Genomic DNA, 56,338 nt, shown 5'->3' on the forward strand with positions numbered 1-56,338 from the left:
GAGGTGCGGACTTGGTGGTGGTCGCCAGATTCCGGGCAGCAGCCGTATCAAGGCTGGTGTGCGCCGAGTTGTTGTCCGGGGCGCCCGGGGTGCTGAGAGCGGCGGCCTGGCCCGCATCAACCGACATGCGTATGTCCTTCGCATTAGGGGGTGGGGTATGCGGCCTCATTCTTTTTCGTCACCCTTCGCGCTGGGTATCGCTGAATCGAGTGAGAATGAATCGTAAAAACGCCAGAGTCGGGGAATGGGAACATATGACCGATGGGGACAGTGTCCGCATATGACAAGTTATGGTGCGGGCGGCCTTTGCGGCGGCCAACTGGCCCTTGCCGGGGCGGTGTTCCGATTCTGTCTGGGTGAGCACGGAGATGATCGGAATGGGTCCGGAAGGGCGTCATTTCCGCACTTCTTTGACGGATTCGGCGGCCTAGCAGGTCCGCCGCGTAATTTCCCGCCGAGCATCGAACTGATGCCTGGCGTCCGTGCTGCCGGACCGACCCCGGCCGGCCCCGCACCTCGGATATTTTTCCGTTCCCTTACTTGTTCGCGTACGTGTCCGCGGACGTGATCGCCTCGGCGACGGCCGCGGGGTGGTCGAGCATCACCAGGCGGCCGGCGGGGGCGGCGCGCGCTCGCGCAGGGCGGGCCCCGGAAGTCAGGGGCTGCGCGATGTGCCGGGCAGGGGTGGTGCGGGGGGCGTGGGGCCGGCCTACAGCGCTTCGACGACCGCGCCGCGGTCGGTGGCGGCAGCGGGCTGCGGGGGGATCGCCAGCGGCACGGTGGTCAGGGCCGCGGCCATCGCGGTCCGGCGTCCGCGGCGGAAGACATACGCGGCCAGCGCGCCGGTGCCCACCAGGGCGACCAGCGACATGAAGGTGCCGAGCCAGCTCGCGCCCAGCCACTCACCGCCGAGGTAGCCCAGACCCACGCTGTACGTCGCCCAGGCCACACCGGCCACGGCCGACCAGGGCAGGAACTCCTTGGGCCGGCGGTGCGCCACGCCCGCGCCGAGGCTGACCACGGAGCGGCCGGCCGGTGCGAAGCGGGCGAGCACGACGAGCGAGCCACCGCCCCTGGTCAGCACCTCTCCCAGTCGTTCCTGGGCGGTGGAGAGCCTGCGGGACTGTGCCATGCGGCGGTCGAACCAGTCACCGCCGCGCCAGGCCAGCCGGTAGGCGGCGATGTCGCCGAGGCAGGAGGCGATCGCGGCGCACACCAGGAGCGCGACCACGTCGAGCATGTCGCCGCCCGCACCGGTGGTGCCCGCGGTCGCCGCGCTTATCACCAGCACCCCGCTGGGCAGGATCGGCACGAACACATCGAGCAGCACGGACAGCGCGACGAGTACGTAGATCCATGGCCAGTCGAACAAGGAGCCCAGACCCTCGAGCACCGTGCCTCCCCGTCCGACATATTGCCTGTTGGCGTATGGGCGGATCTACATCCGCTCCCAGCCGTACAGCGTACGCCAGAGGGGGTGGCCGGCACCGGCGAGGGGTACGTGATGTTGTAGACACGGTGTGGGGAATATCCCGGACACCGCTTGCGGGGCGGGCGGAGAACCAGCTGATGGCGGTGTGCGCCGCCGCCCGGCCGCGCGCCGGCGGACGACGGATCGCACCGCTCATGTCCGCCGGTGTGTCGACGGCTCGAACGAGCCCTTCGGACCGGCCACCCGGAGGTCGAGCAGGCGGCCGCGCAGGGTCAGGGTCATCAGCTGGTTGCCGAACCAGGGGCCGCCCAGGCGCGTCCAGCGGATGACGGACGCGGGGAGCCGGCCGTGCCGGGCGAGGGCGCGGCCGATCCAGCGGCCCGGCCGGCTCCAGCCGACGCGGAAGCCCAGCCGTATCGCCGCGGGGACGCTGTTGTGGATCGGCGAGCAGGTGAGCTGGAGGACGCGGCTGCCCACCGGGCGCGGCCAGTGCGCCTCGGCGATGTACGCGTGGTGCACATCGCCGGACAGGACGCAGATGGTCGCGGGCGCCCGCGGCCCGCTGCCCACCTCGGCGAAGAGGCCGGCGAGCGCGTCGAAGGAGGTGCGGAACGCCGCCCAGTGCTCCAGGTCGGCCGCCTGCCGCAGCTTCTCGCCGCGCTCCGCCCACCGCGGGCCGCGCACCCCCCGGCAGAGCGCCGCGTCCCACTCCTCGGCGGCGTGCACGGCGTGCGGCAGCAGCCAGGGCAGCGAGCTGCCGACCAGGAGATGGTCGAACGAGCCGTCGGACAGCGCCTGTTCGCGCACCCACCGCCACTCGCCGTCGTCGAGCATCGAGCGCCGGTCCTCCTCCAGGACGCGGGCGGCCCGGGAGTCCACCATCAGCAGCCGGACGCGTCCGAAGTCGCGCCGGTAACTCCAGCGCACCGAAGCGGCGTCGGCGTCGGCGCGGGCGGCGAAGGCCCGGACGGCCTCGGTGCCGTCGGCGGCGGCGCGCACCGTGGCGAACAGCTCGTCGGCGGCCAGCTCGGCGGGGGAGAGGTTGCCCAGGTGCTGATGGACCCAGTACGACATCAGGCCGCCGAGGATGCGCTCCTGCCACCAGGGTGTGCCGCGGATCTGTCCGAGCCACGCCTCCGAGGTGTTCCAGTCGTCGATCACATCGTGGTCGTCGAAGATCATGCAGCTGGGGACGGTGGACAGCAGCCAGCGCACCTCGGGGTCGAGCCAGGATTCGTAGTAGAGGTGGGTGTACTCCTCGTAGTCCGCGACCTGGTCCCAGGGCGGATCGGAGAGGTCGCGGCGGCGGGCGAGCCAGCGGCGGGTGGCCGCCGAGGTCTCGTCCGCGTAGACCTGGTCACCCAGCAGGAGCAGCACGTCCGGGCGGGCGGCGCCGTCCCGCACGATCTCCTGGGCGAGGGAGTCGAGGGCGTCGGGGCCGACCGGGTCGCGGGTGTGGTGCGCGGGCGCCGCCCAGCGGCAGGAGCCGAAGGCCACCCGCAGCGGGGCGCTGCCGCCCGCGGCGGTATGGATGGTGCTGGGCGGGAACGGGGAGCCGGGCAGCGGCCACACCTGTCGGCCGTCGAGGTGCACGGCGTACGGCGTCCCGGCGCCGGGACGCAGCCCGGTGACGGTCACCAGCGCGTAGTGGTGCCCGGCGACCTGCCAGGTCCTGGCGGTCCCGCCGCCGTCCCCTTCGCAGGCGACGACCGCCTCGCACGGGCGGTCCGCCTCGATCCAGACGGTCGCGCTGTCCTCGCCCACGTACCGCAGCAGTGGACCCAAACGCAGCTCAGCCAAGGTGACCGGCCTCCCCTCCGTCGCCCAAGACTACGGACGACGGAGGGGAGGCGGGAGTTGTGCGTCAGGCCGTCAGCAGCCGTTGAGGATGGAGGTCAGGGCGCTCTTCTCCGCCGAGTCGACGGTCAGGGAGTACGAGTACTTCACCCAGACCCACATACGGGCGTAGGTGCAGTGGTACGAGGCCAGCGGCGGCAGCCACTGGGCCGGGTCCTTGTCGCCCTTGGCCTGGTTGACGTTGTCGGTGACGGCGAGCAGCTGGGAGTGGGTCAGGTCGTTGGCGAACGCCTGCCGCTGGGCGGTGGTCCAGCCGGCGGCGCCGGAGCGCCAGGCCTGGGCGAGCGGGACCATGTGGTCGATGTCGACGTCGGAGGCGGCGGTCCAGGTGGCGCCGTCGTAGGGGGAGTGCCAGGTGCCGCTGACGGCGGCACAGGAGGAGTCCTGGACGACGCCCGTCCCGTCGCGCTTGAGGACGACCTCCCGGGTGTTGCAGGCGCCGCTCTGGGTGATCCAGTGCGGGAACTTGTCGCGGCTGTAGCCGGTGGACGATCCCTCGGCCTGCACGGTGAGTGCGGCCAGTTCGGTGCGGGCGGTCGCGGCGCTCGGCGGCGTGGGGGGTGCGGCCTGGGCGGTGGTGGGGGCGACGAGCAGACCGAGTGCCGCGGCGATGGCGGCGAACGCGGTGAGCACGCTCACGCGTCGACGCGCGTAGACATTGCGTATCCGGGACATGCGAACTCCCTGTGGGGGTGAGGGTGGTTGCGGGCGTGTCCTAGGTCGTGTCGTCGCAGTCCCGTCTGGCCGGCGGGGCCTGGCACGCACGCTCGCGGCGTTGTCCTCGGTCGCCGATGCTCCGCACGGACTCCCTCCTCCGCCTTGCGATCGCACGCACCAGACCCCGCCGGCCCCGCCCTAGCGGGCGGACGACGCAACTTTGACGACACTCCCCGGCCCGGCCAGGGTGACGGGCCCGGGTAAGCGTGCCGGGTCCGGATTGCCTGCCGAGGTGCGGCAGGTTACAGGTTGGCGACATGGGCACGTCATGTCGAGGGGTGGCGCACCGTCAGTTCCGTTGGGTTCCCGTCGTACCCGCCTACAGTGACCCCGTGCTCGCCGTCGTGTCCGCCGCCACCACGTCCTCCGCCGGTACCGCGGCCGGCGCCACTCTCCCGGCCCTGACGTCCGCCGCCGCCACCTCACTGCTGCCCGTCGACCGCACCCTCGGCGTCGTGCTGGCCGTCCTGCTCGTGGTGGCCACCGGGGTCGCCGCGTACGCCCATCTCGCGGACGAGCGGGAGAACTACGCACGCGGGATCGCCGTCGCGGGGCTGCGCGCCGCGCTGCAGCTCGCGGTCGTCTCGCTGCTCATCGGCTGGGTCGTCCGCTATCTGCCGGCGCTGCTCGCCTTCGTCGGCGTCATGTACGCGGTCGCGGTGTGGACGGCGGGCCGCCGCATCACCGACGACCGCAGCTGGCGGTGGGCGGCCGTGCCCATCGGGGTGAGCGCGCTGCCGGTCGTCGCGCTCCTGGTGCTGACCGGCCTCGTGCCACTCGACGGCATCGCGCTGATCCCCGTCGCGGGCATTCTCATCGGGGGCGCGCTCACCGCGACGGTCCTCGGCGGGCGCCGCGCGCTGGAGGAACTGCACAGCCGGAACGGCGAGGTCGAGGCCGCCATGGCGCTGGGCTTCGAGGACCGGGACGCCCGGCTGGAGATCGCCAGGCCCGCCGCGTCCGGCGCGCTGGTGCCGGGGCTCGACCAGACGCGGACTGTGGGACTGGTCACGCTGCCGGGGGCCTTCGTCGGCATGCTGCTCGGCGGGGCATCACCCGTGATGGCGGGGGCCGTTCAGCTCTTCGTGCTGGTCGCGCTGCTGGTGGTGCAGGCGGTCGCGGTCTCGTCGGTCCTGGAGCTGGTGGCCAGGGGCCGGCTGACCCGTCGCGTAGAATAGGTGGCGCAGAAGGGGAGTAGCTCTTCGCCGGACCGTCGACATACTGCTCAGATCCTGAGCCGGCGCCCGGAGGCACGGTGGGTTTCCCACCGGGCCAGCGAGACCTTCGGCCGCAGCGTTTTCCATGGACGCTGTCGAGCCGAAGCGACCCCTTTTCCCGGCGCTCTCGGTGCGGCAGCCCGACCGATGAGGATCCCGCCCCGTGTTCAGCTTCACCGTCGCCGCCATCGTCTTCGGCGTCGTCTTCCTGGCAGAACTGCCCGACAAGACCGCGCTCGCCGGCCTCATGCTCGGCACCCGCTACCGCGCCTCGTACGTCTTCTGCGGTGTCGCCGCCGCCTTCGTCGTCCATGTCGGCCTGGCCATCGCGGCGGGCAGCGTACTGACCCTGCTCCCGCACCGCTGGGTGCAGGGCGTCGTCGGCCTGCTCTTCCTTGCGGGCGCGGCCATGCTGCTGTTCAAGAAGGACGATGACGAGGAGGGCGTCCGCGAACCCGCCGACCAGAGCTTCTGGAAGGTCGCGGGCACCGGCTTCATGCTCATCCTGGTCGCCGAGTTCGGCGATCTGACGCAGATCATGACCGCCAACCTCGCCGCCCGCTACGACGATCCGGTGGCCGTCGGCCTCGGCGCCGTTCTCGCGCTGTGGGCGGTCGCCGGGCTGGGGATCTTCGGTGGGCGGCTGCTGATGAAGCGGGTGCCGCTGGCGCTGATCACGAAGGTCGCCGCCGCCGTGATGGTGCTGCTCGCCGTGTTCAGCCTCTACGAGGCGATCGCGGGCTAGCGGGACGGGTGGGCGGCGCTCAGCCGATGTGGACCAGGAGGCCGCCGTCCGCGGTGGCCTCCACCCGCACCTGCTCCAGCGAGTCGACGTGCGCGGTGGGCGCGTGGACGGCGGCGCGCGGGCCCACGCCGATGACACGCATCCCGGCGGCCTTCGCCGCGGCGATGCCGACCTCGGCGTCCTCGAACACGATGCAGTCCTCGGGGGCGAAGCCCAGCTCCGCGGCGCCCTTCAGGAAGCCCTCCGGGTCCGGCTTGCTCGCGCTCACCCGCTCCGCGGTCACCATGACCTCCGGCATCGGCAGCGCGGCGGCGCCCATCCTCGCGCGGGCCAGTGCCTCGTCGGCGGACGTCACCAGGGCGTGCGGCCGGCCGGCGAGCGACGCCAGGAAGGCGGGCGCGCCCGGGACGGGCACGACACCGTCGAGGTCGGCGGTCTCCTCGGCGAGCATCCGCCGGTTGTCGGCGAGGTTCTCCGCCATCGGGCGGTCCGGCAGCAGCACCGCCATGGTGGCGTGGCCCTGCCGTCCGTGCACGACCTGCAGCACCGCCTGCGCGTCGAGTCCCTGCGCCTCGGCCCAGCGGCGCCAGCAGCGCTCGACCACGGCGTCGGAGTTCACCAGGGTGCCGTCCATGTCGAGGAGCAGCGCTCGGGCGGTCAGGACGGACGGCGTGGACGGCATACGGACTCCTTAGAAGTACTCAGTGGCCCCGCCCGCCGGTCAGGGGAAACGGGCGGAGCCACTTTGTTTCTCTACGATACAAAACAAGGCCCCGGTTGGCCAGCGGCCCCCGTTCCTTGCCGCTGGAGGCCCGGAACGATGGCCTACGCCTCCTCGACGTACTGGAGCAGGCCCCAGGTGAAGTGGGCGATGCGGCGGGTGCCGGCCGAGGGATCGCCGAAGGCGAGCCGCCAGCGGGTGGGGGCGCTGCCTTCCAAGGGTGTCGCGGGCCGCAAGGCACGGGCGACCTCGTCGACGGTGCAGGACCACGGGACGAGGTCGTCGGGACTCTCCAGGACCGGGGCCGGGGCGCCCGGGGCGCGGATGAGCCACTCGTTCCACACCGCGCCGCCGCCGGGCGCGCACAGCACCTCGAAGCGCAGCTCGGGCCAGAGCGGTACGGGCCACAGCAGGGCCTCGCAGCTCAGATCCCCGATCCGGCGGACGATCGTGCTCTCGGGCGGCCCGAGCACGGCACGGTAGCGGCGTTCACCGCCCGGGGAGTGCCGCCCGTGCAGCCGCGCCTGCCAGCGGCGGTTCGCCTCCCGCAGCTCCGCGCGGGACGCGCCGAGCGTACGGAGCGCCTCCTCGACCAGCTCGGGCCGGTGGTCCGCCATCCGCCGCAGCAGGACGAGTTGGAACTGACCGGGCCCGAATTCCTCCATCGCCACGCCACGATCCTCGCAGACGCGGCTACCAGGAGGTCTGCCCCTCCAGCGCGGTCCGGGTCGCCGGGCCGTAGACACCCTCGGGATCGCTGGTGATCCCCATCCAGAACTGGAACGTCGCGACGGCGTCCCTGACCCCCGTGTCGAAGACGCCGTCCGCGCTGCCCATGTAGACGTAGGCGCGGCGCAGCCGCTGCTGGAGGTCCCTGACCTGGGTGCCGGTGTCACCCATGTGCAGCGCCGGCGTCGCGAGCGTCGGGTGGTTCGTGGGAGCGGGAGTGCTGCTCGGGGTCGCGTCGGGGCCGGGCACCACCGGGTCGCCCACCGGGGAAGGGGGCGCGGACGGGGTCGCCGACACCGGGGCGACGGTGGCCGGTGGAGTCGTCACCGGGGTGGACGGGGCACGGTGGGTCGCCGTCGGCGAGGCCGTGGGCGCCTTCCCGTGGGCGGCGGTCGGTGCCACGGCGGCCATCGCGTCGCTGGTGGGCAGGACGACGTCGGGGACGCTGCTGCTGTTGTCGGGCAGGGCCCGCTCCGGCCGGTCGGGCGTGCTCAGCAGCTGGTTGGCGACGGCGACCGCGCCGGCGGCCATCGCCGTGGCGGCCACGGTGGCAGCCGCGACGACCAGGCCCCGTCTGCGGCGGCGGGGGCGGCGGCGCCGGCCGCCACGGTGCTGACCCGGGCCCTCGGCGTCGCTCCAGTCGGAGTGGCCGGTGCGGTCCAGCAGCAGCCCTGACTCATGGGGGCCCGCAGCGGACAGGTCTGCCGGATGTCCGCGACCGTCCTCGGCCGGGTATGCGAGAGCATCGTCCGCCGGGTATTCGAAGCCGTCGTAGGTGGCCGGGAACATCCCCACGTCGGTGGCGGCCGGGCGGTACGCGGCCGTCCCGATCAGCGGCTTGACCGTCGACTCGGCGGGCCCGGTGCCCGGCTCCGCCACGTATGGCCGAACGCGCAGCGGGTGGAAGCCTTCCGTCGCCGCGAGCGCGATCTGCCGTTCGGCCGACCGGGCCGCGGCCGTGGCCACACCCGGCTCCGGTCCCTCTTCCCCCTCCGGCGCCACTGGGCTCCCCTCCCACAAACGGTCCTCGGATACCTCAAGACGCAGTGATTATGCCGCCGCGGGCATGCCGTGCCCAGGTCTGTCCAGCACGACCGGGGGTCCATAGAGCGCGAAACCGGAGCGAATAGTGTGAATATTGATTCGCGATCAAGCGGCGCGACGCGAGGAGCACGGCATGGCGCAGGAGACCACGGCCCCGACCGGACCGCCGACCGCCCCCGGCGAGATCCAGGACCGGCGATCGGTGCGCATCGCGATCAGCGCCCTCGCCCTCGGCATGCTGCTGGCCGCGCTGGACCAGACGATCGTGTCCACCGCCCTGCCGACCATCGTCAGCGACCTGGGCGGGATCGAGCACCTGTCCTGGGTCGTCACCGCGTATCTGCTCGCCTCGACGGCCGCCACCCCGCTATGGGGCAAGCTCGGCGACATGTACGGCCGGAAGAAACTCTTCCAGACCGTCATCGTGATCTTCCTGATCGGCTCCGCGCTGTGCGGTATCTCGCAGAACATGCCGCAGCTGATCGCCTTCCGCGCCCTCCAGGGCCTGGGCGGCGGCGGTCTGATGGTGCTGTCGATGGCGATCGTCGGCGACATCGTGCCGCCCCGCGAGCGGGGCCGCTACCAGGGCGTGTTCGGTGCGGTGTTCGGCGCGAGCAGCGTCCTCGGGCCGCTGCTGGGCGGGGTGTTCACCGAGCAGCTCTCCTGGCGCTGGGTGTTCTACATCAACCTGCCGATCGGCGTCGTCGCGCTGGCCGTCATCGCGGCCGTGCTGCACATCCCGGTACGCCGCACCACGCACCGCATCGACTATCTGGGCATGGCGCTGGTCGCCGCCGCCGCGACCAGCCTGGTGCTGGTGACCTCGCTCGGCGGCACGACCTGGCCCTGGAGCTCGCCGAAGATCATCGGGCTGACGGTGCTCGGCCTGGTCCTGGTGGCCGTGTTCATCGTCGTCGAGCGCCGTGCGGTGGAACCGGTGCTGCCGCTGCGGCTGTTCCGGATCCGCACCTTCTGGCTCGTCTCGGTGATCTCCTTCGTCATCGGCTTCGCGATGTTCGGCGCGATGACGTACCTGCCGACGTTCCTGCAGGTCGTCCACGGCTTCTCACCGACGCTGTCCGGTGTGCACATGATCCCGATGGTGATCGGCCTGCTGGTGTCCTCCACCGGCTCCGGGCAGATCGTCAGCCGCACCGGTCACTACAAGATCTTCCCGATCCTCGGCACCGGGATCACGGCCATCGGCCTCCTGCTGCTGCACCAGCTCGACGAGTTCACCAGCACCTGGGTGATGAGCCTGTACTTCCTGATCTTCGGCCTCGGCCTGGGCCTGGTCATGCAGGTGCTGATCCTGGCCGTGCAGAACTCCGTCGGCTACGAGGACCTGGGCGCCGCCACCTCCGGCGCGACGTTCTTCCGTTCCATCGGCGCCTCCTTCGGCGTCTCGATCTTCGGCACGGTCTTCGCCAACCAGCTCAACAGCAAGATCGAGGTCCTGGTCGCGAACACGCCGCTGCCGCCCGGCTTCGACCCGTCGCTGATCTCCTCCGACCCGCGCGCCGTGGAGTCCCTGCCGGCCGCGATCCACGGGCCGGTGGTGCACGCGTACTCCGAGTCGATCACCACCGTGTTCCTGTGGGCGGTGCCGGTCACCCTGATCGCGTTCGTGCTGGCCTGGTTCCTCAAGGAACAGCCGCTGCGCGGTTCCGTGACGGTGCCGGACGCCAGCGAGACCCTGGGCACCAACCCGGTGGAACGGTCCTCGATCGAGGAGATCGCCCGCGGGCTGTCGGTGCTCGGCAGCCGGGAGGCGCGCCGCGACCTGTATGTGCGGATCACCAAGCTGGCCGACCTCGACATCCATCCGGCGTCCAGCTGGCTGCTGTTGCGGATGGCCAAGGGCGGCGAGACCGACCCGGTGGAGCTGGCCCGGCGCACCACCGTGCCCGCCGACGTCATCGAGGAGGCGGCCGTGGAGGTCGAGACCCGCGGACTGGCCGTGCGGGACGGCAATCCGCTGGTCCTCACCGACAGCGGCCGGGCGATGGCCGCGCAACTCGGCGTGGCCCGGCGGACCGTCCTCGGCGAGCTGCTCGGCGACTGGGACCCGGAGCGGCACGCGGAGCTCGCGGCGCTGTTGACGAAGCTCAGCGGCGACCTGTGCGGCGGCGACACCGACCGCCTGGAGAAGGGGCGCCCGGCGACCGGCGGCGCCACGGCCTGACGCTCCCGGCCCCCGGGCCCCGACGCCCGCCCGGCCCTCGCCGGGCGGGTGTTCGACGTTTGGGCACCCGCTTTCGGGCAAGCCGATCGATGAGCCGGCAACGAAGCACACCCTGTCCGTCGACCCGTAGAAGACCCGCAGAAACGGGAGGCATTCCCATGTCCACTGGCGTGATCATCGCCATCGTCGTGGTCGTCATCGTTCTGGCCGCCGCTCTCACGACCGTGCTGCTCCGGCCGGGAGGGATGGGCGGCAGGAGCCTGCACCGCCGCTTCGGGCCCGAGTACGACCGGGTCCTGCGCCGCCATGACGGCGACACCAAGGCCACCGAGAAGGAGCTCTCCGAACGGCTGAGCCGGCACGGGGACATCACCACCCGTCCGCTGCCGACGCAGGCCCGCGAGGAGTACACGGCCCGCTGGGCCGCCGTGCAGGAGCACTTCATCGACTCGCCCGCGAAGGCGCTCGGCGAGGCCGACACGCTGATCGGGGACCTGGTCCGCGACCGCGGCTTCCCGGACGCGAAGTCCGGCGAGCACTTCGACGCGCTGTCCGTGCACCACGCCCGTCATCTGCAGGGCTACCGCGACGCCCATGAGATCGCCGGGCGGCGGGGCGGCGACGACGGCACCTCCACCGAGGAGATGCGGGAGGCGCTCGTCCGGGCCCGCGCGATGTTCGAGGAGCTCGTCCGGGCCGACACGAACCGCGCGCCGTCGAACCGCGACGCGGACCCCGACCGCCCCGACGAGCCGGCCGCGGTGAAGCCGCACGGCAGCGGATCGCGCCTCGGAGTGCTCGGCCGCCGGCAGAACTGACGGACCACCGCCGGTATCCACCGCACCGCAGGACCGGGGCCGTCAGCCCCTGCCATGAGCCATGAGCCATGAGTCGTGAGTCATCAACGAAGTGTCAGGAGTGCAGGGACGATGAACGAAGGCCAGGACCAGACCCGCGAGAGCGCCGTACCCGACCGGAACCCCGCCCAGAGCCCCGACGAGCCGCCGCGCCCGCCGCGCATGGCCGATCCGCGCAAGGACGAGGCCACCGCGGCACGCACGAGCGAGGCCCCCCGTACGAGCGAGGCCAAGCGGGTAACCGAACCCACGCGTACGACCGAACCCACCCGTACGACCGAGGCCCCGCGTACGACCGACGCCTCGCGCACCAGCGACGCGACGCGCACGAGCGACGCCGCCCGCGCAGGCGAGGGCGCCGGACTCCGCACCACCGAGACCCACAGCGCCCGCCACAGCGGGCCCGCGGGCGCCGGTGACGGGCTGGAGGAGCGGTTGCAGCATGCGATGGGCACGTTCGTGGACGAGCCGCGCAAGTCCGTCGAGGAGGCCGACGCCGTCCTCGAGCAGGTCGCCCGGCAGCTCACCGAGAAGCTCGCGGAGCGCCGCCGGACCCTCCGGTCGACCTGGCAGAACGACGACGCCAAGGCCGACACGGAGGAACTGCGCGTGGCGCTGACGCACTACCGCGATCTGACGCAGCAGCTCCTCAGCATCTGAAGCGGCCGACCGGGCAGCCGGGCGCACAGCTGCGAGAGCAGCTGGGACGCGGGGCCTCGTTTGCCGCGGGCTTCACCCTTGGAGCCCCTCCGGATCACCCCGGAGGGGCTCTTCGCCTTCGGTCAAGCGGCGTACGCTGAACGGGAGGTGATTCGATGTCATCGCTGCGAGAGAACGTGCGCACCCATCGCCGCCGGACGGGCATGAGCCAGGAGCAACTCGGCGAAGCGGCCGGTCTGTCGGTGGGTGTGGTGCGCAAGGTCGAGCAGGGCGGCAACGTCCAGGTCGAGACCATTCACCTGCTCGCGAGGGCGCTGGGCACCACTACGTCCAGCCTCTTCGCCACCGGGTCGCCGGAGCCTGTTCGTGCGAACCCGGGCGACGGCCCGAAGCTGATGGAGCTGCGCCGAGCGCTCATGCCGCCCATCGGGCTGTCGGAAGTGCTCACCGCACCTGATCAGACCCCCAACCCCGCGACCATCCAGCGAGACATCGACGACTCGCACAGCCTTTACCAGGCGGACCGCTATGACTCGGTTGCCAAGAAACTGCCCGCCATCCTGCGTTCCGCCGAGGCCGCGGTCGTGCTCGCTGAGGACGAGGAGGCCCGCCGGCGGGCCATCGTCCTGCGCGCGAGCTCCTTCCTGCTCGCCGGCAAGTACCTGACGCAGGTACGGCGGTACGACATGGCCTATCACGCACTCTCCCAGGGCATCCGGGACGCCAGGGAGGCCGGACAGACGCTGATTGCCGCTACAGGCGTCGTAGGCATGGGCTGGCTGCTCCTGCGCCAGGACCGGTTCGACGAAGCCGAGCGCTTGGCGACCGTCACGGCTGAGGAGATCGAACCGCGGATCTCCAGTGCGACACCAGGTGAGTTGGCGGTGTGGGGTGAGCTGCTCCAGCGCGTCGCCTCGGCCGCGATGCGCAACAACCGCCCGGATGTGGCCAAGGAAGCGCGGCGCATGACCGCGACAGCTGCGAGCGCGCTGGATGTCGAGCACGTCGACTTCCGGGAGCATTGGACCACCTTCGGGCCGGTGACCGCCGAGGCGAAGGCGATTGAGGACCTCTCCCTGATCGGGGACGCCCGAGGGGTGCTCCGCCGGGCTGACGAAGGCCCCGTGGGAGCAAAGGCGCTGAAGCGGTTCGGCCGGCCGAGTGCGAACAACTGGGACCGACACCGACTCGACGTCGCGAGGGCCCACGCGAAGCTGGGATCACATCAGGACGCGATGGATGAGCTCAACGCGATCCTCCGCAGCTCGCCGGAGTGGTTGAAGCATCAGTCCATGGCGCGGTACATCATGGAGGACATCCTGTCGCACCGAAAGCGGACGCTGACCACAGACATGCGGGACATGGCCGCTCACCTGGGCGTAACCGGGTAACTACTACGCGGTGTGGCACTTCCCGTCGATCCGCCGGAGAAGCACCACGCTACGTGTCTGTTGCATCTCTCTGTGTAGCCATAACTTCGTACTCGCGGCGCAGGACCAGCAGGCCGGAAGCGGAATCAGCGAACTGGCCAAGGGGCTGGAGCATTTGCACCGGCAGAGCGAACGAAGGAGCGACGCATGACGAGTCTGTGGGCCACCGCCCCCACCTGGGGCGGGGACGATGACAAGGACAAGCACCCGGGTACCCCCTGGACCCCGCCGAAGGACCCGCCCAGCCCTGACGGGGGAACCCCGCCCGGCGATGGGAAGCACAAGAGGTGACGCTCAACTCCGCGCAGGTGGAGCGCCCCAGCCGCAAGGAGCTGGGGCGCGTCCTCCTGGAGACGCAATCGATGACGTCGGACTGGGCGCCGACCTTCGCGGCGGTGGACCGGGCCGCGTTCCTGCCGGATCTGATGTGGCCGTTCGACATGGAGCGGGGGACCAGCGTCTGCGTGGACCGCAGAACGGACCCCGGCACCTGGTACGCCGCGGCGGACAGCGACATTCCCATCGTGACCCAGTGGGATGACGGGAAGCACACCGGCACGGCGCCAGGCGATGTATCCACCAGTTCCTCGTCCATGCCCTCTGTCGTCTACGAGATGCTCCTGGACCTGGACCTGGACGCGGGCATGAAGGCGCTCGACGTGGGCACCGGCACGGGCGAGACGGCCGGTGCACTGACGCACCGTCTTCGCGGTGAGAACGTCACCACGATCGAGGTGGACCGCGTCGTGTCCGCACGTGCCCGTGAACGGCTGTGCGCAGCAGGTCTGTACCCGGTGGTGGTCATGGGCGATGGGTTCGCCGGATGCGCGGAGCGGGGCCCGTACGACCGCATTCTGGCTACCGTCGGACTCCGGGAGATTCCTGGTGCCTGGATCGAGCAGACCCGTCCGGGCGGACTCGTCGTCGCCCCGTGGGGGACGCACTTCTCCAACGCGGATGCCGTGGTCCGTCTGGTGGTGAAGGACGGCAAGGCGATGGGGAACTTCACGCGCCCCGTGGAATTCATGAAGCTCCGAGCTCAGCGGTTGTCCCGCCCTGACCACGACGACTACCTCGCCACGGGCTCGATGAATGACGCCGACACGTCCAGTACGACGATCACTGAAGCCGAGTTCGTCACCGGTCGATACACCGCCGCCCGGTTCGCCCTCGGCCTTCGCGTGCCCGACTGCTCGCAGGCCGTGGCCGACAAACGTGACGGCGCGCGGCCCGTCTGGTTCTACGGGCTGAGCGACAGATCCTGGGCGTGCGTCATGTTCCGGGACGCGGAGAAAGAGGCGCGCGTCTGGCAGTCGGGTCCGCGCCGGCTGTGGGACGAAACGGAAGCGGCATACCGGTGGTGGGTGGCGCAGGGCGGCCCTGAGCACACACGGTTCGGGCTCACCGTCACGCAGGAGGGCGAGAGCGCCTGGCTCGACGACCCCTCGCAGTTGGTACGGCCGAGGGACTGACGCTCGGCCGGCGGAACGAAGGACGCTCCCCAGCCGTCAAGGCCGGGGAGGGCGGCCGGGAAACGCGTGGTCAGCTCTTGGGAGCCGTCTGCTGGACGACCTCGAACGACCACAGGGCGGAGTCCGAAGCGGCCGGTTTGGGCCGCTCGGCTCCGCCCTCGCCCGTGCCCGCACCACCGCCGTGCGCGCCCGGACCGCGCATCGAGGTGGACATCCAGTTCTTGAAGTCCTCCTCGCTGCGCCAGCGCGTGTACACGAGGTACTGGTCGGTGCCTTCGACCGGGCGCAGCAGCTCGAACCACTCGAAGCCGTCGGAGTTCTCGACGGAGCCGGCACGCGCCGCGAACCGCTTCTCCAGCGTCTCGCGCATCTCCGCCGAAACGGTCAGGGCATTGATCTTCACGATGCTCATGACCTCATCCTGCCGTATGCGCCGGCCGGCTCAGCCCTCGTAGCTGACCTGCATCTCCTTGACGCCGTTGATCCAGGCGGAGCGCAGCCGGCGGGGGTCTCCGACCAGCTTGATGTCGGGCATCGCGTCGGCGATGGCGTTGAACATGAGGTCGATCTCCATGATCGCCAGGTTCTTGCCCATGCAGTAGTGCGGGCCGCCGCCGCCGAACCCCAGGTGCAGATTGGGTTCGCGGGTGATGTCGAAGCGCTCGGGGTGGTCGAAGACCTCGGGGTCGTGGTTGGCGGAGGCGTAGAACATGCCGACGCGCTGGCCCTTCTTGATCTCCTGGCCGCCCAGCACGGTGTCCCGGGTGGCGGTGCGCTGGAAGGACGTGACGGGGGTCGCCCAGCGGACGATCTCCTCGGCGGCGGTGCTCGGCCGCGTCTCCTTGTAGAGCTCCCACTGCTCGGGATGGGTGAGGAAGGCGTGCATGCCGTGGGTGATGGCGTTGCGCGTCGTCTCGTTCCCGGCGACGGACAGCACGAGGACGAAGAAGCCGAACTCGTCCGTGCTGAGGTTGCCTTCGTCCTCGGCTGCGACGAGTTGGCTGACGATGTCCTTGACCGGACACTCCTTGCGGGCGGCGGCGAGGTTCATGGCGTACGAGATCAGCTCCATGGCCGACTCGGCGCCCACCTCCTCGGTGATGGCCAGCTCGGGGTCGTCGTAGGCGATCATCTTGTTCGACCAGTCGAAGATCTTGGTTCGGTCGTCCTGCGGGATGCCGATCAGCTCGGCGATGGCCTGCAGCGGGAGTTCGGACGCGACCTCGGTGACGAAGTTGCCCGTCCGCCGGCCGCGCGCCTCGGCGACGATGCGGTGGGCGCGGTCGCGGAGGGTCTGTTCCATCTGGCGGATCGCGCGCGGAGTGAAGCCCCGCTGGACGATCTGCCGGACGCGGGTCAGCTCGGGCGGATCCATGTTGAGCATGATCAGCCGCTGCATCTCGATCTGTTCGCGGGTGATGTGCTCGTTGAAGCGGATGACCGCGGTGTTGAGGAACGACGAGTAGACGTCGGGGTTGAGCGAGACCTCTTTGACGTCGGCGTGCCGGGTGACGACCCAGTACCCCTCGTCCTCGAACCCGGCGGCATTGAGGGGCTGTTCGTTCCACCACACGGGGGCGGTCTGCCGCAGCTGCGCGAGTTCGGGGAGCGGTACCCGCTGCTCGTACACGTCCGGGTCTGTGAAGTCGAAGCCTTCGGGAAGCGCTGGGCAGGGCATCGGCCACTCCATGTCTGACGGTCCATCAGATATGGCTCGAAGGTAGTAACCAGTTCTACAAGTGGCAAGGGGAATGACCGTGTGGATTGGGTGCGGGCCCATGGAGGCTTGTGCACGAGTCTTGCGCGCCGCGCTCCATGGGTAATAAGACTGCAGACAGAACTAGTACGCGTTCTAGTTCTGCCGGAGGCGCCGGGACGCCGACCGGTCGAGGAGAGGACGAGATTCATGGCCGCTGAACCCGTCATCGTCGAAGCTGTACGCACGCCCATCGGCAAGCGCGGAGGCGCGCTCGCCAATCTGCACCCCGCCTACCTGCTGGGTGAGACGTACCGCGAACTGCTCGGCAGGACCGGGATCCAGCCGGACGCCGTCGAACAGGTCGTCGGCGGCACCGTCACCCACGCCGGCGAGCAGTCGATGAACCCCGCACGCAACGCCTGGCTCGCCATGGGACTTCCGTACGAGACCGCCGCGACCACCGTGGACTGTCAGTGCGGTTCCTCGCAACAGGCCAACCACATGGTCGCGAACATGGTGGCCGCCGGAGTGATCGACATCGGCATTGGCTGCGGGGTGGAGGCGATGTCCCGGGTGCCGCTCGGCAGCGGTTCCAAGCACGGGCCGGGCAAACCGTTCCCCGACGAGTGGAACGTCGATCTGCCCAACCAGTTCGAGGCCGCCGAGCGGATCGCCCGGCGGCGCGGGCTGACCCGGGAGGACGTCGACCGGCTCGGCCTCATCTCGCAGGAGCGGGCCGCCCGGGCCTGGGCGGAGGAGCGGTACAAGCGCGAGACGTTCGCGGTGCAGGTCCCCACCAACGAGGAGGAGCAGCAGGCCGGTCAGGGCATGTGGCGGCTGGTCGACCGCGACCAGGGCATGCGGGACACCACCATGGAGGGCCTGGCCAAGCTGAAGCCGGTCATGCCGACCGCCGTGCACACCGCGGGCAACTCCTCGCAGATCTCCGACGGCGCCGCGGCCGTCATGTGGGCCTCCAAGCGCATGGCGCGGGCGCTCAAGCTCCGCCCCCGCGCCCGGATCGTCGCCCAGGCACTCGTCGGCTCCGACCCGCACTACCACCTGGACGGCCCGGTCGACGCGACCCGCGCGGTGCTCGGCAAGGCCGGGATGACGCTCAAGGACATCGACCTCATCGAGATCAACGAGGCGTTCGCGTCCGTCGTGCTGTCCTGGGCGCAGGTCTTCGACCAGGACCTGGAGAAGGTCAACGTCAACGGCGGCGCGATAGCCCTCGGTCATCCGGTGGGGTCGACGGGGGCGCGGCTGATCGTGACGGCGTTGCACGAGCTGGAGCGCACGGACAAGGAGTTCGCGCTGATCACGATGTGCGCGGGCGGTGCGCTGGCGACGGGCACGATCATCCAGCGGCTGTAGCCGGGGCTCCGCCCCGGGCCCCGGTCCTCAAGCGCCGGACGGCTGCATCAGCCGTCCGGCGCTTGAAAACTGGTCGGCACCTCGAACGCGGCGCGGCGCGTGGCTCGGCGTAGCGCCTTGAGGATCGTCGCGCCGAGGGTGAGCGTGAGGATTGCGGTGACGGCGGCGCGTGGGAGGTCCCAGCCGAGCGAGGTGGCGAGGCAGTACGCGACGAAACGGCTGAGGTTGTCGAGGACCGGGTCGCCGCCGACGTAGGAGATCCCGGAGGAGAGCCCTCCGATGGTCACCCAGCCCTGCAGATTCATGACCGTGCCGTAGAAGATCGACGAGAAGACGCCGTACGCCGCGAGCATCGCGAGCTCGCCGCGGCCGCGCAGCGTGTCGGGGCGGGGCAGCAGGCCCGCGCCCATGGCGACCCAGCCCATCGAGAGCATCTGGAACGGCATCCACGGTCCGACGCCGCCGGTGAGCAGCGCGGAGGCGAACATCGACACGGCTCCCAGTACGAAGCCGAATCCGGGGCCGAGCACCCGTCCCGACAGCACCATCAGGAAGAACATCGGCTCGATGCCGGCCGTGCCGGCGCCCAGCGGGCGCAGGGCGGCCCCGACGGCGGCCAGTACGCCGAGCATGGCGATCGACTTGGCGTCCATCCCGCCGTCCGCGATCGTCGCGATCACCACGGCGATCAGCATCGGCAGCAGCGCGGCGAACAGCCAGGGGGCGTCCTTGCTGTGGGCGAGCCCGGTGCCGGGGTCGGCGAGCAGCGGCCAGCCGAACAGGGCGATGCCGATCGCGGAGATCAGGGCCAGCGCGACGACGGAGCGCGGACCGAGCCGGATGGGACGTACCTGGCGGTCGGCGCGCGGTCGCGGCCCGGGAGACGTTTCGGGAGGCGTTCCGGGAGGCGTCATGACGACTCCTCCAGGGCCAGCGCGACCTGCGGGACCGTCAGCCAGGGGAGCGGCGCGAGGATCTTGGAGACCTGGGGGGCGAAGGCGGGGGAGGAGACCACGACCTCGGCGGTCGGGCCGTCCGCGACCACCTCGCCGTCGGCCAGGATCACCACCCGGTGGGCGAGTTCGGCGGCCAGTTCGACGTCGTGCGTGGCCAGTACGATCGCATGGCCGTCGGCCGCCAGTGCCCGCAGGAGCGCGATCAGCCGGCCCTTGGCGGCGTAGTCGAGGCCGCGGGTCGGCTCGTCGAGCAGCAGCAGCGGCGGCCGGGCGGCCAGGACGACGGACAGCGCCAGTGCCAGCCGCTGGCCCTCGGAGAGATCACGGGGATGGGTCTCGTCGAGGACGCCCGGCAGGAGTGCGGTGACCAGCGCGCGGCAGGTGCCGGGCGCGGCGTGCGCGTCCTGGTCGGCGGCCGCGCACTCGCCGGCCACGGTGTCCGCGTAGAGCAGGTCCCGCGGCTCCTGCGGTACCAGGCCCACCTGCCGGATCAGCTCGCCCGGCTTCGTTCTGGACGGGACCAGGCCGCCGACGGTCACCGTGCCGGAGGCGGCGGTGTGCAGGCCCACGAGCGTGGACAGCAGTGTCGACTTGCCCGCTCCGTTGCGGCCCATCAGCGCGACGGTCTCGCCCGGCCGGACGGTCAGCGACACCTGGCGCAGCGCCTCGGTCCTGCCCCGGCGGACGGAGAGCCGGTCGAGCACCGCCACCGGTGCGGCCGCGGCCGGCAGCACGGGCGCGGCCGGGGGAGTACGGTCCGCCAGCCGCTCACGCAGCGGTCCGGCCTTCCGGCGCGCGTCGCGTACCGACAGCGGCAGCGGCGACCAGCCCGCGAGGCGGCCCAGCGCCACCACCGGCGGGTGGACGGGGGAGAGCGCCATGATGTCGGCGGGCGCGCCCTGCAGCGGGGCGGCGCCGGGGGCGGGCAGCAGGATCACCTGGTCCGCGTACTGCACGACGCGCTCCAGCCGGTGCTCCGCCATCAGCACCGTCGTCCCCAGGTCATGGACCAGCCGCTGCAGCACGGCCAGCACCTCCTCGGCCGCGCCGGGGTCCAGCGCGGACGTCGGCTCGTCCAGCACCAGCACCTTGGGGTGGACGGTGAGCACCGAGCCGATGGCGACGCGCTGCTGCTGGCCGCCGGAGAGCGTGGCGATCGGCCGGTCCCGCAGTTCGGCCAGGCCCAGCAGGTCGAGGGTCTCCTCGACGCGGCGGCGCATGGTGGCGGGCGCCAGGCCCAGCGACTCCATGCCGTAGGCGAGTTCGTCCTCGACGGTGTCGGTGACGAAGTGCGACAGCGGATCCTGGCCGACGGTGCCGACGACATCGGCGAGTTCGCGCGGCTTGTGCGTCCGGGTGTCACGGCCCGCCACCGTGACCCGGCCGGACAGGACCCCGCCGGTGAAGTGCGGCACCAGACCGGACACCGCGCCCAGCAGAGTCGACTTACCGACTCCGGACGGCCCGACGAGCAGGCACAGTTCGCCCTCGGGGACGGTGAGGTCCACTCCGGCGACGGCGGGCTCTGCGGCGTTGTCGTACCGGACGGACACCTGCTCGAAGCGGATCACGTGCGGTCCTCCTTCGAGTTCGGCTTCGGGATGACGCGCCGGGTCGGGATCACGCGCGGGGCCGGGACGACCTGCGGGGCGGGGGACACCGGGGTGGGCCGGGGCAGCGCCGGGGGCGGTGCGACGAACGCCGGCAGCAGCCCGATCAGGATCGAGAGCGCGGGCCACAGGGGCAGCGTGGGTGCGGTGAGCGGGATCGTCGGCGGGGCCAGCGCCAGCGGATCGTGCGAGGCCGCATAGATCATCAGCGCCGCCACCGCGATCCCGGAGCCCGAGACCAGCCAGGCCCGCGCGCCCCACCGGTCGGGCCGGTAGCGGCTGCGGATCGACCGCCGGCCGCCGAGCCGCAGCCCCGCCAGCGCCGAGACCAGCCCGAGCAGCAGCACGGGCACGCCGTACCCGGCGCCGGACGCGGACAGCAGCGCGTACGTCCCCGCGCACACGCCGAGCAGCCCGCCCAGCGTCAGCGCGGCCGTCGTCCGGCGTATCCCGGCCGGCACGTCGGCGGACCGGCCGTAGCCGCGCGCGTCCATCGCGGCGGCCAGCGCCACCGACCGTTCCAGCGCCCCTTCCAGAACCGGCAGTCCGACCTGCAGCAGCGCCCGCACCCCGCGGTCGTCGCGGCCCCGCAGCCGGCGGGCGGCGCGCAGCCGCTGCACATCGGTGACGAGGTTCGGAGCGAAGGTCATCGCCACGACGACCGCGACACCCGCCTCGTACAGCGCGCCCGGCAGCGACTTGAGCAGCCGGGCCGGGTTGGCGAGCGCGTTCGCCGCGCCCACGCAGACCAGCAGGGTGGCCAGCTTCATGCCGTCGTACAGCGCGAACAGCAGACCCTCCGCGGTCACCTTCCCGCCCAGCCTGACCCCCCGCGCCCAGTCGGGCAGCGGGACCTCGGGCAGCCGGAAGAGCACGTAGGTCCCCGGGATCGGCGAGCCGAGCAGGACCGCGAAGCCCAGCCGGATCGCCAGCACCACCAGGCCCAGCTTCAGGAACGCCCCGTAGGACTTCGCCCAGGGCGCGTCCGTGCGGCGGGCGGCGACCACATAGCCCGCGACCGCGACCAGCAGCAGGAGCAGCAGCGGATTGGTGGTCCTGGACGCCGCCGTCGCCAGCCCCAGCGCCCACAGCCACCACGCCCCGGCGTGCAGCGCGGTCGACCGGGTGGCGACGGCGGCCCCGCGGCCGGCGGTGTTCCGGCGTAGCCCGGTGTTCATCCGCGCCGGCGGCGGGCCTGCCAGAGGGCCGCCCCGCCGAGGGCGAGGACGGCGGCGATGCCGGCGAACACACCGACCGAGGGACCCCCGCCGTCACCGCCGCCATCGCCCGACGCCTGTGGCGCGGGTGTCTTCGACGCCGATGCCGTGCCGGAGCCGCCCGAGCCGTCGGCCACCGGCTCCCCGCAGCCCGTCTTCGGGTAGCCGGCGATGGCGCACACCATGCCCGCGGAGTTGTAGCGCAGCGGTTTGGCGACGGCGGCGAGCGCGTCGGCGCCCGTCGCGTCGCCCGGGACCTGGGCGCACGCGGTACGGGGCGCGGGCGGTGCCGCACCGCCGCCCGCGTCGGCGGCGGTGCCGAAGTCCAGCACGAGGGCGATGCGCTTGGTGCCGCCCTTGGGCGGGGTGCCCGTGCAGATCGCGGCGAACGACGTGGCGCCGGGGACGTCACGCGGCTTCGAGGAGTCCTGGGCCTCGGCGCTGGCCGCGAAGCGCCAGCCCTCCACGGACCCGTCGGCGGGCCGGTCCAGCGCGGGACCGGTCTGCGCGTACGTCCAGGTGTCGCCTGAACGCTGCCAGAACGACCAGTAGCGGTACGCGGCGGCCTGTGCGGGCAGGGCGGAGACGGCGAGCAGCGCGCCGAGCGCCAGCAGGACGGCGAGGACCCGCAGCCGGGGGCGCGGCATCAGCCCTGCTTCTTCTTGCGGCCGCTGACGAGGAAGCCGACGCCGATGCTGGCGACGAAGAAGACCCCGACGATCCACCAGGTGGCGGAGGAGGACTTGCCGTCCTTCTTCTCGGTCTTGTCGGACGGCGACGGGCTCGCGCTCGCCGCGGCGGCCGGCTTCGGGCCGAGGTTGGTCAGCTGCTGGACGAGGTCCGCGCCGCCGGCGCTGCGCGGGTCGTTGCCCGTCGCGTGGGCGGCGAGGACCAGCTGGGAGAGGGCGGCGGGGTTGCCCTTCGACCAGACGGCGGAGTTCTTCGCGAGCCAGTCGTACGACGTCTTCGCGGTGTCGAGGTTGCCGCCCGCGGCCAGCGCGACCACGGCGTCGGCGGTGGTGCCGTAGTCCGGCGTCGGCTTGTCCGCGCCCGGGGTGACGGCGGTCAGGTGCGCGCCGCCCGCGGTGAGCTGCGCGGTCAGGTACGCGGCGCCGGCCGAGGCCGAACCGGCCGCGTCGAGCGTCTTGAAGGCGTCCGGCGACGCACAGTCCGGGGCCTTCGCGGCCGTGTTCGCGGTCGGCGCGGTGACGACGAAGCCCGCACCGCGGGCGCCGCGCACCGCGTCGGCGGTGGCCTTGGCGTTCACGGTGAGCTTGCCGTTCATCGGGTAGCCGAAGGCGCCGCGGTCGGCGGCCTTGGCGTCACAGCCGAACTGGAAGGCCTTGAGGCTGTCCTGCGACGCCTTCACGTCCTGCTTGACGGCCGCCAGCGCGCCGATCACGACAGCCGTGGAGTCCGGGTCGGAGGCGCCGCCGGGGTTGTACGACCAGCCGCCGTCCTTGTTGCGCACCGAGGTCAGCCAGTCGGTGGCCTTCTTCACCACGGCGTCCTTGCCGCCCAGCGCGGTGAGCGCCTGCACGGCGATGCCCGTCGCGTTGGTGTCCTCCGTCTTGGCGTCGCAGGCCTTCGCCGGGTCGGCCCGGTACGACGGGAAGCCGCCGTCCGCGCACTGCTGACCGGTCAGCCAGGTGACAGCGCTGTCGGCCGGCCGCACCCCGGCGGTGTCCAGCGCCAGCAGCGCGTACGACTGCCGCCACACCCCGTCGTACGTCGGGTCCCCGGTGCCGTAGAGACCCGGCGGCAGCGGGGTGTCGGCGGAGGCTGCGGGCACCGCGGCCATACCGAGCACGGTGGCGGCGGCGAGCGCGGCGGCGCTGCGACGGAGGTTCATGAGGGGTTGATGCCTTTCGCTGAGCGGGTGCGTGGCCGGGCGCACCGCTGCGAGCCCGCGCACTGCGCGGGGCACCGGGCTCCGGCTCCTTGCGACCTGGGGAGACATAGGGAGCGGGCTCGCGACGCCCGGCGGCCGCGCCTCCGGCGTTGTCGTCGGTCGACGACGCTCCGCGTCGCCTTCCTCCTCCGCCTTGGATGCGCAGCCGCATGACGCCGCTCGCTGATCCGCTCCCTATGTCTCCCCAGGTCGCTACCTCGACGGTGCCGGTCGCCGCCGATACGTCGCCGCATCTGCCGGACCGGGAGCCGCTCCCGTCCGCGCGGGTACTCCGACTCGCCGCCCCTGCCCTGGGGGACGGCTCACGGTTGCGGGTCAGTGCCGGATTCGCGCCGGCTTCCCCCGCTCGGACGTGGATGGAATTGTCCCGAACATCGTATGCCCTGCGGGTGCCGCTCCCGGTCCCGGCCCGCCCGCGCCCCGGCCGCCCGTGCTGTCAGACCGCCTGGTAGGTGACCGGGTCGGAGCCGGGCACGGCCTCGGCGCGGCCGGCCTTCACCAGCCGCCGCAGATGGGCCTCGGCCTCGGAGACGGCGATGTTGCGGGAGCCGAACGGGATCTGCTCCCAGGGGCGGTTCCACTCCATCACCTCGGCGAGCTGCCAGGGGGTGCGCGGTGCGTCACTGATCAGCGCCGCCAGCCCGGCGAGCCGCTCCTCGTGGTGGTCGAGCAGCTCCCGCACCCGGCCGGCCGCGTCCTTGAACGCGTACTGGTGGGCGGGCAGCACCTCGTCGGGGTTCAGCCGGCCGATGCGCTCCAGGCTGGCCAGGTAGTCGCCGAGCGGATCGGTCTCGACCTCGTCGTCGGGGTCCTCGTACAGCCCGATGTGCGGGGAGATCCCCGGCAGCAGATGGTCACCGGAGAACAGCCGCCGGCTCTCCTCCAGGAACAGGCAGACGTGCCCGGGGGTGTGGCCGGGCGTCCAGATGGCGCGCAGCCGCCGGCCGGCGAGGTCCACGAGCTCGCCGGGTTCGATGTCGCGGTCCGGGAGCGCGGGCCGCAGCCCCGGCAGGGTGCTCATCCGCCCCGATTCGCGGGCGGCGCGCAGCGGGGCGATGTGCTCCTCGGGGGCGCCGGCGGCGGTGAGTTTGGCCGTCATGAAGGTCAGCCAGCGGGCCGGCTCGGCGGACCGGGTGCGGCGCACCACGTCCGCGTCGGCGGAGTGCATCGCGATCCAGGCGCCGGACACCTCGCGGACCTGCGCGGACAGCCCGTGGTGGTCGGGGTGGTGGTGGGTGATCAGGACACCGTGCACCTCGGCGACGGAGGTGCCCGCCTCGACGAGCCCGGCCTCCAGCGCGGCGTACGAGTCCGGATCGTCCCAGCCGGTGTCGATCAGTACGGGACCGCGGTCGGTGTCCAGGAGATGGACGAGCGTGTGGCCGAGGGGGTTGTCGGGGATCGGGACCGGGATGCTCCAGACCCCTCCGCCGTGGTCGGTCACGCGCACCATCTGGTCCCCTCTCGCCGACGAAGTCATTGCCCACTATAACTAGAACTGGTATCAGTTCTGAAACAGCGTCAGGTATGGGCCGACCCGCAGGAGGCACCAGTAATGACCGACCTCATCGAACACGGACAGCTGTTCATCGGCGGGGAGTTGGTGGACCCGCTCGGCAGCGGGACCATCGAGGTCATCTCCCCGCACACCGAGCAGGTCATCGGGCGGGTGCCGCACGCCTCCCGCGCCGACGTGGACCGCGCGGTCGCCACGGCCCGCAAGGCGTTCGACGAGGGTCCGTGGCCGCGGATGACCCTCGACGAGCGGATCGCCGTCGTCACCCGCATCAAGGACGCCATCGCCGTCCGGTACGACGAGATAGGCCGTCTCATCAGCTCGGAGAACGGCTCCCCCTACTCGTGGAGCATCCTCGCCCAGTCGCTCGGCGCGATGATGGTGTGGGACGCGGCGATCACCGTCGCCCGCGACTTCCCCTACGAGGAGCACCGCACCGGCGTCCTCGGCCCGATCCTGGTCCGCCGTGAGCCCGTCGGGGTCGTCGCGGCCGTGGTGCCGTGGAACGTCCCGCAGTTCACCGCCGCCGCCAAGCTCGCGCCCGCGCTGCTCACCGGCTGCACCGTCGTGCTGAAGCCGTCGCCGGAGACCCCGCTCGACGCGTATGTGCTGGCCGAGATCACCAAGGAGGCCGGGCTGCCCGACGGCGTGCTGTCCGTCGTGGCGGCCGACCGCGAGGTCAGCGAGTACCTGGTCGGCCACCCCGGCGTCGACAAGGTCTCGTTCACCGGCTCGGTCGGGGCCGGCCGGCGGGTGATGGAGGTCGCGTCCCGCAACCTCACCCGCGTCACGCTGGAACTGGGCGGCAAGTCCGCCGCCGTCATCCTCCCGGACGTGGACCTGGACACCGCCGTCCCCGGCATCACCTCGGCCGCCTGGATGAACAACGGCCAGGCGTGCGTGGCCCAGACCCGGATCCTGGCGCCGCGCTCCCGCTACGACGAGATCGCCGAGCGCTTCGCGGCGGCCGCCTCCGCGCTGGTCGTCGGCGACCCGCTCGACCCGGCCACCGAGGTCGGCCCGCTGGTCGCCAAGCGCCAGCAGCAGCGCTCGTTCGACTACATCAAGATCGGTCAGGAGGAGGGCGCGAAGGTCCTGACCGGCGGCGGCCGGCCGGCCGGTCTTGACACCGGCTGGTACGTCGAACCGACGCTCTTCGGCGACGTCAGCAACTCCATGCGGATCGCCCGCGAGGAGATCTTCGGCCCGGTCATCTGTCTGCTCCCGTACGACGACGAGGCCGAGGCGCTGCGGATCGCCAACGACTCCGACTTCGGGCTGTCCGGCAGCGTCTGGACCGCCGACGTCGAGCACGGCATCGACATCGCCCGCCAGGTCCGCACCGGCACGTACTCGGTGAACACCTTCAGCCTCGACATGCTCGGCCCGTTCGGCGGCTACAAGAACTCCGGCGTGGGCCGGGAGTTCGGCCCCGAGGGCTTCGGCGAGTACCTGGAGCACAAGATGATCCACCTGCCGGCCGGATACCAGGCGCCGGCCGGTACGGCGGGGGCGGAGGGCTGATGGGCGACCGCTGGCACATCGAGGTGGACCGCACGGTCTGCATCGGCTCCGGCATGTGCGTCAACGCGGCCCCGGACGGCTTCACCCTCGACGGCGCCCGGCAGTCCCACCCCGCCGCCGCCGAGTCCGACGCCTCGGAACAGGTGCTGGCGGCGGCCGAAGGGTGCCCGGTGGAGGCGATCACGCTCACCCTGCTCGCCACCGGCGAGCCGGTCTTCCCGCCCGAGGAGTAACGGAACAGCTGTCCCGCCGCAGGTCAGGGACACCTCCTGACCTGCGGCTGCGCACCCGTGCATTACGCACATATGCGTTCTGCACGGGTGTTTCGTTACGGACGCGACTGTTCCCCGTTTCGGCCACGTGAAAATCTCAGCACCTCGAGGCCGGAGGGGGAGGTCATGGACAAGCGGTACGAGGTCTTCTGCCTAGTCGACAGGTATTTCTAAGGGACCCCGGACCGCTTGTCCACGGGCTCCGGTCCCGACAAGGGATCCGGTGCGTCGCTCTACGAGCCGGCCCAGCGCCCGGTTCCCGAGGGCTGGCGCACCGGACGCTCCGGTGACTGGCTGCACTTCACGCCGGTGGACGGCACCGGCGTCCCCAGACCCGGATCGCCCCCGCAGGGGTGGAAGATCCACGTCTCCGCGTGTCTGGAAAACGCCGAGAAGACCATCGCGAAGGTCTGGGACCACTGCGTCCCGCGCGGCATACCGTTCAAGTTCGTACCCGGCCCCTACTCCCTGCACCTGCGCAACTCCAAGTACGCGGGGCTGGCCGCGCTGGCCGTGGCGGCGGGCGCGTTCGGGACCGGCCGGGTCTACCGCGCGGTCGCGGCCCTGGTGGAACCGTTGCGCGACGGCCTGGTGCGGCGGGTGGTGGCCCGCGGCCTGGACGACGCCGTACGCGACCCGCACGGCGCGGACACCGCGGTCGTCTCGCGGCTGACCCAACAGGTCGAGATCGCCCGCGACACGTTCGCCGGTCTGGTGATGGTGTCGCGGTCGTTCCTGTTCACCGTCGCGGGCGCCCTCATCGGGCTGCTCTCGCTGGCACCCGTCCTGCTGCTCGTCGTCGTACCGCCGCTGTTCGTGGGGCTCGGGCTCTTCTGCCTGACGCTCCGGCCGATGAACCGCCGCCAGGCGGCCTTCCTCACCGCGAACGAGGACGTGGCCGAGAGCCTGGGCGCGATGGCCGCCGGACTCCGCGACATCGCCGCCTGCGGCGCGGAGGAGCGGATGACGGCGGAGGCCGCGCAGCGGATCGACACCGAATTCCGCGCGTCACGGGTCCTCGCCCGCTGGGGAGTGCTGCGCGCGCTGGCCCTGGGCGTCGGCGGCCGGCTCCCCGTCGTCCTGCTGCTCGCCTCGGCGCCGTGGCTGCTGGGCAGAGGGGTGACCGCGGGCGCGCTGGTCGGCGCCCTCGCCTACCTCACCCAGTCGCTGCTGCCCGCACTGCAGGCCCTGACCCAGGGGCTGGGCACGGCCGGCTCGCGCTTCGTCGTCGTCCTCGGCCGCCTGGTACCGCAGACCGCCGCACCGGACCCGGAGGACGGAGCGCCCGTCGGGGATGCGCCCGTGCCTGCCCCCACGGATGTACCCACCGCCCCCGCCGTGGAGTTGCGCGGTGTCACCTTCGCCTACGGGGAACTGGCCGAGCCGGTGGTCCGGGAGCTGGACCTCGTGGTGCCGCGCGGCTGCCATCTGGCGGTCGTCGGGCCGAGCGGGATCGGCAAGTCGACCCTCGCGGGGCTCATCGGGGGGCTGCTGCACCCGGGTGCGGGTGTGGTGGAACTCGGTGGCCGGCCGCTGCGGGAGCAGCCGGCCACCGAACTGCCGGGGATGCGGGTGCTGATCCCGCAGGAGGCGTACGTCTTCGCCGGAAGCGTCCGCGACAACCTGTCCTACCTGTGCCCGGGTCCCGAGCCGGTCCCCGACAGCCGGCTGTGCGCGGCGGCCGGGGCCGTCGGGATGTCGGAACTGCTGGACCGGATGGGCGGGTTGGACGGCATCGCCGAGCCGGGCACGTTGTCCCAGGGGGAGCGGCAGCTGCTGGCGCTGACCCGCGCGTATCTGTCGCCCGCGCCGCTGGTGCTGCTGGACGAGGCGACCTGCTATCTCGACCCGGCGGCGGAGGCCCGTGCGGAACGGGCCTTCGCGCTCCGCCCCGGCGGCGGAGCGCTGATCGTGATCGCGCACCGCATCAGCTCGGCGCGGCGCGCGGACCAGGTGCTGGTCATGGACGGCACGCATACGGTCTGCGGCGGCCACGAGGAGCTCCTGGAGCGGTCCGCGCTCTACCGGGACCTGGTCGGGAACTGGTCAGAGCCAGCCGGCCACCCGGGATATTCGTATGGCGTCGACCCGGTTCCGGGCGCCCGTCTTGCGGGTGATCGCGGCCATGTAGTTGCGCACGGTGCCGTTGCACAGGTGCAGGACGCGGGCGATCTCGCCGATGGACGCGCCCTCGGCGGCGAGTGACAGCACGCTCAACTCGCGGGGGGTCAGCGGAATGTCGGCGGCCTGCAGGAAATCAAAAGCGAGCGAATTGTCGACGAAACGTTCCCCCGTAGCGACTCTCCTGATCCCACGGACCAGTTCCTCCGGCGGTGCGTCCTTGTTGACGAACCCCAGCGCACGCGCCTGCGACGCGCGGCGCAGCAGACCCGGGCGGCTCGCGGTGGCCAGGACGAGCAGGGCACATTCCTGGCCGACCGCGTAGTCCTGTAACTCCGTCAGTTGGGCCACGTTGCCGTGTTCGGCACCAGGACACTCGACGTCGACCACACACACTTGAGGCCGTAACGACCGAGCGCGTCTCGGTGCGTTGCGCCATGGCGTGGCCACCACCTCGATGTCGTGTTCCCTGCCCAGCAGCGCCGCGAGCGCGGATCGCATCAGCCATGTGTCATGTACTAGTAAAACCCGGATCACATTTGCCCCTTCGAGAACCCCGTGGACCGGACCGTGCGAGCAACCCCATTCGTACCCGCGAAGTCGTCAGGGATGGCCCCGCAATCCGGCCAAGGAGATGCACGGAGGCGCATTCCGTGCGCCCATGTGCCCCCCGCACGCTGGGAATGTGCGTGCGACAGGGGCCACCTGGGGGTGCCTCCGGCACATCCCACCGGCCGGTATCGCCAGGTCCCGGGCGTGCCGTTCCTGAGGCGCCTTTTTCAGCCGCGCCGCTCCGGCGCCGTCAGGTCGATCAGCCGGCACACGGTTTCGATGTCTATCTTCACCTGCGCGATGGAGGCGCGGCCGGAGAGCCAGGTCACCAGGGCCGAGTGCCAGGTGTGCTCGATCACCCGGACCGCGGAGAGCTGGTCGGCGGTGGGCGGGCCGTCCAGGCCCATCGCGTCCAGGATGATCGCGGTGGTGAGCCGGGAGACGGTGTCGACCTCGGGGCTCACGGAACGGTCGGCGAACGTCAGGGCGCGCACCATCGCGTCGGCCAGATGCGGTTCGCGCTGCATCGCGCGGAAGGCGCGCATCAGCGTCTCGGCGACCCGGTCGGCCGGCTCGGCGGTGACCGGCGGACGCTTGCGCAGCGTCTCGTGCATCTGGCCGAGCTGGTCCTGCATGGTGGCGACCAGCAGATGGATCTTGGACGGGAAGTAGCGGTAGAGCGTGCCGAGCGCGACGCCCGAGTTCTCGGCGACCTCACGCATCTGCACCGCGTCGAAACCGCCGCGGCAGGCGAGCTGCGCGCTGGCGTGCAGGATGCGACGGCGGCGCGCCTCCTGACGTTCGGTCAGCAGGGGCGACGACGGAGTCGGCGGCTTGGGTTCTGTTGTCATATGTCCCATTCCGTGACATTCCATCCGTAATCCGCGGTCACCGTGGCACTGCGTTGCATGATGGCAGGACAGATGTCGTGGTGCGAATCACCTGGTCCGCCTCATTCGGGGCCGTGCCGCTGCCGGTAGATTCGGTTCTGAACGTTCGAGTCTGAAACTTGTTCTAGATTAGCGCGACCGGTTACGCTCCGGCGGAAGTGAGTGAGAAGGGGGCCGGGAGTGACCGTTGAGGCCATGCCACTACGGATCGCGCTGCTCACCTACAAGGGGAACCCCTTCTGCGGGGGCCAGGGCGTCTACGTACGCCATCTCTCCCGTGAGCTCGCCCGGCTCGGCCACACCGTCGAGGTGATCGGCGCCCAGCCCTATCCGGTGCTCGACGCCGTCGGTGCCGGAGTGACCCTCACCGAGCTGCCCAGCCTGGACCTGTACCGGCAGCCGGACCCGTTCCGCAATCCCCGGCTCGGCGAGTACCGCGACTGGATCGACGCGGTCGAGGTCGGCACGATGTGGACCGGTGGCTTCCCCGAGCCGCTGACGTTCTCGCTGCGCGCCCGGCGCCACCTGGCGGCCCGGCGCGGCGAGTTCGACGTGATCCACGACAACCAGACGCTCGGCTACGGGCTGCTCGGGCTCGGCACCCCGCTGGTCACCACGATCCACCACCCGATCACCGTCGACCGGCGGCTGGACCTGGCCGCGGCGCCCGACTGGAAGCGCCGGCTGTCGGTGCGCCGCTGGTACGGCTTCACCCAGATGCAGAAGCGCGTCGCGCGCCGGCTGCCGTCCGTGCTGACCGTCTCCGGCTCCTCCCGCGCCGAGATCGTGGAGGACCTGGGGGTGCGGGAGGACCGCGTCCACGTCGTCCACATCGGCGCCGACACCCGGCTCTTCTCGCCGGACGCCTCGGTGCCCGAGATCCCCGGCCGCATCGTCACCACCTCCAGCGCCGATGTGCCGCTGAAGGGCCTGGTCCACCTCGTCGAAGCGCTCGCCAAGCTCCGCGCGGAGCGACCCGACGCGCATCTCGTCGTCGTCGGCAAGCGCGCCGAGGACGGGCCGGTCGCCGCCGCCATCACCCGGTTCGGCCTCGAAGGCGCCATCGACTTCGTCAAGGGCATCACCGACGCCGAACTCGTCGACCTCATCCGCGGTGCCGAGGTCGCCTGCGTTCCCTCGCTCTACGAAGGCTTCTCGCTGCCCGCCGCCGAGGCGATGGCCACCGGCACCCCGCTGGTCGCCACCACCGGAGGCGCGATCCCCGAGGTCGCCGGGACCGACGGCGAGACCTGTCTCGCCGTACCGCCCGGTGACGCCGGCGCGCTCGCCACCGCCCTGGGCCGGCTGCTCGGGGACGCGGACCTCCGGCGCCGCCTCGGCGTGGCCGGCCGGCAGCGCGTCCTCAGCCGCTTCACCTGGGAACAGGCCGCCATCGGCACGGCCGAGCACTACCGAGCGGCGATCGCCGCCCAGTCCGCCGCCCCCGCCCCGACCCACCGGACGAAAGCAGAGGCTCCGTGCTGACCGTCGACTTCTCCCGTTTCCCGCTCGCCCCTGGCGACCGGGTCCTCGACCTGGGCTGCGGCGCCGGAAGGCACGCCTTCGAGTGCTACCGGCGCGGCGCCAATGTCGTCGCCCTGGACCGCAACGGCGACGAGATCCGCGAGGTCGCCAAGTGGTTCGCGGCGATGAAGGCGGAGGGCGAGGCCCCGGCCGGCGCGTCCGCCGTCGCGATGGAGGGTGACGCGCTCCAACTGCCGTTCCCCGACGACAGCTTCGACGTCGTGATCATCTCCGAGGTCATGGAGCACATCCCGGACGACAAGGGCGTACTCGCCGAGATGGTGCGGGTGCTGCGGCCCGGCGGCCGGATAGCGATCACGGTGCCGCGCTTCGGCCCGGAGAAGATCTGCTGGGCGCTCTCCGACGCCTACCACGAGGTCGAGGGCGGCCACATCCGCATCTACCGGGGCGACGAACTGCTCGGCAAGATGCGCGAGGCCGGCCTCCAGCCCTACGGCACCCACCACGCACACGGACTGCACTCCCCGTACTGGTGGATCAAGTGCGCCGTCGGCGTCGACAACGACAAGGCCCTGCCGGTGAAGCTGTACCACAAGCTCCTGGTCTGGGACATCATGAAGAAGCCGCTGGCCACCAAGGTCGCCGAGCAGGCCCTCAACCCGCTGATCGGCAAGAGCTTCGTGGCCTACGCCACCAAGCCGCACACCCCCGTGCTGGATGCGCGGGTGGACGCGTGACGAGTCCGGGGCGCACCGAACACCTCGTCCTGCCCGGAGTCCTCACCGCCGAGCAGGCCGAACTGACCGTGGCCGGCATCTCCGCGATCCAGCGGGCCGACGGCGCCATACCGTGGTTCACCGGCGGGCACCTCGACCCGTGGGACCACGTCGAGGCGGCCATGGCTCTGGACGCGGCGGGCGAACACGGCCGCGCCGAGGCCGCGTACCGCTGGCTCGCCGACCGGCAGAACACCGACGGCTCCTGGTACGCGTCCTACTCGTACGCCGGAGACGTACCCGGCGCGGACGCGGCCGTCGCGCCGGGCGAGCCCCTCGACCGGACCCGCGAGACCAACTTCGTCGCGTACGTGGCCGTGGGCATCTGGCACCACTACCTGTCCACGGGCGACGACGCCTTCCTGGAACGGCTGTGGCCGACCCTCTACGCCGCCGTGGAGTTCGTGCTCGCGCTCCAGCTGCCCGGCGGCCAGATCGCCTGGAAGCGCGACGACGACGGCGGCTTCCCCGAAGAGGCGCTGCTCACCGGCTCGTCCTCGATCTACCAGGCGCTGCGCTGCGCGCTGGCCGTCGCGGACTACCGCGAGGAGCCGCAGCCCGACTGGGAGCTGGCGACCGGCCTGCTCGGCCACGCCGTGCTGCACCACCCCGAGCGCTTCCTCGACAAGGGGCGCTTCTCCATGGACTGGTACTACCCGGTCCTCGGTACCGCGCTGCGTGGCCCGGCCGCCAAGGAACGCATCGAGGCGCTCTGGGAGACCTTCGTGGTGCCCGGCCTCGGGGTCCGCTGCGTCTCGGACCGGCCCTGGGTCACCGGCGGGGAGAGCGCGGAACTCGCCCTCGCCCTGTGGGCGATGGGCGAGTCCGACCGCGCTGTGGAGATCCTCGCCGACATCCAGCACCTGCGCACCGGGGACGACGGGATGTACTGGACGGGCTACGTCTACGACGACGACGCCGTCTGGCCGGAGGAACGTACTTCCTGGACGGCCGGCGCACTGCTGCTCGCGGTGGCCGCGCTCGGGGGGGACGAGGCGACCACCGCGGTCTTCGGGGGCGAGCGGCTCCCGATCGGCCTGGCTCCGGACGACGCGGGCTGCTGCTAGGACCGTACGGCCGTGCTGTCAGGAGACCTTGCCGCCAGGGCGTGGCCGGGCCCTGGCGGCCTGCCGTTCGGCCGGTTTCTTCCGTGCTGCCGGATCAGGCCCGATTGACCCGGCCGGCCACGGCATGGCCGATGACCAGGTAGACCACGGCCGGAAGGCCGTAGTTCAGCACGGTGCGGAGTTTGTCCGAATCCATGGTGAACAGGTCGAGGGACCAGCCCGCGAGCCAATTCGCCGAATTGTGGATCCAGTTGACCAGGTCGTTGGCCTTGTTGGCGTCGAGCAGATACATGAGTATCCACAGGATCAGGATCAGGGCCGCGACATCTGCGACGATCAGAATGATCGCCGCTGCGGGATTGCCTCGGTAGCGTCTGGACATAGCCCTCGCCTTGCCCCGTTAGGCTGGTTGAAACTGCTGGTGGAAAATCCTTTCGATATGAAGTAGACGAGGGATGGCGGCGCATGGCCTGGCTGGAGCACGAGGCGTACTGCACGGCGATCGTCGAGGAGACCGCCCGGCTGCGTGACACACTCCGCGGTTCCGACCCCGGCGCCAAGGTGCCGACCTGCCCGGGCTGGACCCTGCACGAACTGGCGGCCCACGTCGGCCAGGCGCACCGCTGGGCGGAGACGATCGTCGGCACCAGGGCCGAGAAGTACCTCCCCGAGAACCAGGTGCCGGACTACGAGGCACCCGCCGGCGAGAAGCTCGACAGCTGGCTGGCCGAGGGCGCCGAGCGGTTCGCCGCCACGCTGCGCGAGTCCGGCCCCGAACTGCCGGTCTGGACCTGGGCGCGGCCGCAGCAAGCCGGCTTCTGGGCCCGCCGGATGGTCCTGGAGACCCTGGTGCACCGGGCGGACGCCGCGCTGGCCACCTGGAGCGAGTACCACGCGCCGGCCGAGCTGGCCGCCGACGCGATCGACGAGTGGCTGGAGATCATCACCGATCCGTTCGCCGTCGAGCAGACCCCGGAGCTCGCGGAACTGCGCGGCCACGGACAGACCCTGCACCTGCACGCCACCGACAGCCCGGCCGGACTGGTCGCCGAATGGGTGATCGAACGCGGCCCGGAATCCGTCACCTGGCGGCGCGAGCACGCCAAGGGCGACGTGGCGCTGCGCGCTCCCCTCACCGACCTGCTGCTCGCCTTCTACCGGCGGCTGCCGCTGGACAGCGACCGCGTGCAGGTGCTCGGCGACCGCGAGCTGCTGGACCACTGGCTGGCCCGTACGGCGTTCTGAACGGCCCGGACGGCCGCCGATGATCCGTGCGGCGGTTCCGGCGGCCCGAGTGGCGGGGGTGTGCCGGCCGGGTGATCCTGCGAGGACGTGTGCCCCGTACGTCCTCGGAGGTCGACCGTGCCGAACGGCATCCCCTTGCGCCGCCTGCTGACCGCGCTGCTGCTCTGCGGCGCGCTCCTCACCGCGACGACCGCGTGCAACGACAAGGCGAAGACCGAGGTGTCCGGCAGCCCGACGGCCTCGACCACGGCCGAGAAGCAGAAGCTCGCCAAGACCCGCTTCGTCGCGAACGCCGGGCTCGCGGCGGGCGCCACCTATCAGTGGATCATCAAGCCGTACCGCGCCGGGACGTTCAAGAAGGGCGCGGACGGCCGGACGTTCGCGCTGGTCAAGGCGGGTCTGGCCGGGGCGTTCGCCTACAACCGGCTCAAGGCCGCGGCGGACAACGCCAAGGGCGACCCCACGCTCTCCAAGCTGGTGGCCCCGCTGACCGCCGGCATCGACGCCCTCAAGGACCTGCCCAGCAAGCTGCGCAAGGGCGATTCGACGGACGACGTGGTCAGCACGTTCCAGAAGACGATCGACGGGGTGAAGGAGGCGGGCAAGCAGGCGGGCGCCGAGGTCAAGGACCAGATCCCGTCGGCAGGTCAGCTAGGGGGCTAGGTTCCGCTAGCTGTTCAACTCGGCGAGCACACGCAGCGTGTCCGGATCGGGCGCGGTCACCAGCAGGTCGGTGACCGGCCCCGACCGCCACAGCTCCAGCCGCTCCGCGATCCGCTCCCGCGGCCCGACCAGCGAGATCTCGTCGGCGAAGGCATCCGGGACGGCCAGCACCGCCTCCTCCCGGCGCCCGTCCAGGAAGAGCCGCTGGATGTGCCGCGCCTCCTCCTCGTACCCCATCCGGGCCATCAGGTCGGCATGGAAGTTCTTCGCCTGGGCGCCCATCCCGCCGATGTAGAAGCCGAGCATCGCCTTGACCGGCAGCAGCCCCTCGGCCACGTCGTCGCACACCTGGGCCCGTACCAGGGGCGCGACCATGAAGTCCTTGGGAGCCTCGGCCAGCGACAGCTCATAGACATCGGTACGCATCGGCGACCAGTACAGCGGCATCCAGCCGTCCGCGATGCGGGTCGTCTGGGCGATGTTCTTCGGACCCTCGGCGCCGAGCAGGATCGGCAGATCGGCCCGGAGCGGATGGGTGATCGGCTTGAGCGCCTTGCCGAGCCCCGTACCGTCCTCGCCGGAGTACGGATGACTGTGGAACCGCCCTGCGAGCTCGACCGGCCCCTCCCGCCGGAAGACCTGCCGCAGAACGTCCACGTACTCGCGGGTCGCGGTCAACGGGCTCTTCGGGAACGGCCGCCCGTACCACCCCTCGACCACCTGCGGCCCGGACAGCCCGAGCCCCAGCATCATCCGGCCACCGGAGAGATGGTCCAGGGTGAGCGCGTGCATCGCGGTGGCGGTGGGGGAGCGGGCAGCCATCTGCGCGATGCCCGTCCCCAGCTTGATCCGCGACGTGTGCGCCGCGATCCAGGTCAGCGGAGTGAAAGCGTCCGACCCCCACGCCTCGGCGGTCCACACGGAGTCGTACCCGAGGCGCTCGGCCTCCTGCGCGAGTTCCACATCACGCGCACGGGGCCCACGCCCCCAATAGCCGAGTGCCAGCCCGAGCCTCATGGCGCCGCCCCTTCACCCCATCTGACGATGCGTCAGATCAGGACTGTACGGCACGGACAGGGACGGCGAAAGACGCGTGAGCCCCCACCCGGAATCCGGGCGGGGGCTCACAAAGCACGACGAGGGACGGCCACCTCGCATCCGCAGATGCTGCCGTCAGCCGTGAACGTCAGCCGCGCTGAATACCGCTCGTGTCCTGCAGCACGCCACGCCGGCCGTCCTGGGTCTGCGCGATCAGCGCCGCACCCCGCTGCTCCACCGCCAGGTACCACGTACCCGGCGCCAGCTCGGCGATCGGCGTCGGCGAACCGTCCTCCGCGAACAGCGGACGCGGCACCGGCACCGCGAACCAGAACGCCGTGAAGTCCGAGGAACCGGACTGCGGCGGCTGGCCCTGCGCCGGCTGCTGGGACTGCGGAGCCGGGGCGGGAGCCGGGGCCTGGCCGCCGAAGGCGTGCGGCTGGGGCTGCGGCTGTCCGCCGAACGACGGGTCGGGCGCCGGAGCACCGGGGTAGCCGTAGCCACCCGGCTGCGGCATGCCCGGCTGCGGCATGCCCGGCTGGCCAAGACCCGGCTGCGGCGCACCGTAGGGCGCGCCACCGTACGGCTGCGGCTGCTTCGGGGCGCCCATGAGCGGGGCCTGCAGCGCCGGAATGCGGGACGACAGCACGGCGACGACCGCGAGCGCGATGCCGAAGACGAGCGTCAGCCAAGCGCCGACGCCCTTGCTGACGCCGTCGTTGTTGGCGCCGCCACCGAGGTCCGGGATGACGGTGGAGAACGCCGACCACAGCGCCGACCAGCCGACGAAGACCGCCAGCGCGGTGCCCCACTGCTCCAGGGTCAGCCCAACCACCTGACGGCCCGCGGGCACCATCGCCCGGCCGGCGACGATCAGGCCCGCGGCCGCCAGCGCGGCGAGGGTCACGGTCGGCAGCAGCGGGAACAGTGCCGCGCTCCATGTGCTGACCGTCTTGTCGGAGCCTGCGCTATCGAAGGAGAAGAACGGCAGGAACGAAGCGATCAGCAGCAGCGCCGCTGCTCCGATCACCGCGCCGTCTCCTCGGGACAGGGAGCGGATGTTCACGTAAGGTCCTTTGTCGGTCTCGGTGTCTTCGTCGCTGTCGCCGGTACGCGCAGCGCTCTCTGCCAGTTCAGGGGCGAGGCGCGGGGAGTGGCCCCCTATCGTAAGGGTGTGGTCCGCAAGCGGTGAGCCGGGTGCGGCAACTGGTGCGCAATCGGCGCCGAATGGCTACCGGTTGGTCACCTCTTCCCTTGGAGGAATGCCGTAATACCGTCAGCGATGCCCTCCGCCGCACGCTGCCGCCACTTCGGATCGGTGAACTTCGCCGCGTCCTGCGCGTCCCGCATGTTGCCGCACTCGATGAGCACTTTGGGGACGGTCGAGAGATTGAGCCCGCCCAGATCGCTGCGGGCCATCAGCCCCGTGCCGTCCGCCAGATAGTTCGCGGGTGCCGAGCCCGTGTCGGTCGCGAAGTGCGACTTCAGTGCCGCACCGAGCAGACCGGACGGCGCCACGATGGGCCGGGTGTCGGCGGCCCCCGCGTGCAGGGACGCCGGGGTGATCACATGGAATCCGCGATTCCCCGCCGCCGAGCCGTCCCCGTGAACGGAGACGGCCGCATCCGCGTGCGCCTCGTTGCCGATCCGCGCCCGCTCGTCGATGCACGGTCCGAACGACCGGTCGCCGTCCTGCGTCAGCCGCACCTTCGCCCCGCGCTCGGCGAGCAGGGTGCGGACCCGCCGGGAGACATCGAGGCTGAACGACGCTTCGGCGTATCCACTGTTGGTGGACGTGCCGGTCGTGTCGCATTCCTTGCGAGTCGTCCCGATATCGACGAGCCGGTTGATGTCCGCGGTGTGGTTGACGTTGTTCGTGTTGTGCCCCGGGTCGATGACGACGGTCTTCCCGCTGAGCGGGAGTGCGGCGGCCGGGGCGGCGGGCGTCCCCTTCGTGGGGGACGTACCGAACGCCTTCCGCTGCGGATCCGTCGACGACGGTTGCCCCGACGTCCCTGACGTCCGCGACGTCGGGGACCCGGCCTTGCCGTCCGTCTGCTCGCTCGGGTCCGCCAGGGCCGACGTCGACGGCAGGGGCAGCACCCGCTGGGCCCCGTCGTCGCCGCCCGGCCCGTGCATCGACTGGTACACGAGCCAGCCCGCGAAGCAGGTGGGCACCAACGCGGCCACGGAAATGACCACGGCGCCGGTCCTGCCGCTCATCCTCGACTCGTCGCTGAACACGCTTCCGATGCTATCGGCCGCCGGCGGCGGCCGTCCCGGATCCCCGTTTCGGGTCCCCGTCTCCGTCTTAGATCCCGGTGCCGGTGCGCCGCAGGACGCGCAGCGAACGCGTCACGGACACCTCCGTGAATGCTCCGGAGTCCAGCGCCCGCCGGTACACCCGGTACGGCGCCTGGCCGCCGTCCGCCGGGTCCGGGAACACGTCGTGCACGACGAGCACGCCGTCCGGCGCCACGTGCGGGGCCCAGCCCTCGTAGTCCGCGGTGGCGTGCTCGTCGGTGTGACCGCCGTCGATGAAGACCAGGGCGAGGGGCTTGCCCCAGGTCGCGGCGACCCGGGGGGAGCGGCCGGCGATGGCGATGACGTCGTCCTCGAAGCCGGCCGCGTGCAGGGTCCTTCGGAAGGTCGGCAGGGTGTCCATCAGGCCGACCTCGGGGTCGACGAGGTCCTTGTCGTGGTACTCCCAGCCGGGCTGCTGCTCTTCGCTGCCGCGGTGGTGGTCGACGGTGACGGCCACGGTGCGGGCCGCTCGGGCCGCGTCGGCGAGCAGGATGGTGGAGCGACCGCAGTACGTCCCCACTTCGAGGAGGGGCAGCCCGGGGAGGCGCGCGGCGGCGTCGGTGGCGGCGTCGTGGAGCGCGAGCCCTTCGTCGAGCGGCATGAACCCCTTGGCGGCCTCGAAGGCGGCTTGGACGCGGGGGTCGGGGTGGGCCATGAGCTGCCGCCTTCGGGTAGGTGTTCGGTCGCGTCCGGGCATCCTGCCAGGTGGGTTGGGGGGTGCGGGGGCCGGGTCCTCCGGGGGAGGGGTCCGGAATCGTATATTTACGGTCCCCCAACCTTCGGCCGGGGGTGCCCCAGCGGCTCACAAATAGCTCGGCAGCATTTCGAACCCCTCCCCTGCGGCCCCGTCCCCCTCCCGTCCAGGCGGCGGGGGTGGCTGCCCCTGCCTTCCCATCGGCGGGCCGCGAACCCCCGGCGGGGGACGGGGTGGGTGGGCGAACGCGCCGCAGGCGCAGCGGGCCTGCTCGTTGCCGACGCCTCGGCGTGCCCCGCCGGTCAGGCGGAAGGGGCGGGCGGGTGGGGAAAGCCCGCCGCAGGCGCAGCGGTGCCGCGGGCGCTGACGTACCGGCCCCCGCCGGAGGCGGCGCGGCTCGCCGCAGGCGCAGCGGTGTCGCGGGGTGCCAACCCTGCCGGTAGGCAAGAGGGCGGGTGGGTGGGCGAAAGCCCGCCGCAGGCGCAACGGTGCCGCGGGTGGGCTTCCGGCTGAACCTCGCCGGAGGCGAAGCCGTTTCTGACCTTCCGTCAGAATGGAACACGTTCTAGTATCCGTCCGCATGGGCATCGGAATCACCGAAGAGCACCACGAGTTGGCGGCAGCCACCCGCGGGTGGGCGGGGCGTGCTGTTCCCCCCGAAGCCGTGCGCGCAGCGCTGGAGGTGGGCCCGGGCGCGGGGGCGCCCGTGTGGTGGGGGGAGGTGGCCGCGCAGGGGTTGTCGGGGGTGCATCTGCCGGAGGAGTTCGGCGGGGGCGGCGGCGGGCTGCTGGATCTGGCGGTCGTGCTGGAGGAGCTCGGGGCGGTCTGTCTGCCGGGGCCGTTCCTGCCCACCGTGCTGGCGGCAGCCGTACTGGCGCGGGCCGCGGAGGGCAAGGCGCTGCTGCCCGGGCTGGCGGACGGCAGCAGGATCGCGGCGGTCGCGCTGGGCGCGGGGTCGATGACGGCCGAGCCGTCGGAGGGCGGCGGGTACGTACTGGACGGCACCGCTCCGCCGGTGCTCGGTGGGGCGGAGGCCGGGCTGATCCTGCTGCGGGCCGGTGCGGTGTGGATGGCGGTGGACGCCGCGGCGCTGGACGTGCGGGAGAAACCCGGTGCCGATCCGACGCGGCGCACCGCCGAGGTGGTCGCGCGGCGGGTGGTGGTGCCGCCCGAGCGGGTGCTGGGGATCGAGCCCGGGTCGGTGGAGGATCTCGCCCGGGTGCTGTTCGCCGCCGAGGCGTGCGGGATCGCGGGCTGGGCGCTGCGTACGGCCACCGAGTACGCGAAGGTGCGTGAGCAGTTCGGGCGGCCCATCGGGCAGTTCCAGGCGGTGAAGCACGCGTGTGCGGAGATGCTCGTACGGGTCGAGCAGGCGCGGGCGCTGACCTGGGACGCGGCGCGTGACGTACTGCCGCTGACGGCCGCGATGGCGGCGGCCGCCGCGGTCGAGGCGGCCTTCGGCTGCGCCAAGGACTGCATCCAGATCCTGGGCGGCATCGGCTTCACCTGGGAGCACGACGCGCATCTGTATCTGCGGCGGGCCACCGCCGTGCGGCAGTTGCTCGGGGCGGGGCACACCTACCGGCTGCGGGTGGCGGAGCTGGCGGAGGAGGGGGTCCGGCGGGAGCTGCGGCTCGATCTGCCCGAGGAGGCGGAGACCTACCGGGAGCGGGCGCGGGCGGTGGTGGCGGCAGCCGCGGGGCTCGATCCGGCCGCGGCGCGCGAGGCGCTGGCTCCCACCGGGTACGCGGCGCCGTATCTGCCGGCGCCGTACGGGCTGGGCGCCGGGCCCGTGCAGCAGTTGGCGGTGCAGCTGGAGCTGCGGGCGGCCGGGGTGAAGGTGAGCGATCTGGGGATCGCCACCTGGGTGGTGCCGTCCCTGATCGCGCACGGCAGCCAGGAGCAGCGGGACCGCTATGTGCCGCGCACGCTGCGCGGCGAGGCGCTGTGGTGCCAGCTGTTCTCGGAGCCGGGCGCCGGTTCCGACCTGGCGTCGCTGCGGACCCGGGCGGAGCGGCTGCCGGACGGCCGGTGGAAGGTCAACGGGCAGAAGGTGTGGACGTCGGCCGCCCAGTGGTCGGACTTCGGGATCCTGCTGGCCAGGACGGATCCGGCGGCGCCCAAGCACAAGGGCCTGACGTACTTCGTGGTGGACATGAAGAACACGCCCGGTATCGACATCCGGCCGCTGAAGGAGATCACCGGCGACTCGTTGTTCAACGAGGTGTACTTCGACGATGTCGTGCTGCCCGGCGACGCGGTCGTCGGGGAGGTGGACGGCGGCTGGCGGGTGGCCCGCAACACGCTCGGCAACGAGCGGGTGCACATGGCGGACCAGGTGGCCTTCGACACCGGTCTCGAGGCGCTGATCGGGCGGGCCGGCGCGGCGGGCGAGGTGGTGCGCGACCGGCTCGGCGGGCTGCTCGTCGAGGCGCACGCGCTGGCCTGCATCGGCCTGCGGACCACGTTGCAGCAGGTCTCGGGCCTGGAGCCGGGCGCCGGTGCCTCGGTGCGCAAGCTCGTCCAGACCCCGCACCAGCAGCGCATCGCCGAGCTGGCACTGGAACTGCTCGGCCCGGAGGGCGTCACGGACGAACGCGCCCTGCACGGATTCCTGATGGCGCGCTGCCTGACCATCGCGGGCGGTACCACGCAGGTGCAGCTCAATGTCGTCGCCGAGCGGATCCTCGGCCTCCCCCGTGACTGAACCCGTGACTGAAGGAGAACGCATGACCAGCAAGGTCTTCGTCGTCGGCGTCGGCATGACGAAGTTCGAGAAGCCCGAGACCCGTGACTGGCAGTACTGGGACATGGCGAAGGAGGCGGGGACCGCGGCCCTTGCCGACGCCGGGATTCCGTACGACCTCGTGGAACAGGTGCCGGTCGGGTACTGCTACCAGGCGTCCACGGCGGGCCAGCGGGCGGTGTACGAGCTGGGGCTCAGCGGGGTGCCGGTCTACAACGTCAACAACAACTGCGCCACGGGTTCCACCGCGCTGATGATGGCCCGGCAGTTCGTGGCGGGCGGTCTCAACGACTGCGTGCTGGCGCTCGGCTTCGAGAAGATGACCAAGGGCGCGCTGGGTGCCGGTTCCAGCGGCGGTGACTTCGCGACCTCGCCGGTCGCCCGGCACTACGGGGTGATGGCGGCGAAGCACGGCTTCGAGATGACCCCGCCGACCGCCCAGATCTTCGGCAACGCCGCGCGGGAGCACATGGAGCGCTACGGCACGACGGCGGAGCAACTGGCGGGGGTCGGCGCGAAGAACCACGGGCACTCGGCGAACAACCCCAACGCCCAGTTCCAGGACGTGTACACCGTCGAGGAGATCCTGGCCGCCAGGACCATCCACTCCCCGCTGACCAAGCTGCAGTGCTCGCCGACCTCGGACGGCGCGGCCGCCGCGGTGGTGGTCTCGGAGCGCTTCGTGCGCGAGCACGGGCTGGAGGACCGGGCCGTGGAGATCGCCGGCCAGGCGATGACCACGGACACCGGCGAGAGCTTCTCGTCGGGCTCGTGCATCGATGTGGTGGGCAAGCCGATGTCGCGGGCGGCGGCGCACGCGGTCTACGAGGAGTCCGGGCTGGGGATCGAGGATGTCGACGTCATTGAGCTCCATGACTGCTTCTCCATCAACGAGTTGCTGACGTACGAGGCGCTCGGCATGTGCGGCGAGGGGGAGTCCGGCAAGCTCATCGGCGACGGGGCCACCACGTATGGCGGGCGCTGGGTCGTCAATCCGTCCGGCGGTCTGATCTCGAAGGGCCATCCGCTCGGCGCCACCGGGCTGGCCCAGGCCGCCGAACTGGTCTGGCAGCTGCGGGGCGAGGCGGGACCGCGGCAGGTCGAAGGGGCCCGGGCCGGCCTCGCGCACAACATCGGGCTGGGCGGCGCCGCGGTCGTCACCCTGCTGCGGCGGCCCGCCGGCTGACCGTTCCGGGTGCCGTCGCGGGTGCGGTCGGCGGGTGCGGTCGGATGCGCGGATGGGGCGCGTGGGGCCGTTGTTGGGGGCGATCGTGGCATGTACCGTTCAATGGTGCGTTGCCCGGTCGTTCCCCACACGACGTTCTACGCGCGCAGACTTGGCGACCGCACGACCTCTCCCACCCCCCACGGAGGTACGCCGGATGCTTGTACGCAGCAGTTCCCGACGCCGCATCACCAGCGCTCTCGCCGTTCTCGGCGCCCTCGTCGCGGGCACCGCCGTCCAGACGGCGACCGCGCACGGCGCCCACGCGGCCACCCCCCACCGCGTCCTGTTCGACAACGCCCACGCCGAGACGGCCGGCAACGCCGACTGGATCATCGGCACCAGCCAGCCCGACCCGCTGGGCCAGAACTCCGCGCCCAAGACCGACAAGGACTGGACCGGCGCCCTCTCGTCCTGGGGCGTGGCGCTCCAGAAGACCGGTGGCTACTCCCTCAAGACGCTGCCGTCGGGCGGGAGGATCACCTACGGGACGTCCGCCGCGACGGACCTGGCGAACTTCGACACCTTCGTGCTGCCGGAGCCCAACATCCTGCTCACCGCGGCGGAGAAGACCGCGGTGATGACCTTCGTGAAGAACGGTGGCGGGCTCTTCCTGATCTCGGACCACAACGGTTCCGACCGCAACAACGACGGTGCCGACTCGCCCAAGATCATCAACGATCTGATGTCCAACAACACCGTCGACAGCACCGACCCGTTCGGCTTCTCCGTCGACAAGCTCAGCATCAGCTCCGACCACCCGGCGGCGATCAACGACAGCGCCAACCCGGTGCTCAACGGAACCTTCGGCAAGGTGACCAAGAGCCTGATCGCCAGCGGCACCACCTTCACGCTCAAGCCGTCCGACAACCCCGCCGTCAAGGGCCTGCTCTGGCGCACCGGTTACAGCCCCACCGGCACCACCGGAGCCTTCTTCGCCACCAGTACCTTCGGCAGCGGCCGGGTCGCGGTCTGGGGCGACAGCTCCCCGATCGACGACGGCACCGGCCAGTCCGGCAACACCCTCTACGACGGCTGGAACGACTCCACCGCCACCAACGCGGCCCTGGCCCTGAACGCCACCGCGTGGCTCTCCCGGGCCAGCTGACCGGCTGACCGGCAGCCGCCCCGGGCCTGAGCCGCGCAAACCCGGTGCGCGAACGGCGGCCGGGAGGGGACCATGGCCGACATGAGTGAACTGGCTGAACGGAAATGGCAGTCGAGCCGCCGACAGCGGGCCGCCGCGCCCGCCTGGGCGGTGCTCGCGGCCGTCTGCGCCGGGCAGTTCCTCGTCGTGCTGGACGTCTCGGTGGTGAATGTCGCGCTGCCGTCCATACGGACCGGCCTCGGACTCCACGAGGCCGGTCTGCAATGGGTGATCAACGCCTACGCGCTGACGTTCGCGGGATTCCTGCTGCTCGGCGGCCGGGCCGCCGATCTCTTCGGCAGAAAGCGGGTCTTCCTCGCCGGGCTGCTGCTGTTCGCGGTGGCGAGCCTGGCGGGCGGGATCGCCACCGCACCGTGGCTGCTGATCGCGGCCCGCGCGGTGCAGGGCGTCGGGGCGGCCCTGCTGTCACCGACCACCCTCACGATTCTCACCGCCGCCTTCCCACCCGGTCCGGCCAGGACCCGCGCCATCGGCACCTGGAGCGCGGTCGGCGCGGCCGGCGGCGCCTCGGGCGGGCTGATCGGGGGGCTGCTCACCAACTACCTGTCCTGGCGCTGGGTGTTGCTGGTGAACGTGCCGATCGGCGTCCTCGTGCTGATCGCCGCGGTGCTGTGGCTGCCGGAGAGCCGCGGCGGCACCGTCCGCCGGCTCGACGTGCCCGGCGCGGTGCTCGTGACGGCGGGCATGGCCACCCTCGCGTACGGCATCGCGCAGACCGAATCGCACGGCTGGACCACTCCTGACTCGCTCGTACCGCTGCTCGGCGGACTGGCGGTGCTGGCCGGATTCCTCGCGGTGCAGGCGCGGACCCGGGAACCGCTGATGCCGCTCGGGCTGTTCCGGATCCGCTCGGTCTCGTCCGCCAACTCCGTGCTGCTGGTGACCAGCGCCGGATCGTTCGCGATGTGGTACTTCCTGACCCTCTCCATGCAGAACGTGCTGCACTACAGCCCGTTGCGCGCCGGGCTGTGCTTTCTGCCGCACACCCTGTCGATCATCCTCGGCTCGAAGCTCGCCCCCCGGCTGATGGGCCGGTGGGGTGTCAGAACGGTCGGCGCGCTGGGCGGCGTTCTCATGGCGGGCGGCATGGTGTGGCAGTCCCGGCTGACGCCCGACGGCACGTTCGCCGGAACGATCCTGGCGCCCGGCATCATGATGGCGCTCGGCGGCGGACTGCTGCTGACCCCCGTCGCGACCGCGGCCACCACCGGCGCCGACCCCTCCGACCAGGGCCTGGTCTCCGGTCTGCTCAACACCTCCCGCACCCTCGGCGGGGCGCTCGGCCTGACCGTCCTCGCGACCGTCGCCGCGTCGCACACCGGCTCCCGCACCGCCGCAGGCGACTCCGCGGAACAGGCCCTCGCCTCGGGTTACAGCTCGGCGTTCCTGGTCGCCTCGGGGGTGGTGCTGGTCGGCACCCTCATGATCGTCCTGCTGCCGGCCGGTGCCCGCCGCGCCGGCTGACAACGACCGAGGGGGCTACAGCCAGCCGTTCTGGCGGGCCGAGCGGACGGCCTCCATGCGGTTGCGGGTGCCGGTCTTGCCGATGGCCGAGGAGAGGTAGTTGCGGACGGTGGACTCCGAGAGGTGGAGTTTGCCCGCGATGTCGGAGACGGTCGCTCCGTCGGCGGCCGCGTTGAGCACATCCTGCTCCCGGGCCGTGAGCGGGCTCGGGCCGGCGCTCAGGGCGGCTGCCGCGAGGGCCGGGTCGACGACGCGTTCGCCGGCCAGGACACGGCGGATGGCGCCCGCGAGGTCCTCGACCGGTCCGTCCTTGACCAGGAAGCCGGCGGCGCCCGCCTCCATCGCGCGGCGCAGATATCCCGGACGGCCGAAGGTGGTGAGTATCAGCACCTGGCAGGACGGCAGTTGCTTGCGCAGGTCGGCGGCGGCGTCGAGGCCGCTGCGGCCGGGGAGTTCGATGTCGAGCAGCGCGATGTCCGGCCGGGCGGCGAGCGCCGCCTCGACGATCAGGTCGCCGGCCGCCACCTGGGCGACGACCTCGATGTCGTCCTCCAGGTCCAGGAGGAGCGCCAGCGCGCCCCGCATCATGCCCTGGTCCTCGGCGAGCAGTACCCGGATCGGGTCGGTCATGCGGCGTTTTCCTCCTCGACGGGCAGTTCCGCGGTCACCTGGAAGCCGCGGCGCTGCGCCGGGCCCGAGTCCAGGGAGCCGCCGGCCGCGGCGAGCCGTTCCGACAGGCCCTTGAGGCCGGTGCCGATGCGGTGCGCCGTGGTGGTGGCAGCCGTCGCCGAGCTTACGCCGGAGCCGTTGTCGGTGATCGTCAGGCGGGCTCTTCCGCCGGCGGAGCGCAGCTCGATCTCGCACGAGGAAGCGCCGCTGTGCCGTACGACGTTGGTGACGCCCTCGCGGACCACCCAGCCCAGCAGGGCCTCGGCCTGCGGGGGCAGCGGCGGCCCGGATTCCAGCACGACGACCTCGATGTCGGAGGCGGACAGCGCGGACCGGGCCCGGTCCAGCTCGGTGGCCAGGCTGCCCTCGCGGTAGCCGGTGACGGCCTCGCGGATCTCGGTGAGGGCCTGCCGGCCGACCGCCTCGATGTCGGCGACCTGGGTGAGCGCGGCGTCCATGTCGCGCGGCGCGAGCCGGCGGGCGGCCTCGGACTTGACCACGATGACGGAGAGCGTGTGCCCGAGCAGATCGTGCAGATCGCGGGAGAAGCGCATCCGCTCCTCCGCCACCGCGCTGCGCGCCAGCTCCTGGCGGGTGGCCTTGAGCATGCGGACGGCGTCGAAGAGGGTGAGGATCACCGAGACGACCAGGCCGGACAGGAAGGTGCCGTAGGAGAGGGTGGCGGTGTTCCAGAAGGTCTCGTGGTGCACCATCCCCGCGATGATCCCGGCCGAGGCGCTGAGTCCGATCAGCACGATGCCGAGCCGGCGGCCGCGGGCGCTGACCCCGCACGCCAGCGACAGCAGCGGGAAGAGCAGCAGCCAGTTGCCCCCGTAGCCGAGGGTGAGGGCGAGGGTGCCGGCGGCCTGGGCGATCAGCAGCCGCACCGGTACCGGGCCGCCCCTGAAGCGGTCGCTGAAACCGGCGCGGACGGCGCAGACGTAGAGGACGCAGAACGCGGCGAGACCGGGACCGGCCAGCCAGGGGAACGCCACCTGGCCCGTGGCCACGTCGACGGCGGGTCCGCTGGCCATCAGCAGCCAGGGGATGAGCGACCCGCCGTCCGGGCCCTTCATCCGGTCGATCTCCTCGCCGAAGTCCCGGGGCGCGTTCCCACCGCAGTCACCCCGCCCGCCGAAGGCCCGCCGCCCCCACATGTCGACCATGTCCGTTCCACTCCCCGTCCCGCCTGCACCGCGTCGATCAGCCCACATCATGCGGTACGCGCCCCCCGGCGGTAAGAGAGGACCGCGTATCCGCCGAACAGCCGCACCTCGCCGGCGTCCGGCGCGTCCAGCCCCAGCAGCAGGCCGATCGCGGTGGATTTCCCGGCCCCGTTGCGGCCCAGCAGGGCCACGGCCTCACCGCGCCGGATATCCAGGTCGATCCCGTACACGGCGCGGACGCCGCCGAAGGCCTTGACCGCCCCGGAGAACCGCACCGCGGGCTCGCTCGCCATGGTTGTCGTCATGCCGTAGACGGTACGGAGAGCGCCCCTGACCTCGGCAGAGGGGAATGTACGGGGTCGGCCGGGACTAATGTCACCGGTGGTGTGATCTGATGGTGCGTCAGCTATTCACAGGCCCAGGGCGATGCGTTATACATGAGCCACTGCTAGAACACGTTCTAGCAGTCCGTGATCGACCCCGGCGCGGCCGACGGTGCGGACAGTCGCGCCGGGGTCCTCCAAGACACGCGGGCACCGCCGTCGGCGCCCGCCGGCCCGTATCCGGCGCCCGCCCGCGCCGGTCAGCGCCTGTCCCTGTCCCCACGGCGAAGGAGCCAGCCGGACCATGCCCATCGACGTCGCGAAGGCCACCGCGGCCGAGCCCCGCACCACCGACCTCGCCTGGGACCACAAGGACGTCCTGCTCTACCACCTGGGCGTGGGCGCGGGCCGGCCCGCCACCGATCCCGACGAGCTGCGCTACACGCTGGAGAGCAGACTGCAGGTCCTGCCCAGCTTCGTGACCGTCGCGGGCGGCAGCCTCGCCGCCGCGGGCGGGCTCAGCGCGCCCGGGATCGACGTGAACCTCGCCGCCGTGCTGCACGGCGGCCAGCGCATCGAACTGCACCGCCCGATCCCGGTCACCGGGGAGGCCGTGCAGACCAGCCGGATCGCCGCTGTGTACGACAAGGGCAAGGCGGCCGTCATCGTGCTGCGCTCCGAAGTCGCCGACGACGAGGGGCCGTTGTGGGCGGCCGACACCCAGATCTTCGTCCGCGGCGAGGGCGGCTTCGGCGGCGACCGCGGCCCCACCGTCCGGACCGAGGCGCCCGGCCGGGAGCCGGACCGCACCGCCGAGATCACCACCCGCGAGGACCAGGCGCTGCTCTACCGGCTTTCCGGCGACTGGAACCCGCTGCACGCGGACCCCGAGTTCGCCAAGGTCGCCGGCTTCGACAAGCCGATCCTGCACGGTCTGTGCTCGTACGGGATCGTCCTCAAGGCCGTCGTCGACACGATGCTCGACGGCGATGTGGCGCGGGTCCGCGCCTACTCCACCCGCTTCGCCGGGATCTTCTTCCCCGGCGAGACGCTGCGCGTGCGGATGTGGCGCGAGGACGGCCGCATCCAGGTGTCGGCGACCTCGGCCGACCGGGACGACGCACCGGTCCTCGCGGACACGGTCGTCGAACACGCGTAACTCCGCCGGCGCACCACCGCACCACCCGCAGGACCCCGCACCATTCCGCACCTCGCGAAGGGAGCCGCCCCGTGCGCGCAGCAATCCAGCAGGAGATAGGCCAGGACAAGCTCGAAGTCGTCGACGACATCGAGGCGGTGGGATTCGGACCCGGCAAGGTGCGGATCCGCATCCGGGCGACCGGACTGTGTCACTCCGACCTCTCGGCGATGAGCGGCGTGCTGCCGCAGCCCGCGCCGTTCGTGCCCGGCCACGAAGGCGCCGGCGAGATCATCGAGGTCGGCGAAGGCGTCACCAACGTCAAGGCGGGCGACCGCGTGCTGGTCTGCTGGCTGCCGGCCTGCGGCGCCTGTGCGTCCTGCAAGCGCGGCCAGACCCAGCTGTGCATCGCCGGCTTCCTCAACGCCGGCACCCCCAACTACAAGCGCCCCGGCGGCGATGTCTTCGGCTTCGCCGGCACCGGCACCTTCGCCGAGGAGGTCGTCGTCGACGCGTTGTGCGCCGTCCCGATCCCGGACGACGTGCCGTACGAGATCGCCGCGCTGATCGGCTGCGGCGTCACCACCGGCATCGGCGCCGCCATCAACACCGCCAAGGTGGAGGCCGGTTCCTCGGTCGCCGTCATCGGCTGCGGCGGGGTCGGCATCAGCGTCATCCAGGGCGCGCGGGCGCTCGGCGCCGCCGAGATCGTCGCCATCGACCCGGTCGAGAGCCGGCGCGAGGCGGCCCTGCGGTTCGGCGCCACCGAGGGCATCGCCCCCGACGGGCTCGCCGACGCCAAGAACCGCATCACCGCGGGCGAGGGCTTCGACTACGTCTTCGAGGTCGTCGGCAAGTCCGCCACCGCCCGCACCGCGTACGAGAACACCCGCCGCGGCGGCACCCTGTGCATCGTCGGTGCGGGCGCCATGGACGACAACCTGCAGATCAACATGTTCGAGCTGTTCTTCGACGAGAAGCGCATCCTGCCGTCGCTCTACGGCGGCGGCGACGTGCTGCGCTCCTACGAGCGCGTCATCAAGCTCTGGCGCGCCGGCCGCATCGACCTGGAGGGCCTGATCACCCACCGGGTGCGGCTGGAGGAGATCAACGACGCGATCGACCAGATGCGGACCGGCGAGGCGCTGCGCACCTGCATCACCATCTGATCCGTCCGAACCCACACCTGTCGCTGTAGATGTAGCTGAGAGGACCAGGATGTCTGTGCACGGGCAGCAACTGTCGGGTCTGGCCGCGATCGTCACCGGGGCCGGGCGCGGCCTCGGGCGCGCCGAGGCCCTGGAGTTGGGACGGCTCGGCGCGAGTGTCGTCGTCAACGACTTCGGGCAGCCGGGCCGGGACGGCTCCGGCGCGGCGTCCGCCACCCCGGCGGAGGAGGTCGCGGCCGAGATCGTCGCGGCGGGCGGGCAGGCCGTCGCCCACCACGGCGACGTGGCCGACTTCGAGGAGGCCCGCGGGCTGGTCCAGCTCGCCGTCGACACCTACGGAAAGCTCGACATCCTGGTCAACAACGCGGGCATCCTCCGCGACCGGATGATCTTCTCCATGTCGGAGGCGGAGTGGGACGCGGTGATCCACGTCCATCTCAAGGGCCACTTCAACACGACCCACTTCGCGGCCGTGCACTGGCGGGAACGCTCCAAGGCGGCGGGCGGCCCGGTCTACGGCCGGGTCGTCAACACCTCCTCCGAGGCGTTCCTCGCCGGCTCGGCCGGGCAGCCCAACTACGCCGCCGCCAAGGGCGGCATCGTCGGGCTCACCACCTCCACGGCGCTCGCGCTCGGCAAGTACGGAGTCACCGCCAACGCGATCTGCCCGCGGGCCCGCACCCGGATGACGGAGGACGTCTTCGCGGGCTTCCTGGAGGTGGAGGAGGGTCTCGACCCGCTCGCCCCCGAGCATGTCTCACCGCTCGTCGGCTACCTCGCCTCACCTGCGGCCGCGCGCGCCAACGGCCAGCTCTTCGTGGTGCACGGCGGCATGGTCGCGGTCATCGACCGCCCCCGCGTCGCCGCCAAGTTCGACACCGCCAAGGACGTCTTCAGCCACGACGAACTCGACGGCCTGCTGACCCCGTACTACGCGGACCGCGACCCGAACCACACGTTCGCGGCCACGGAAGTGCTGGGCCTCAAGCACGAGTAGCCCTGAGCACGAGTAGTCCTGAGCACGAGTACTCCTGACCACGAGTAGTCCTGCTGCTTGGGCCGGCCGGCCGACGAGACCCAGGGGTCCCGTCAGCCGGCCGGTCCTTCAGTCCTAGTCCTTGCTTCCCGCGGGGCGCCGGTGGCGGCCGTGCGGGTCGCCGTCGCTGTCGTGCGGCGAAGCGGTACCGCGGTGCCGACCCCCGGCGTTGTCGTGACTCTCGCCGGAGTCGGACGTGGATTCGGACATGGAACGTCTCCCCGATGAATGGCGTGCCGGTTTGCGCTTGAAGCGGCCGAATATCCCCAACCCGGCCTGTGGGTACGCCCGTTGGTCACCCTCGGTGCCCGAGGGGTCCGGATCCGTAGCCCCCGGCGAGTGTAGTCGGCGGCCGTGTCCGGTGATCATCGGGGTTACCGTGCCCGCGCCGGGTCGAGCGGGGCCTGCTGGAGGGGGAGCACGGACATCGGCCTCGGCTCGTCCCCCGCAGGCCCGTCGACCGTGGCGGCACCCTCGACGGCCGCCCGTGGGGCACCCGTGACGGCCGCCACGGGAGCCGCGGCCGGCGCCTCGTACTCGCTCAGCCCGAACGGCCAGCGCTCGCAGGCGTACGGCAGCCGCAGGGAGCCGCGCGCCGACCACAGCCCGGTGCCCGCGAGCCAGCCCTCGGGAGCGGTGAGCCACGTCACCGTCCGTTCGCCCGGCCGCCAGACCACGGGCGCGGCCCCGTCCGGCCCCTCGGCGCGCAGCGCCACCGCCGCCCCCTCCGGCATCAGTATCTGACCGGACTGCGCGGCGAACGGCGTGAGGACCGTGTCGGCCATCCGCAGCGCCTCCGGGAAGCGCACCGGACGCCGGCTGCCCAGCACGCCCCAGCCGAGCCGGTCGGTGCCGGGTGCGTCGCTGCGCAGCATGAGCAGCCCGCTGTCGGGCTCGGCGAGCAGGACCCGGTCGTTGCTGTCCTCGGCGATCTGCAGCAGCGGGGTCACCTCGCCCTGCCGCAGATCGACGGCGACGGCCTTGGTGCGGCCGCCGTCCGGGCCGACGCGGTCGAGGGCGAGCATCCGGCCGGCGCGGTCCAGCCAGACGCCGCCGGTGCAGCGGCCCCGCACGGTGGCGAGCAGCTGCGGCCCGCCGCTGTGGTTGCCGCCGCCGCTGCCGCAGACCAGCCACACCTGGGTGGCGCCTTCGGTGGGGGCGAGCGCGAAGGCCGCTCCGGCGACCGGCGGCAGCAGCCGTACCTCCTTGCCCTCCAGGGACTTGAGGGAACCGAGCGGCAGTTCGCCGGTGCCGGGCCCCGTCGGGTAGAGCAGCGCGAGGTCGAAGCGGTCGGCGACGCGGCGGCGGATGAGCACCCGCCCGTCGGGCAGCGGCAGCACTTCGGTGCCGGGTTCCTCCGGCTGGTTGGCGGGCAGCGGGACGGTGTACGGCTCGGGGCCCGCCAGCGTCCAGCGCTCGGGGTACCAGCCCCCTTCGCCCGACTCGGTGAGGCAGGCCGCGTACGAGCCGTCGGACGCGATCGTGAACCCCGCCCGCAACACCGTGGCCTTTTCGATGGCACAAGCCGTCATGTGTTGGTTCACCTCCGGAGGACGACGCTAGTTTTCGCACTTCCGGACGATCAGCGCGAGTCGGTGCAGTTCACACGTAAGGGTGGCGGTTCTTCCGTTTGCCCAAGGATCGGACGCACGTTGTGATCCGTGACCGGAACCACATCTTCCGGACTTGGCGGGCGTCGCACAGCGGAGCAAGAGGAAAGGCTCGCCTTACCCGCGTCCGCGACGAGCCGGCAGCCCGTCCGGTACCTGACCGGTACCTGCCCGGCGCGTGTCCGGTGCTCGTCCGGCACGTGTCCGGTACTCGTCCGGTACCGGTCCCCTGGCCGCCCGCGATTCCGGTCGGCGCGGGGGAGGGCGGTAACCTTCCTCCCGTGCCCTCACTGTCCGACGTCATCGCCGCGCTCGAAACCCTCTGGCCCCCTCACCAGGCCGAGGAGTGGGATGCCGTGGGCCTGGTCTGCGGTGATCCCGACGCGGAGGTCACGCGGGTGCTGTTCGCCGTCGACCCCGTCCAGGAGGTCGCCGACGAGGCCGTCCGGATCGGCGCCGACCTGCTGGTCACCCACCATCCGCTGTACCTGCGCGGTACGACGACGGTCGCGGCCACCGGCTTCAAGGGCCGGGTCGTGCACACGCTGATCAAGAACGATGTGGCCCTGCACGTCGCGCACACCAACGCCGACCGCGCCGACCCCGGAGTCTCCGACGCCCTCGCCGGCGCCGTCGGGCTGCGGATCACCGGGCCCCTCGTACCGGACGCGACCGATCCGTCCGGCCGCCGCGGCCTCGGCCGGATCGGCGAGCTGGACATCCCGCTCACGCTGGCCGAATTCGCCGCCCGGGCCGCCCGCGGTCTGCCGCGCACCGCGGCCGGGCTGCGCGTGGCCGGGGACCCGGAGCAGCTGGTCCGTACCGTCGCGGTCTGCGGCGGCTCGGGCGACGGCCTCTTCGGCGACGTCCGCGCGGCGGGCGTCGACGTCTACCTCACCGCGGACCTCCGCCACCACCCGGCCTCCGAGGCCCAGCAGCAGGGACTTCTCTCGGACGGTAGGCCCGCGCTGGTCGATGCCGCACACTGGGCAACCGAGTGGCCGTGGTGCGAGCAGGCCGCGGGCCAGCTCGACGAGATCTCGGACCGGCACGGCTGGGCCCTGCGGACGTATGTGTCGCACCAGGTCACCGACCCGTGGACGGCCCACGCCCCGGCCCCGGAAGCTCTGTCCAGCACCTCTTCCACCCGCTCTTCCCGCCAGTCGCCCGAAGCCATCCTTCCAACGAGCGCCTCGCGCCCGCAGTCTCACCCAGGAGCCCCCCGCTGAACGCCGCCCCCGCCGACCAGATCCGCCTCCTCGAAGTCCAGGCGCTCGACTCGCGTATCCAGCAGCTGGACCACAAGCGGCACCACCTTCCCGAGCACGCCGAGCTCGACCGTCTGAACGCCGACCTCACCCAGCTGCGCGACCTGCTCGTCGCCGCGCAGACCGAGGAGAGCGACACCGCCCGCGAGCAGACCAAGTCCGAGCAGGACGTGGACCAGGTGCGCCAGCGCGCCGCCCGCGACCAGCAGCGGCTCGACTCCGGCGCGGCGGCCTCCCCGAAGGACCTGGAGAACCTGCAGCGCGAGATCGTCTCGCTCGCCAAGCGGCAGAGCGACCTCGAGGACGTCGTCCTGGAGGTCATGGAGCGCCGCGAGACCATGCAGGAGCGGGTCAAGGAGCTCTCCCTCCGGCTGGAGTCCGTGCAGGCCAAGGCCGTTGAGGCCGAGACCCGCAGGTCCGCCGCGCTCAAGGAGCTCGACGCCGAGGGCTCCAAGGCGGTCAAGGAGCGCGAGATCGTCGCCGGCGCCGTGCCGGCCGACCTCCTGAAGCTCTACGACAAGCTGCGCTCCCAGCAGGGTGGCGTCGGCGCCGCCCGGCTCTACCAGAAGCGCTGCGAGGGCTGCCGTCTGGAGCTCAACATCACCGAACTGGGCGAGGTGCGGGCGGCTCCCGCCGACACCGTCGTCCGCTGCGAGAACTGCATGCGCATCCTGGTCCGCACCGCGGACTCCGGCCTCTGATGGCTCGTGGTTTCGTCGTCGAGGCCGACGGCGGGTCCCGGGGCAACCCGGGCCCCGCGGGCTACGGCGCCGTGGTCCTCGACCCGGCCACCGGTGAGACGCTCGCCGAGGCCGCCGAGTACATCGGCCACGCCACGAACAACGTCGCCGAGTACCGGGGTCTGATCGCGGGGCTGCGGGCCGCCAAGGCCCTGGATCCCGAGGCCTCGGTCCGGGTCCGGATGGACTCCAAGCTCGTCGTCGAGCAGATGTCAGGGCGCTGGAAGATCAAGCACCCGGACATGCGCCCGCTCGCCGCCGAGGCCAAGTCCGTGCTGCCGGCCGGCCAGGTGACGTACGAGTGGATCCCGCGCGAGAAGAACAAGCACGCGGACCGGCTCGCGAACGAGGCGATGGACGCGGGCAGGAAGGGCCGGCAGTGGGAGCCCGGGGCGCCCATCGTGCGCAGCGAACTCGGGCTGGGCGGCGGCGTCGGGATCTCGGCCCAGGGGTCGGATCCGGGGTCGGCGCACGGGTCTGGTTCGGGTTCGGCCGGGGCTTCGGCTCAGGGGTCGGTTCAGGACGCGCTGCCGGAGACCGCTCCGACCGTGGGCTGGTTGGCCGCCGCCGATCTCGGGACGCCCACCACCTTCGTCCTGCTCCGGCACGGCGAGACCGCGCTCACGCCCGAG

At 71.9% G+C, this 56,338-nt stretch carries 51 protein-coding genes, 2 pseudogenes and 1 riboswitch (1 of these 54 cut by a window edge); of the genes and pseudogenes, 27 read left to right on the plus strand and 26 right to left on the minus strand.

Going from position 1 to position 56,338, the window contains the following annotated elements; translation table 11 throughout:
* Positions 1-709: 709 nt before the first annotated feature.
* The 3 genes from C6N31_RS20840 to C6N31_RS20850 form a co-directional block, all read right to left on the minus strand.
* Positions 710-1,393, minus strand: a complete 684-nt coding sequence (locus C6N31_RS20840) for a DedA family protein (protein ID WP_164296685.1) — start codon at positions 1,391-1,393, stop codon at positions 710-712.
* Positions 1,394-1,624: 231 nt separating this feature from the next.
* Positions 1,625-3,232, minus strand: coding sequence for an alkaline phosphatase D family protein (locus C6N31_RS20845; protein WP_138357703.1), 1,608 nt, complete (start codon positions 3,230-3,232; stop codon positions 1,625-1,627).
* Between the two features lie 72 nt (positions 3,233-3,304).
* Positions 3,305-3,955: an HNH endonuclease family protein gene (locus C6N31_RS20850; RefSeq protein WP_138357708.1), complete on the minus strand. Its 651-nt coding sequence runs from the start codon at positions 3,953-3,955 to the stop codon at positions 3,305-3,307.
* Positions 3,956-4,431: 476 nt separating this feature from the next.
* Here C6N31_RS20850 and C6N31_RS20855 point away from each other — a divergent pair, with 476 nt between their 5' ends.
* Positions 4,432-5,184 (plus strand): ABC transporter permease, encoded by a 753-nt coding sequence (locus C6N31_RS20855; RefSeq protein WP_232485469.1) that lies wholly within the window; start codon positions 4,432-4,434, stop codon positions 5,182-5,184.
* A 202-nt stretch (positions 5,185-5,386) separates the two neighbouring features.
* Positions 5,387-5,968, plus strand: coding sequence for a TMEM165/GDT1 family protein (locus C6N31_RS20860; RefSeq protein ID WP_138357701.1), 582 nt, complete (start codon positions 5,387-5,389; stop codon positions 5,966-5,968).
* A 19-nt stretch (positions 5,969-5,987) separates the two neighbouring features.
* On the opposite strand, the gene C6N31_RS20865 is transcribed toward C6N31_RS20860, so the two are convergent.
* The 3 genes from C6N31_RS20865 to C6N31_RS45610 form a co-directional block, all read right to left on the minus strand.
* Positions 5,988-6,650: an HAD-IA family hydrolase gene (locus C6N31_RS20865; protein WP_138357700.1), complete on the minus strand. Its 663-nt coding sequence runs from the start codon at positions 6,648-6,650 to the stop codon at positions 5,988-5,990.
* A gap of 143 nt (positions 6,651-6,793) precedes the next feature.
* On the minus strand, positions 6,794-7,354 hold the full coding sequence (locus C6N31_RS20870) for a hypothetical protein (RefSeq protein ID WP_198357992.1): 561 nt from the start codon (positions 7,352-7,354) through the stop codon (positions 6,794-6,796).
* A 28-nt stretch (positions 7,355-7,382) separates the two neighbouring features.
* Positions 7,383-8,384, minus strand: coding sequence for a peptidoglycan-binding domain-containing protein (locus tag C6N31_RS45610; RefSeq protein WP_198357962.1), 1,002 nt, complete (start codon positions 8,382-8,384; stop codon positions 7,383-7,385).
* Positions 8,385-8,595: 211 nt separating this feature from the next.
* On the opposite strand from C6N31_RS45610, the gene C6N31_RS20880 reads away from it, so the two are divergent.
* The 6 genes from C6N31_RS20880 (at position 8,596) to C6N31_RS20905 (ending at position 15,066) form a co-directional block, all read left to right on the plus strand.
* Positions 8,596-10,647 (plus strand): MFS transporter, encoded by a 2,052-nt coding sequence (locus tag C6N31_RS20880; RefSeq protein WP_138357698.1) that lies wholly within the window; start codon positions 8,596-8,598, stop codon positions 10,645-10,647.
* Positions 10,648-10,805: 158 nt separating this feature from the next.
* Complete coding sequence (locus tag C6N31_RS20885; RefSeq protein WP_138357697.1) at positions 10,806-11,465, plus strand: hypothetical protein; 660 nt, start codon at positions 10,806-10,808, stop codon at positions 11,463-11,465.
* 111 nt (positions 11,466-11,576) lie between these two features.
* A complete protein-coding gene (locus C6N31_RS20890; RefSeq protein ID WP_198357963.1) occupies positions 11,577-12,164 on the plus strand; it encodes a hypothetical protein in 588 nt (195 codons plus the stop codon).
* Positions 12,165-12,319: 155 nt separating this feature from the next.
* A complete protein-coding gene (locus C6N31_RS20895; protein WP_138357695.1) occupies positions 12,320-13,555 on the plus strand; it encodes a helix-turn-helix domain-containing protein in 1,236 nt (411 codons plus the stop codon).
* A gap of 186 nt (positions 13,556-13,741) precedes the next feature.
* Complete coding sequence (locus C6N31_RS20900) at positions 13,742-13,885, plus strand: hypothetical protein (protein WP_187144861.1); 144 nt, start codon at positions 13,742-13,744, stop codon at positions 13,883-13,885.
* Positions 13,882-15,066 carry a methyltransferase domain-containing protein gene (locus C6N31_RS20905; protein ID WP_244809158.1) on the plus strand — a complete coding sequence of 395 codons (1,185 nt, stop codon included), beginning with the start codon at positions 13,882-13,884 and terminating at the stop codon, positions 15,064-15,066. The genes C6N31_RS20900 and C6N31_RS20905 overlap by 4 nt, the downstream gene beginning before the upstream one ends.
* 70 nt (positions 15,067-15,136) lie before the next feature.
* Here the strand turns inward: C6N31_RS20905 and C6N31_RS20910 are convergent, their stop codons facing one another.
* Entirely contained in the window at positions 15,137-15,478 is a 342-nt protein-coding gene (locus C6N31_RS20910) for an antibiotic biosynthesis monooxygenase family protein (protein ID WP_138357694.1), read from the minus strand.
* Positions 15,479-15,508: 30 nt separating this feature from the next.
* Complete coding sequence (locus C6N31_RS20915) at positions 15,509-16,744, minus strand: cytochrome P450 (RefSeq protein WP_138357693.1); 1,236 nt, start codon at positions 16,742-16,744, stop codon at positions 15,509-15,511.
* Between the two features lie 228 nt (positions 16,745-16,972).
* Between C6N31_RS20915 and C6N31_RS20920 the strand changes: the two genes are divergently transcribed.
* The gene (locus tag C6N31_RS20920; protein WP_138357692.1) at positions 16,973-18,142 is read left to right on the plus strand and encodes a steroid 3-ketoacyl-CoA thiolase; all 1,170 of its coding nucleotides are present in this window, start codon (positions 16,973-16,975) and stop codon (positions 18,140-18,142) included.
* A gap of 47 nt (positions 18,143-18,189) precedes the next feature.
* Here C6N31_RS20920 and C6N31_RS20925 read toward each other — a convergent pair whose 3' ends face one another.
* The 6 genes from C6N31_RS20925 to C6N31_RS20950 all read right to left on the minus strand — a co-directional run bounded on the left by C6N31_RS20925 (position 18,190) and on the right by C6N31_RS20950 (position 25,290).
* Entirely contained in the window at positions 18,190-19,056 is an 867-nt protein-coding gene (locus C6N31_RS20925; RefSeq protein WP_138357691.1) for an ECF transporter S component, read from the minus strand.
* Entirely contained in the window at positions 19,053-20,669 is a 1,617-nt protein-coding gene (locus C6N31_RS20930) for an ABC transporter ATP-binding protein (protein WP_138357690.1), read from the minus strand. Before C6N31_RS20930 ends, C6N31_RS20925 begins: the two co-directional genes overlap by 4 nt.
* Positions 20,666-21,886, minus strand: coding sequence for a CbiQ family ECF transporter T component (locus tag C6N31_RS20935; protein ID WP_138357689.1), 1,221 nt, complete (start codon positions 21,884-21,886; stop codon positions 20,666-20,668). Before C6N31_RS20935 ends, C6N31_RS20930 begins: the two co-directional genes overlap by 4 nt.
* Positions 21,883-22,572: an SCO2322 family protein gene (locus C6N31_RS20940; protein WP_138357688.1), complete on the minus strand. Its 690-nt coding sequence runs from the start codon at positions 22,570-22,572 to the stop codon at positions 21,883-21,885. Before C6N31_RS20940 ends, C6N31_RS20935 begins: the two co-directional genes overlap by 4 nt.
* Complete coding sequence (locus tag C6N31_RS20945; RefSeq protein ID WP_138357687.1) at positions 22,572-23,777, minus strand: SCO2321 family membrane protein; 1,206 nt, start codon at positions 23,775-23,777, stop codon at positions 22,572-22,574. The genes C6N31_RS20940 and C6N31_RS20945 overlap by 1 nt, the downstream gene beginning before the upstream one ends.
* A 304-nt stretch (positions 23,778-24,081) precedes the next feature.
* A riboswitch (cobalamin riboswitch) is annotated at positions 24,082-24,208 on the minus strand.
* Positions 24,209-24,273: 65 nt separating this feature from the next.
* A complete protein-coding gene (locus C6N31_RS20950) occupies positions 24,274-25,290 on the minus strand; it encodes a Strvi_7410 family MBL fold metallo-hydrolase (protein ID WP_138357686.1) in 1,017 nt (338 codons plus the stop codon).
* A gap of 102 nt (positions 25,291-25,392) precedes the next feature.
* Between C6N31_RS20950 and C6N31_RS20955 the strand changes: the two genes are divergently transcribed.
* From C6N31_RS20955 to C6N31_RS47145, 3 genes and pseudogenes are all read left to right on the plus strand, one after another.
* Entirely contained in the window at positions 25,393-26,877 is a 1,485-nt protein-coding gene (locus tag C6N31_RS20955) for an aldehyde dehydrogenase (RefSeq protein WP_138357685.1), read from the plus strand.
* Positions 26,877-27,110, plus strand: coding sequence for a ferredoxin (locus C6N31_RS20960; protein WP_138357684.1), 234 nt, complete (start codon positions 26,877-26,879; stop codon positions 27,108-27,110). The genes C6N31_RS20955 and C6N31_RS20960 overlap by 1 nt, the downstream gene beginning before the upstream one ends.
* 228 nt (positions 27,111-27,338) lie before the next feature.
* Positions 27,339-28,973, plus strand: a pseudogene (locus C6N31_RS47145) (class III lanthionine synthetase LanKC N-terminal domain-containing protein); the annotation flags it as partial.
* A gap of 222 nt (positions 28,974-29,195) precedes the next feature.
* Here the strand turns inward: C6N31_RS47145 and C6N31_RS20970 are convergent.
* Positions 29,196-29,771, minus strand: a complete 576-nt coding sequence (locus tag C6N31_RS20970) for a response regulator transcription factor (protein WP_164296714.1) — start codon at positions 29,769-29,771, stop codon at positions 29,196-29,198.
* A 278-nt stretch (positions 29,772-30,049) separates the two neighbouring features.
* Positions 30,050-30,673, minus strand: a complete 624-nt coding sequence (locus C6N31_RS20975; protein WP_138357682.1) for a TetR family transcriptional regulator — start codon at positions 30,671-30,673, stop codon at positions 30,050-30,052.
* Between the two features lie 234 nt (positions 30,674-30,907).
* On the opposite strand from C6N31_RS20975, the gene C6N31_RS20980 reads away from it, so the two are divergent.
* Genes C6N31_RS20980 through C6N31_RS20990 form a run of 3 tightly spaced genes read left to right on the plus strand, consistent with a single transcriptional unit; the run spans position 30,908 to position 34,040 of the window.
* Positions 30,908-32,197, plus strand: a complete 1,290-nt coding sequence (locus tag C6N31_RS20980; protein ID WP_138357681.1) for a glycosyltransferase family 4 protein — start codon at positions 30,908-30,910, stop codon at positions 32,195-32,197.
* Entirely contained in the window at positions 32,191-32,934 is a 744-nt protein-coding gene (locus tag C6N31_RS20985) for a class I SAM-dependent methyltransferase (RefSeq protein WP_138357680.1), read from the plus strand. Before C6N31_RS20980 ends, C6N31_RS20985 begins: the two co-directional genes overlap by 7 nt.
* On the plus strand, positions 32,931-34,040 hold the full coding sequence (locus C6N31_RS20990; RefSeq protein ID WP_138357679.1) for a prenyltransferase/squalene oxidase repeat-containing protein: 1,110 nt from the start codon (positions 32,931-32,933) through the stop codon (positions 34,038-34,040). The genes C6N31_RS20985 and C6N31_RS20990 overlap by 4 nt, the downstream gene beginning before the upstream one ends.
* A 94-nt stretch (positions 34,041-34,134) precedes the next feature.
* Here C6N31_RS20990 and C6N31_RS20995 read toward each other — a convergent pair whose 3' ends face one another.
* Complete coding sequence (locus tag C6N31_RS20995; protein ID WP_138357678.1) at positions 34,135-34,422, minus strand: hypothetical protein; 288 nt, start codon at positions 34,420-34,422, stop codon at positions 34,135-34,137.
* A gap of 83 nt (positions 34,423-34,505) precedes the next feature.
* Between C6N31_RS20995 and C6N31_RS21000 the strand changes: the two genes are divergently transcribed.
* On the plus strand, positions 34,506-35,285 hold the full coding sequence (locus tag C6N31_RS21000; RefSeq protein ID WP_138357677.1) for a maleylpyruvate isomerase family mycothiol-dependent enzyme: 780 nt from the start codon (positions 34,506-34,508) through the stop codon (positions 35,283-35,285).
* Positions 35,286-35,402: 117 nt separating this feature from the next.
* Positions 35,403-35,948 (plus strand): hypothetical protein, encoded by a 546-nt coding sequence (locus tag C6N31_RS21005; protein WP_138357676.1) that lies wholly within the window; start codon positions 35,403-35,405, stop codon positions 35,946-35,948.
* A 6-nt stretch (positions 35,949-35,954) separates the two neighbouring features.
* Here C6N31_RS21005 and C6N31_RS21010 read toward each other — a convergent pair whose 3' ends face one another.
* From C6N31_RS21010 to C6N31_RS21025, 4 genes are all read right to left on the minus strand, one after another.
* Positions 35,955-36,965, minus strand: a complete 1,011-nt coding sequence (locus C6N31_RS21010; protein ID WP_138357675.1) for an LLM class F420-dependent oxidoreductase — start codon at positions 36,963-36,965, stop codon at positions 35,955-35,957.
* A 169-nt stretch (positions 36,966-37,134) separates the two neighbouring features.
* Positions 37,135-38,052, minus strand: a complete 918-nt coding sequence (locus C6N31_RS21015) for a DUF5336 domain-containing protein (RefSeq protein ID WP_138357674.1) — start codon at positions 38,050-38,052, stop codon at positions 37,135-37,137.
* Positions 38,053-38,228: 176 nt separating this feature from the next.
* Positions 38,229-39,209 (minus strand): N-acetylmuramoyl-L-alanine amidase, encoded by a 981-nt coding sequence (locus C6N31_RS21020; RefSeq protein ID WP_138357705.1) that lies wholly within the window; start codon positions 39,207-39,209, stop codon positions 38,229-38,231.
* A gap of 88 nt (positions 39,210-39,297) precedes the next feature.
* Positions 39,298-39,945 (minus strand): class I SAM-dependent methyltransferase, encoded by a 648-nt coding sequence (locus C6N31_RS21025; protein ID WP_187144860.1) that lies wholly within the window; start codon positions 39,943-39,945, stop codon positions 39,298-39,300.
* A gap of 619 nt (positions 39,946-40,564) precedes the next feature.
* Between C6N31_RS21025 and C6N31_RS21030 the strand changes: the two genes are divergently transcribed.
* From C6N31_RS21030 to C6N31_RS21045, 4 genes are all read left to right on the plus strand, one after another.
* Positions 40,565-42,691, plus strand: coding sequence for an acyl-CoA dehydrogenase family protein (locus tag C6N31_RS21030; protein ID WP_164296724.1), 2,127 nt, complete (start codon positions 40,565-40,567; stop codon positions 42,689-42,691).
* Positions 42,692-42,713: 22 nt separating this feature from the next.
* Complete coding sequence (locus C6N31_RS21035; RefSeq protein WP_138357855.1) at positions 42,714-43,916, plus strand: lipid-transfer protein; 1,203 nt, start codon at positions 42,714-42,716, stop codon at positions 43,914-43,916.
* Between the two features lie 196 nt (positions 43,917-44,112).
* Positions 44,113-45,063: a hydrolase gene (locus C6N31_RS21040; RefSeq protein WP_138357854.1), complete on the plus strand. Its 951-nt coding sequence runs from the start codon at positions 44,113-44,115 to the stop codon at positions 45,061-45,063.
* Positions 45,064-45,135: 72 nt separating this feature from the next.
* Positions 45,136-46,587, plus strand: coding sequence for an MFS transporter (locus tag C6N31_RS21045; protein WP_381586759.1), 1,452 nt, complete (start codon positions 45,136-45,138; stop codon positions 46,585-46,587).
* Between the two features lie 15 nt (positions 46,588-46,602).
* Here the strand turns inward: C6N31_RS21045 and C6N31_RS21050 are convergent, their stop codons facing one another.
* From C6N31_RS21050 to C6N31_RS21060, 3 genes and pseudogenes are all read right to left on the minus strand, one after another.
* The gene (locus C6N31_RS21050) at positions 46,603-47,217 is read right to left on the minus strand and encodes a response regulator transcription factor (protein ID WP_138357852.1); all 615 of its coding nucleotides are present in this window, start codon (positions 47,215-47,217) and stop codon (positions 46,603-46,605) included.
* On the minus strand, positions 47,214-48,422 hold the full coding sequence (locus tag C6N31_RS21055; RefSeq protein WP_138357851.1) for a sensor histidine kinase: 1,209 nt from the start codon (positions 48,420-48,422) through the stop codon (positions 47,214-47,216). The genes C6N31_RS21050 and C6N31_RS21055 overlap by 4 nt, the downstream gene beginning before the upstream one ends.
* Before the next feature lie 62 nt (positions 48,423-48,484).
* Positions 48,485-48,727 (minus strand): annotated as a pseudogene (locus C6N31_RS21060) (ATP-binding cassette domain-containing protein); the annotation flags it as partial.
* Positions 48,728-49,049: 322 nt separating this feature from the next.
* Between C6N31_RS21060 and chsH3 the strand changes: the two are divergent.
* From chsH3 to C6N31_RS21075, 3 genes are all read left to right on the plus strand, one after another.
* A complete protein-coding gene (gene chsH3, locus C6N31_RS21065; protein WP_138357850.1) occupies positions 49,050-49,904 on the plus strand; it encodes an enoyl-CoA hydratase ChsH3 in 855 nt (284 codons plus the stop codon).
* Positions 49,905-49,975: 71 nt separating this feature from the next.
* On the plus strand, positions 49,976-51,052 hold the full coding sequence (locus tag C6N31_RS21070) for a Zn-dependent alcohol dehydrogenase (RefSeq protein ID WP_164296733.1): 1,077 nt from the start codon (positions 49,976-49,978) through the stop codon (positions 51,050-51,052).
* Between the two features lie 49 nt (positions 51,053-51,101).
* Positions 51,102-52,049, plus strand: a complete 948-nt coding sequence (locus C6N31_RS21075) for a 3-oxoacyl-ACP reductase (protein ID WP_138357848.1) — start codon at positions 51,102-51,104, stop codon at positions 52,047-52,049.
* Between the two features lie 114 nt (positions 52,050-52,163).
* On the opposite strand, the gene C6N31_RS45210 is transcribed toward C6N31_RS21075, so the two are convergent.
* Together C6N31_RS45210 and C6N31_RS21080 are read right to left on the minus strand one after the other, a co-directional pair.
* Complete coding sequence (locus C6N31_RS45210; protein ID WP_269287941.1) at positions 52,164-52,298, minus strand: hypothetical protein; 135 nt, start codon at positions 52,296-52,298, stop codon at positions 52,164-52,166.
* 164 nt (positions 52,299-52,462) lie between these two features.
* Positions 52,463-53,620: a hypothetical protein gene (locus tag C6N31_RS21080; RefSeq protein WP_198357964.1), complete on the minus strand. Its 1,158-nt coding sequence runs from the start codon at positions 53,618-53,620 to the stop codon at positions 52,463-52,465.
* Between the two features lie 359 nt (positions 53,621-53,979).
* Here C6N31_RS21080 and C6N31_RS21085 point away from each other — a divergent pair, with 359 nt between their 5' ends.
* The 3 genes in view from C6N31_RS21085 to C6N31_RS21095 are tightly spaced (each overlapping or abutting the next) and all read left to right on the plus strand, a layout consistent with a single transcriptional unit that may run on beyond the window.
* The gene (locus C6N31_RS21085) at positions 53,980-54,927 is read left to right on the plus strand and encodes a Nif3-like dinuclear metal center hexameric protein (protein ID WP_138357846.1); all 948 of its coding nucleotides are present in this window, start codon (positions 53,980-53,982) and stop codon (positions 54,925-54,927) included.
* Complete coding sequence (locus C6N31_RS21090; protein ID WP_138357857.1) at positions 54,924-55,667, plus strand: zinc ribbon domain-containing protein; 744 nt, start codon at positions 54,924-54,926, stop codon at positions 55,665-55,667. Before C6N31_RS21085 ends, C6N31_RS21090 begins: the two co-directional genes overlap by 4 nt.
* On the plus strand, positions 55,667-56,338 hold the 5' portion of the coding sequence (locus C6N31_RS21095; RefSeq protein ID WP_138357845.1) for a bifunctional RNase H/acid phosphatase. Its footprint extends 564 nt past the window's final position; only the first 672 of its 1,236 coding nucleotides appear in the window; its start codon is at positions 55,667-55,669; its stop codon lies off the right edge, out of view. The genes C6N31_RS21090 and C6N31_RS21095 overlap by 1 nt, the downstream gene beginning before the upstream one ends.

This window comes from Streptomyces fildesensis (assembly GCF_016107395.1).
GTDB lineage: Bacteria > Actinomycetota > Actinomycetes > Streptomycetales > Streptomycetaceae > Actinacidiphila > Actinacidiphila fildesensis.

Bases quoted from the DNA above. Each gene is read 5' to 3' on its own strand.
- C6N31_RS21030 (WP_164296724.1), top strand. From the start codon at position 40,565: ATGGGCATCGGAATCACCGAAGAGCACCACGAGTTGGCGGCAGCCACC.
- C6N31_RS20920 (WP_138357692.1), top strand. From the start codon at position 16,973: ATGGCCGCTGAACCCGTCATCGTCGAAGCTGTACGCACGCCCATCGGC.
- C6N31_RS20880 (WP_138357698.1), top strand. From the start codon at position 8,596: ATGGCGCAGGAGACCACGGCCCCGACCGGACCGCCGACCGCCCCCGGC.
- C6N31_RS21080 (WP_198357964.1), bottom strand. From the start codon at position 53,620: ATGACGGCTTGTGCCATCGAAAAGGCCACGGTGTTGCGGGCGGGGTTC.
- C6N31_RS20925 (WP_138357691.1), bottom strand. From the start codon at position 19,056: ATGACGCCTCCCGGAACGCCTCCCGAAACGTCTCCCGGGCCGCGACCG.
- C6N31_RS21000 (WP_138357677.1), top strand. From the start codon at position 34,506: ATGGCCTGGCTGGAGCACGAGGCGTACTGCACGGCGATCGTCGAGGAG.
- C6N31_RS20900 (WP_187144861.1), top strand. From the start codon at position 13,742: ATGACGAGTCTGTGGGCCACCGCCCCCACCTGGGGCGGGGACGATGAC.
- C6N31_RS20910 (WP_138357694.1), bottom strand. From the start codon at position 15,478: ATGAGCATCGTGAAGATCAATGCCCTGACCGTTTCGGCGGAGATGCGC.
- C6N31_RS20935 (WP_138357689.1), bottom strand. From the start codon at position 21,886: ATGAACACCGGGCTACGCCGGAACACCGCCGGCCGCGGGGCCGCCGTC.
- C6N31_RS20890 (WP_198357963.1), top strand. From the start codon at position 11,577: ATGAACGAAGGCCAGGACCAGACCCGCGAGAGCGCCGTACCCGACCGG.
- C6N31_RS21055 (WP_138357851.1), bottom strand. From the start codon at position 48,422: ATGGTCGACATGTGGGGGCGGCGGGCCTTCGGCGGGCGGGGTGACTGC.
- C6N31_RS20980 (WP_138357681.1), top strand. From the start codon at position 30,908: ATGCCACTACGGATCGCGCTGCTCACCTACAAGGGGAACCCCTTCTGC.
- C6N31_RS21050 (WP_138357852.1), bottom strand. From the start codon at position 47,217: ATGACCGACCCGATCCGGGTACTGCTCGCCGAGGACCAGGGCATGATG.
- C6N31_RS21075 (WP_138357848.1), top strand. From the start codon at position 51,102: ATGTCTGTGCACGGGCAGCAACTGTCGGGTCTGGCCGCGATCGTCACC.
- C6N31_RS20895 (WP_138357695.1), top strand. From the start codon at position 12,320: ATGTCATCGCTGCGAGAGAACGTGCGCACCCATCGCCGCCGGACGGGC.
- C6N31_RS21020 (WP_138357705.1), bottom strand. From the start codon at position 39,209: ATGAGCGGCAGGACCGGCGCCGTGGTCATTTCCGTGGCCGCGTTGGTG.
- C6N31_RS21045 (WP_381586759.1), top strand. From the start codon at position 45,136: ATGGCCGACATGAGTGAACTGGCTGAACGGAAATGGCAGTCGAGCCGC.
- C6N31_RS20885 (WP_138357697.1), top strand. From the start codon at position 10,806: ATGTCCACTGGCGTGATCATCGCCATCGTCGTGGTCGTCATCGTTCTG.
- C6N31_RS20960 (WP_138357684.1), top strand. From the start codon at position 26,877: ATGGGCGACCGCTGGCACATCGAGGTGGACCGCACGGTCTGCATCGGC.
- chsH3 (WP_138357850.1), top strand. From the start codon at position 49,050: ATGCCCATCGACGTCGCGAAGGCCACCGCGGCCGAGCCCCGCACCACC.
- C6N31_RS20950 (WP_138357686.1), bottom strand. From the start codon at position 25,290: ATGGTGCGCGTGACCGACCACGGCGGAGGGGTCTGGAGCATCCCGGTC.
- C6N31_RS20870 (WP_198357992.1), bottom strand. From the start codon at position 7,354: ATGGAGGAATTCGGGCCCGGTCAGTTCCAACTCGTCCTGCTGCGGCGG.
- C6N31_RS21025 (WP_187144860.1), bottom strand. From the start codon at position 39,945: ATGGCCCACCCCGACCCCCGCGTCCAAGCCGCCTTCGAGGCCGCCAAG.
- C6N31_RS21010 (WP_138357675.1), bottom strand. From the start codon at position 36,965: ATGAGGCTCGGGCTGGCACTCGGCTATTGGGGGCGTGGGCCCCGTGCG.
- C6N31_RS21040 (WP_138357854.1), top strand. From the start codon at position 44,113: ATGCTTGTACGCAGCAGTTCCCGACGCCGCATCACCAGCGCTCTCGCC.
- C6N31_RS21035 (WP_138357855.1), top strand. From the start codon at position 42,714: ATGACCAGCAAGGTCTTCGTCGTCGGCGTCGGCATGACGAAGTTCGAG.
- C6N31_RS20995 (WP_138357678.1), bottom strand. From the start codon at position 34,422: ATGTCCAGACGCTACCGAGGCAATCCCGCAGCGGCGATCATTCTGATC.
- C6N31_RS20945 (WP_138357687.1), bottom strand. From the start codon at position 23,777: ATGAACCTCCGTCGCAGCGCCGCCGCGCTCGCCGCCGCCACCGTGCTC.
- C6N31_RS20975 (WP_138357682.1), bottom strand. From the start codon at position 30,673: ATGACAACAGAACCCAAGCCGCCGACTCCGTCGTCGCCCCTGCTGACC.
- C6N31_RS20970 (WP_164296714.1), bottom strand. From the start codon at position 29,771: ATGCGATCCGCGCTCGCGGCGCTGCTGGGCAGGGAACACGACATCGAG.
- C6N31_RS20940 (WP_138357688.1), bottom strand. From the start codon at position 22,572: ATGCCGCGCCCCCGGCTGCGGGTCCTCGCCGTCCTGCTGGCGCTCGGC.
- C6N31_RS20915 (WP_138357693.1), bottom strand. From the start codon at position 16,744: ATGCCCTGCCCAGCGCTTCCCGAAGGCTTCGACTTCACAGACCCGGAC.
- C6N31_RS20865 (WP_138357700.1), bottom strand. From the start codon at position 6,650: ATGCCGTCCACGCCGTCCGTCCTGACCGCCCGAGCGCTGCTCCTCGAC.
- C6N31_RS20955 (WP_138357685.1), top strand. From the start codon at position 25,393: ATGACCGACCTCATCGAACACGGACAGCTGTTCATCGGCGGGGAGTTG.
- C6N31_RS45210 (WP_269287941.1), bottom strand. From the start codon at position 52,298: ATGTCCGAATCCACGTCCGACTCCGGCGAGAGTCACGACAACGCCGGG.